The following is a 57671-nucleotide window of genomic DNA, read 5'->3' as shown; positions in this document are numbered from 1 at the left end:
GTACGCGCGTTCCCGAGCTCGCCAAGCGGGTGGAGGAGCAGGTCGCTCTGCGCACGGTGCTGCGCGAGGAGGTCGAGGCCGCGTACGCCGGGGCCCTGGCCGAACTCGACGAGGCCACGCGCAACGGCTCGTTGCTGCGGGGCGAGGTGCTGGCGCGCTGGCAGGACTTCGCCGGCACCGGTGACCTCGAGCGCGCCCTGCAGTCGCGGGGCGGCCAGTCGGGCCACCGGGGCGGGCGCCGCCGTCGCGCTCCGGCCCGCGTACGCGCGCTGAAGATGGCGTTGCGCGGCGGTCTGGAGTCCCTCGTGCTCGCGGCCGCCGAACGCGCGGCGGAGGACGTCGTGGCCCGGTGGCAGGACCGCCCGGCGGGAGTCAACCTGCTCAAGGGGCACGCCGAAGAGCTCGGACGCGCCTCCGCCGAGCTGCCCCGGCGCGCCACCCGTGCGGTCAGCGCCTGGCAGGAGCACATCATCGACCTGATCCGCACCGAGGGGGTCACCAAGCGGTCCGTGGCCAAGTTCGTCTCCTACGACGACGAGGCGCTGTCCCTGGTGATGATGGTGGGGCTGTTCGGGTTCGGCACGAGCGACGCGCCCGTCGAGACGGGCAACAGCGCCGTGCCGCAGCGATTGCTCAAGGCGCTGTTCGGTGCCGAATCCTTGCGTAGCATGAGCGCCAAGGCCAGGGCCGACCTGCGCGGCCGGATCGGGATGCTCTACGACGAGGAGGCGATCCGGTTCGGGCAGGCACTCGACGGCGCCGGAGTGCCGGACGAGACCACACCGGTCCAGCTCTACCAGGCCACATACAACCTTGAGGTCGCCCGGTGAGCCATTGCCGGGTGCTTTCCCGACACGACGAGGAGCGCGACCGATGACGGCGACGACACCGCCGGTCTCCTCGCTTGAGGAAACCCAGACTCCACCGCGGCCCGCGGCGTCCGGCCTGTCCACCCGCCTGGACGTCCTCGACCGGCTCGTCGCCCTCGGCGAGGGCCGGGTCGACCAGTCGCTCATGGACGACGCGGCGGCGCTGCTCGCCCGCGCGGGCGAGCGCCTGCGGCTGTCCGGCGAGCACACGGTGGTCGCCCTGGCCGGCGGCACCGGTAGCGGCAAGTCATCGCTGTTCAACGCGGTGTGCGGCCTGGAGCTGTCACCCACGGGCCTGCGTCGCCCGATGACCAGCTCGGCCCACGCCTGCGTCTGGGGCCTCGGCGGCGCCGGCCCGCTGCTCGACTGGCTCGAGATCGAGTCGCGCCACCGCTACGCCCGCGCCAGCGCCCTCGACGGCGAGGGCCAGGTGGGCTCCCTGCAGGGCCTGGTCCTGCTCGACCTGCCCGACCACGACTCGATCCGCGCGGCGCACCTGGCCGAGGTGGACAAATACGTCAGCGTCGCCGACCTCATCGTCTGGGTCCTCGACCCGCAGAAGTACGCCGACTTCGCCGTCCACCGGCGCTACTTCGAGCAGCTCGCCGGCCACACCGGCGTCACCCTGATCATTCTCAACCAGATCGACCGCCTGGAGCCCGAAGAGGTCACCGAGTGCGTCAAGGACCTCCGGCGCCTGCTGGAGGCCGAGGGCATGGGCGGCCCGACCATCCTGACCACCTCCGCCAAGGCAGGCACGGGCGTCGAGGGCTTCCGCGAGGTGCTCGCCGACGCGGTCGCCGCCCGCCAGGCCCGGCTCGACCGCCTAGTCGCCGACATCGACCGCCTCGTCAAGCGCTTCGAGGGCCAGTACGGCGCCGACGAGCCCGCGGAGAAGGTCGACGACCGCCGCGCCGCCACCCTCGTCGAGGCCCTCGCGGACGCCGCCGGCGTCCCGGCCGTGGCGGAGTCCATGGAGAGCGCCTACTCCCTGCGAGCCCTCGACTACGTCGGCTGGCCGGTCGGCCGCCTGGCCGTGCGCATGCACTCCGACCCGCTGCGCCGCATGCGGCTCGGCGAGCTGCGCCAGGAGCTGCGCGCGGCCTTCACGACACCGGTGAACGCCCAGCAGGCGCACGTGGACAACGCCCTGCAGGAGGTGACGGAGGGGGTCGTCGAGGGCCTGCCGCCGTCGTGGCAGCGCTCGGTCCGCGAGGCGGGCCGGTCGAAGGCCGAACAGCTCCCGGAGGCACTCGGCAGCGCGCTGCGCGAGGCCGTGCCGAGCTTCAACCAGATACCGGCCTGGTGGTGGATCGTCCGCGCGTGGCAGTACATCCTCATCGCCGCCTCGATCCTGGGCCTGGTCTGGCTGGGCGGCGTGGTGGCCTACGGCGTGCTGAAACTCGGCCACGCACCGCTGGGCATCCTCGGCGACACGGGCGTGATCCCGTACGTGTGCCTGTTGATCGTCTGCACCCTGGGCCTGGGCGCCTTCACGTCCTCGGCGGCGCGCAACGTGATCGCCTTGTCCGCGTCCCGCCACAGCGAACGCCTGGAAGGACGAATGCGCGAGGGCATCACCATCTCCGCCCGCACGCTGGTACTCGAACCGGTCGAACGCGAACTGGCCGTGTACAGGACCTTCCGCGAAGAACTCTCCACCGCCATCGACCCGCTCGTCCACTGATCCTGCGTATCCGGCGCGTCGCCGGAGCGGCAGATGCCGACGGCGTGTCGCCGGCGTGCGCTGTGTCGGCCGGGGCCGCGTTCGCAGGGAGCGCGTCCCGAATATTTCACTCACTTTGAGTTATCCACAGGTTACGCAGGGGTCTGGTGGCGCCCACCCGATGTCCGTCACCGTGGTCGTACGAACCACATCGGCGGTAACGGACCGCCACGGACAGACCGGAGGACCCCTTCGTGAACGAGGCAGTCGTCACCGTGATCGGCTTCGTCGCCCAAGACCCCATCTTCGAGGTTCTCGCGAGCGGCACGTCCCTGATGTCGCTGCGGATCGGCAGCACCCCGCGCCGCTATGACCGGGAGATCGGCCAGTGGCGCGACGACGACCCGATGTTCCTGACGGTGACCTGTTGGCGCGCGCTCGCCGACAACCTGCAGTCCTGTGAGCTCCAGCGTGGCGACCCGATCATCGTCACGGGCAAGCTCCGCATCCGCGAGTACGTCAAGGACGGCCAAAGGCGCTTCTCCGCCCAGATCGAGGCCACCACGGTCGGCCACGACCTCAGCCGAGGCGTGGCACGCTTCCAACGCGCCCAGCGCTCCGCCTTCCCGGAAGACCGCCGCCAGGCGGACGACGTGGCCGACCGCTGGCTGGAAGCCGACCTGGAGGAGGACGCCGAAGAGCTCACCCCCCAGATCGGCGACAAGTCCGACGCCGTCGACGACACGGACGACGACGGCGACACGACCCCGTTCCGCGCCGCCGCCTAACCGACAACCGACCGCCGACCGCCGACCGGCCGCTGGCCGACCGCTGATCGGTTGCTGGCCGGCTGCGGATGGATGGGCCGCCGACCGGCTGGTGGCCGGCTGCGGATGGACGGGTCGCTGACCGGCTGGTGGCCGGCTGCGGATGGACGGGCCGCCGACCGGCTGGTGGCCGGCTGCGGATGGACGGGTCGCCGACCGGCTGGTGGCCGACTACCGATCGACCGGCTGCCGGCCGACGGCCGATCGACCGGCCGGCCGCCGACCCGCCGCCGATCGAACCGACCGCCGATCGAACCGACCGGCCGCCTACCGGCCTTCGGCTCCCGCCGCCGGTTCGACCACGGCGGTTCGGCCGTCGGCCCATCCCGCCGGTTCCCGCCGCAGCGGACCTGCCGATCCGACTTGGCTCGACGCGCCGGTCTCGACTCGGCCCGACGCGCTGCCTGATCCCCGAATGGAGAGCTATCGCTCATGACAGTCGAGTCGCATACCGGTGAGGTGGGCCGAGGTCCGCCCGGGAGGTCAGGACGGCTGGGGGTGCTGGTGGTTTCGGCTGACCGGTGTGGCCGGGGGCACGCGCAGGTCCCGAAGCCAGCCCTGTGTCGCCCGCCGGTTCCGGCCGTGGCGGCATGGCCGATTTTGGTTTGCGTGATGGGCTGGTCCCGGCTTGGCCCGACGTGCTGCCTGATTCTCCGAGTGGAGAGGTGTCGCTTATGTCGGTCGAGTCGCATATCGGTGGGGTGGGCCGAGGTGCGCCCGGGAGGTCAGGACGGCCGGGAGTGCTGGTGGCTTCGGCTGACCGGTGTGGCCGAGGGGCACGCGCAGGCCCCGAGGCTACGTAGGGCCGTTCTCTTTCGGTGGGGGAGATGTTCCAGCCCTCTGCCGACCGTCGGTTTCGATCGTTGGCTTCGGCGGTTTTTCCAACCGTTGGCTGCGGCCATCGGTTCTGGCAGGGCTGGCGCGTCGAGCTTGGTTTGCCTAGACGTGCTGGTCCTGGCTTGGCCCGACGTGCTGCCCGATTCACGAGCGGGGAGGTGTCGCTTATGTCGGTCGAGTCGCGTACTGGTGGGGTGGGCCGAGGTGCGCCCGGGAGGTCAAGAGGGCCGAGAGTGCTGGTGGTTTCGGCTGACCGGTGCGACGGAGGGGCAGCGAAGGTCCCGAGGCCACGTAGGGCAGTTTTCTTTCGGCGCACGTAGGGCCGTTCTCTTTCGGCGGGGGAGATGTTCCAGCCCTCTGCCGACCGTCGGGTCCGACCGTTGGTTCCGGCGGTTGTTTCCGGCCGTCGGTTCGGGCCGTCGGCTCGGGCCGGGTTGGCGCGCCGGGCTCGATTTGGCTCGACGTGCCGGTTCTGGCCTGGCTCGATGGGCTCAATCCCGAATGGAGGGTTATCGCTTATGCCAGTCGAGTCGCATACCGGTGAGGTGAGCCGAGGTGCGCCCGGGAGGCCAAGAGGGCCGGGAGTGCTCCTGACCTCGGCCGACCGCGGGCAAGGGACATGCGGAGACACCACTGCAGGCCAGAGACCTCCATCCGCGGTTTCCACGTGTGGGAAGGGGGAGGCGATGCGTATCCGGAGAGGCGTCTCCTGGATCTGAGAGCCGAGGCCCCGTGAGAGTGCCCCGGGGTGAGAGATCTGAGAGGAGGTGTCCCCGCCGGGGCTGGGAGCTGGAGCCCAGGGGAGGCCTGGGGGCTGGAGTCCCCGGGGCAGAACTGAGCGCAGCTGAGAGATGAAGCCCCCAGAGGAAGTCTGGGACTGGCGTCCCTGAGATTTAGGAGGTGCAGTTTCTCGGGCCACGACCAGGTGGGTGTAGTCGTCGTGGAGACGGGCCGGCGAACAACGGAGCGTGCGGAGCGTGGCCACCGCTCCCACGGCGTCTGTGACGGCGAAGTCCGGTCGGTCCCGGTCGGAGGTCGGGCAGCGAAATCTGAAGGTAAGACCCGGGAGAGATCTGACAGGCCAAGCCCTGGGGCAGGGGGTTGACTCGGGTCAGATCATTCGGCCGTAGGAGGGGGCGCCGCGCAGCGGCCCTTGCGGCGGCGCGCCTGACGGTGCTCTGTGTCGCAAGGCCCGCCGCGCGGCGGCGGGCCCACGGAATGGAGCAGCCGGTCGACGGCCTCGCCGAACGGCGCGATCCGGCCACAGTCCGATCGGATCGGGTTTCGCGAGAACCTCGACCGAGATAGGCCACCTGCTGCCCGTGAAAGCCCCGGCGCCGTCGCCCCACGCGGGGCACCGGTCAAGCAGGCGGACCCGAACGCGGCGCCCACGCGGGTGCTCTGCCGGTCGGCGGTCGTAACGGACCTTGCCGGTGGGGACACCGCCCAGCACCCTGAAGGCGTGCGCGCCGCCGGGTTCGCCCTGATCAGCCGCCGTCACCTGCGGTCCAACAACAGCTGGATGCGCAACCTGCCGGGCCCGGCTCACCGGGGAGAGCCCAGCTTTGCGGCGCCTGGACCTCATGCTGCGGCTCGGGGCGTACGGCGACGGCTTCGCTGCGGTGCCGGGCGGCCTGTCGCTGGAGGCGCTTCGGCGCGCGCCGCACGGCATCGACCTCGGGCCGCTGCGCCCGCGGCTGCCCGAGGTGCTGCGCACGCCCTCGGGGCGGATCGAGCTGTGCCCGCCGCGCATCGCCGAAGACGTCGGGCGCCTGCGCGATGCCGCCGAGGTGCCGCCACGCAAGTGCGGTGTGTTGGTGTGCAGGGTCCGGGGGTGTGCCGGCTGGTGGGGCCTGCGGTGTGTTGGTGTGCAGGGTCCGGGGGTGTGCCGGCTGGTGGGGCCTGCGGTGTGTTGGTGTGCAGGGTCCGGGGGTGTGCCGGCAGGTAGGAACTGCGTGTGTCGGTGTGCAGATCCACGGTTTGCCGGCAGGCAGGGTCTGCGGTTGTGTGCTGGCAGGCAAGGCGTGGTGGCTCGGCCCGGGTGGACGTTGGCCAGCGGGGTCGGGCGGGCGGCAGGGCGGCGGCCCTGTCGGCGTCAGATCCAGGAGACTCCGCGCATCCTGATTCCCTTTCCGGAAATGGTGCGTCCCACCCGGCGTCGGTCCGGATGGGGGTTACGGGGCACTCAGGGGGGCGATGAGCGCCTGCGGGCCTGAGCGTACGCCCTTCATCCGCCGGGCGTCCTAAGAAGGTACAGCTTTTCCTGCCCACTCCGCACACATTGCAACTATCCTATTACTGAATGTGATTCGATGATGAGGTGAGCGCGGGCGGCTCTCAGCCAGAGGGTGGTCCCGACGTGCGGCTCTGGCCCGATCCGTTGGGGGAATGATGACGGCACTGCATCAGTCGGCCGCCGAGGACCGGGGCGACGTGACCAGAAAGCCTCCACGCTGGCCACTGTTGGCCCAACCGGCGCCGATCATTGCGTACGTCGTCGTGGTCGTGGGGCTGCACTTCGTCCTGATCGGCATGCTCGCCGCGCGTACGGAGTGGCGGCCGGCGGCGCTGCTCACGTTCGCGGCTCTGATGGGGGCCGGTGCGCTCTGCATCGAGGCCTCGCGGCGGCTCGGCATGCCCGCGGGCATCGGGCGTGACCTGCTCTCCGCCTGGTGGCTTCCCGTGGCACTGCTGCTGCCACCGGTGTACGCGCTGCTGATCCCGATCCCGATGCAGGCGTTGCTGCAACTGCGCGTACGCCGCACGCTGCTGCACCGGCGGGCCATCGTCTCCGCCGCGCACGGTCTGGCGGGCGCCACGGCCTCGGCGGCCTTCCACCTCGTCGTGCCCGATCCGCTTCAGGCCGGCACGCGGTGGCTCGTCGATCTCGAGGCCGTCCTCCCGGCGATGGTCGCGTGCGCCGTGCTGTTCACAGTGATCAACACGGCGATCGTGGCGGTGGCCGCGCACAGCTCCGCGCCGGGCTGCCGCTGGCACGAGCATCTGCGCAACCGCGAGCATCTGGTTCTCGACGTCGTCGAGCTCTGCCTCGGCGTTCTCGTCACGATCGCCTGCGCGCTCAGTCCCGCGCTGATCCTCGTCGCGCTGCCGCCGGTGATGCTGCTCCAGCGCAGCCTCATGCACCAGCAGCTTCAGGCCGCCGCGCGTACGGACGCCAAGACCGGTCTGCTCAACGCCGCGGCCTGGCAGCGGGAGGCCGACACCGAGATCGCCCGCGCCAACCGTACGGGCGAGTCCCTCGCCCTCCTGCTGATCGACATCGACCACTTCAAACGGGTCAACGACGCCCACGGGCACCTGGCGGGCGACCAGGTGCTGATCGGGGTCGCCGGCACGCTCGTCAGCCAGTTGCGCGAGTACGACGTCGTGGGCCGGTTCGGCGGCGAGGAGTTCGTCGTCCTTCTGCCGGGCGCCGACATTCTGGAGGGCTGCCGCGTGGCCGAACGCCTCCGCAACCGCGTACGCCGGCTGTCCGTGCCGGCCGACGACGAGTCGGTCACCGTCACGGTCTCGGTCGGCGTCGCCCTGTTCCGTACCCACGGCCAGGACCTCCTCGAGCTCCTCGCCTCCGCCGACCTCGCCCTCTACCGGGCCAAGAAGTCCGGTCGCGACCGCATCTGCCTCCCCGCGACCCAGAAGGCCTGAGCCTCCGTAACATCGATCACACCGGCAACATCCACTCGGCGGGCGCGAGGACCGTCACGGCGGAAACGGCGGAGAAACGACCCCACGACATCCGCTCAGGCCGGTAAGGCCACCGCCCCGGAGGCCATAGGCTTGGGTGCATGCCGGAGTACATCTACACGATGCAGCGTGCCCGCAAAGCACACGGTGACAAGGTCATTCTCGACGATGTCACCCTCAGCTTCCTTCCCGGAGCAAAGATCGGCGTCGTCGGACCCAACGGCGCCGGCAAGTCCACGCTGCTCCGGATGATGGCCGGCCTCGAGCAGCCCTCCAACGGCGAGGCTCGGCTGATGCCAGGGTTCACCGTCGGCATCCTCCAGCAGGAGCCTCCGCTCAACGAGGACAAGACCGTCCTCGGCAACGTCGAGGAGGGTGTCGCCGAGACCAAGGCGATGCTCGACCGGTTCAACGAGATCGCCGAGAAGATGGCGACCGACTACTCCGACGAACTGCTCGAAGAGATGGGCAAGCTCCAGGAGCAGCTCGACCACCGCAACGCCTGGGACCTCGACAGCCAGCTCGAGCAGGCGATGGACGCCCTCCGCTGTCCGCCTCAGGACGCGGACGTCACGAAGCTCTCCGGCGGTGAGCGTCGCCGCGTGGCCCTGTGCAAGCTCCTCCTCGAGGCGCCCGACCTCCTGCTCCTCGACGAGCCCACCAACCACCTCGACGCCGAGAGTGTGCAGTGGCTGGAGCAGTTCCTGGAAAAGTACGAAGGCACCGTCCTGGCCGTCACCCACGACCGGTACTTCCTCGACAACGTGGCCGGCTGGATCTGCGAGGTCGACCGCGGCCGTCTCGTCGGGTACGAGGGCAACTACTCGACCTACCTGGAGAAGAAGGCCGAGCGCCTCAAGGTCGAGGGGCAGAAGGACGCCAAGAAGAAGAAGCGTCTGGAGCAGGAGCTCGAATGGGTCCGCTCCAACCCGAAGGCCCGCCAGACCAAGAGCAAGGCCCGGCTCCAGCGCTACGAGGAGATGGCGGCCGAGGCGGCCAAGACCCGCAAGCTCGACTTCGAGGAGATCCAGATCCCGCCGGGCCCGCGCCTGGGCACCACGGTGATCGTCGCCGATCACCTCACCAAGGGCTTCGACGACCGTCTCCTGATGGAGAATCTCTCCTTCAACCTGCCGCCGAACGGCATCGTCGGCGTCATCGGCCCGAACGGCGTCGGCAAGACCACGCTGTTCCGCATGATCGTCAATGCGGCCGGCGCGGGTGCCCCGGAGGGTGTCACGGCGGACGAGAAGCCCGACGAGGGCAGCCTCAAGGTCGGCGACACCGTCAAGATCTCCTACGTCGACCAGAGCCGTGGCGGCATCGCCCCGGACAAGAACGTCTGGCAGGTGGTCTCCGACGGTCTCGACCACATCAAGGTCGGCCAGGTGGAGATGCCGAGCCGTGCGTACGTCGCGGCCTTCGGCTTCAAGGGCCCGGATCAGCAGAAGCCCGCCGGTGTGCTGTCCGGCGGTGAGCGCAACCGCCTCAACCTCGCGCTCACCCTCAAGCAGGGCGGCAACGTCCTCCTGCTCGACGAGCCCACCAACGACCTGGACGTCGAGACGCTGAGCTCGCTGGAGAACGCCCTGCTGGAGTTCCCCGGCTGTGCCGTGATCACGTCACACGACCGGTGGTTCCTCGACCGCATCGCCACGCACATCCTGGCGTGGGAAGAGGGTTCGAGCTGGTTCTGGTTCGAGGGCAACTTCGCCGACTACGAGAAGAACAAGATCGAGCGCCTGGGCGCCGAGGCGGCCCGTCCGCACCGCGTCACCCACCGCAAACTCACCCGCTGACCACGCACGCCGGACACCCGGCGGCACGATCGGGGGAGCGCGCCGCGCCGCCCCCGGCCGTGTCGCCGTCGGCGTTCAGCGTCAGCCGAGGTGCGCGAGCACGTTGACCACCGTGCCGCCCGGGTCCTCCACGAAGAAGCGACGCACGCCCCAGGGCTCGTCGGTGAGCGGATACACCACGCGTAGCCCGCGGCGTACGGCCTCGGCGTACGCGGCATCGACGGCCGCCGGTTCACCGACGTCGATTCCGAGACGCGGCGCAACGTCCTCCACGCCGCGTACCGGAATGATCACCTGCGCGGTGGGGTTGCCCGGCGATCTCAGCCCGAGGATCGGATCCTCCATCGCGACCTCGAGCCCGAGCACCCCGACGTAGAAGTCCCGGGAGGCGGCGATGTCGTCCGTATCGGCGTAAGGGTGGATTCTCCTGATCACACGCAGCATCATCCCCGTCCCCGCCTCCCCATGACTTGGACGAATGGGAGCCCCGCCGTACCCCGGCGGAGGTGAGGCAGGGAGACTTGGGGCGACCTGTACGGCCTCGCGAGATGGATGATGCATGGTTCAGCCTGCCCTCGACACCGATCGGCGCGATGGGGTTCGCCGCCACATTCACGAGTTCCAGGTGCGGTTCGGCGACATCGACGTGCTCGGGCACGTGAACAACTGCCGCTACCTCACCTACCTCGAAGACGCGCGCGTGTCGATGTTCCGGCTCGATCCCGTGCGTGAGGGGGCGGCGCCGCTCAAGGGACTGGTCGTCGCCCGGCACGAGATCGACTACAAACGGCCGCTGCTGTTCCGGCCGGACCCGGTCCGCGTGGAGACCTGGGTGACCGAGCTGCGCTCCGCGTCGTTCACGCTCGCGTACGAGATCCGGGACGACGAGCACCTCTACGTTCGCGCGTCGTCGGTGATCGTCGCGTACGACCTGGAGAACACCCGCTCCCGCCGGCTCGGCAAGGACGAGATCGCCTTCCTCACCGCCTACCGATGAGCGGAACGCCGCTGGCGACATTTCAGTAACAAACCCGACAGAAGTACCTCTTTACCCATTCTTGCCCGTAATGTCACGCCTGCCCAATGGCGCGATCACATAGGGGTGAGAATGCGAAGGGTCTCACGAGGGTTGCTGGCCGTGGCGCTCGCGGCGGGTCTCAGCGGTGTCGCGGGCACCGCGCACGCGGCGACCGCCAAGGCGGATGACGACATTCTGGCCAGGCTCAAGGCGATCCCCGGCATGACGGTGCAGGAGAAGACCTCCTCCCTCACCGGCTACCGGTGGTTCTGGCTGGACTACCGTCAGCCCGTCGACCATCGGCACCCGGACAAGGGCTGGTTCGAACAGCGCGTTCTGCTCGAGCACAAGTCCGACGACCGGCCCATGGTCCTTTACACCAGCGGTTACAACACTCCCGAGACGATGTTCCTGTCCGAGCCGACCGCGCTGGTCGACGGCAACCAGATCTCGGTGGAGTACCGGTTCTTCGACCCGTCGATCCCGCAGCCCGCGCAGTGGACCAAGGACACGATCTGGCAGGCCGCGACGGACGAGCACGTGCTCGTCAAGGCGCTGAAGACGATCTACCACGGCAAGTGGATCTCCACCGGCGCGAGCAAGGGCGGCATGACCGCCACGTACCACAAGCGCTTCTACCCGAACGACGTCGACGGCACGGTGGCCTACGTCGCGCCGAACGACGTGAACAACAAGGACGACAGCGCGTACGACCGGTTCTTCAAGACGGTGGGCACCGACCCGAAGTGCCGTACGGACCTGCAGGACCTCCAGCGCGAGCTGCTCAAGCGCCGCACCGAGATCGAGGCGCGGATGACCGCCGCCGCGCAGGAGGCGGGCTACACCTGGAACATCGTCAAGTCCGTCGACGTCGCCTTCGAGAACTCGGTGATGGACTTCGAGTGGGCGTTCTGGCAGTACCACCTGCAGGCGGAGTGCAAGGACGTGCCGCCCACGACCGCCTCGACCGATGACATCTACGACTACTTCGACCTGATCTCCGGTGCCCTGACCTACACGGACCAGGGTCTGCAGCAGTTCGTCCCGTACTACTACCAGGCGGGCACCCAGCTCGGCTGGCCGTCGCCCAGCTTCAAGTACCTGCACCCCCTGCTCCGCCACGAGAGCACCTACCAGCCGCGGACGTACGTCCCGCGGGACATCCCGATGACGTTCGACCCGAACGCCATGAAGGACATCGACCACTGGGTGCGGACGAGCGCGACGCACATGGCGTTCATCTACGGCCAGAACGACCCGTGGGGCGCCGAGCCGTTCCGCGTCGGCCCGCACGCCCGTGACTCGAAGGTCTACGTGTCGCCGGGGCAGAACCACAGCGCCCATCTCATCGCGACGCTGCCGGCCGCGCAGAAGGCGGAGGTGACCGCTGACCTGCTCCGCTGGGCCGGTGTCTCCTCGCCGGCGCAGCAGGCCAAGGCCCTCGTCGGCCCGCAGGTCACCGAGGACCCGATCCTGGCGCAACACCCGCGCCTCTGATCCGCCGGGAAACCCCCGCCGAGACGCCTCGGCGGGGGTTTCTTTAACCCCATGATTATCTCGATATATGAGACGTTAGTATCGCATTATGAACAGGCGGTGGTTGATCCTCATTGTCGGGCTGTTCGCGATGATCGCCGGATGCGCGTACCAGTACGGCCTTCCCTACCTGATCCCGGCGCTCCGGGCGGACCGGGGGCTCTCCCTGCGCGACGCGGCGACGCTCATCTCCTGCCCCGTCGCCGGGCTGCTGATCGCGCTGGCGCTCTGGGGGATCGCCGCCGACCGCTGGGGCGAGCGGATCATCCTCTCCATCGGCCTGACCATCGCCGGCCTCGCGCTGCTGGCCGCCACCACCGTGGCGAGCACCCCCGCGCTGGGCGCCTGCTTCTTCGTCGCCGGCGCGGGCGGCGCGTCGATCCACGCGGCCAGCGGCCGGCTGATCCTCGGCTGGTTCGCCGCGCACGAGCGCGGCCTGGCCATGGGCGTACGGCAGACGGGGCAGCCGCTCGGCGTCGGGCTCGCCGCGCTGACCCTGCCGCCGCTGGCGGCCCACGCGGGACTGCACGGCGGCCTGTACCTGCTGGCCGGCTGCTGCCTGGCGGCCGCGCTCCTCGTCGGGGTGCTGGTCCGCGACCCCGAGCGGCCGGAGGCGGGCGACGACGAGCACCGCGGGCGGTCGCCGTACCGCACGCCGGTGCTCTGGCGGATCCACGCGGCGAGCGCGCTGCTGGTCGTGCCGCAGTTCGCGGTGTCCGCGTTCGCCCTGGTCTACCTGGTCGACGCACGTGGCTGGGACGCCGCGACGGCGGGCCGGGTGCTGGCGGTCGCGCAGGTCGGCGGCGCCGTCGCCCGGCTCGTCGTCGGGCACTGGTCCGACCGGGTGGGCAGTCGCGTACGGCCGATGCGGACGCTCGCCGTGGCGATCGGCGTCATCGTGCTCGTGCTGGCGGTTGGAGCGCTGTCCGGCTCGGCCGCCGCCACCGCCGCGCTGCTCGCCGCCGCCGTGCTCACGGTGACCACGAACGGGCTCGCCTTCACCGCGGTCGCGGAGTACGCCGGGCGCTCGTGGGCCGGGCGCGCCCTCGGCATCCAGAACACCGGCCAGAACCTGCTGGCCGCGGCCACCCCGCCGGTGCTGGGCACGCTCGTCTCCGGCACGGCGTACGGTACGGCGTTCGCCACCGCGGTGGCGTTTCCGCTGGTCGCCGCGCTGCTGGTGCCCGGCCGTCTCGGCACGGGGCGACCGGTCGCGGCGCCCGAGGCCGGCCTCGACCGCTCGTGAGCTCTCAGCGCCCGCGCGCCCCTAGCCGCGCGGGCTCTCAGTCCGGCGTGTTGATCAGGCTGTTGGCGGCCATGACCAGGTAGTCCCAGAGCATCTTCTCCAACGGCTCCGGGAGAGCGATCTCGTCGACCGCGTCGCGCATGTGCGCCAGCCACGCGTCATGCTGGGCGCGGCCGACCGTGAACGGCACGTGCCGCATCCGCAGCCGGGGATGGCCGCGCCGTTCGCTGTACGTGCGGGGGCCGCCCCAGTACTGGATCAGGAACAGCCGCAGCCGTTCCTCCGCCGGGCCGAGATCCTCTTCGGGGTACAGCGGGCGGAGCACCGGGTCGGTCGCGACGCCCTCGTAGAAGCGGTGGACGAGCCGGCGGAAGGTCTCCTCGCCGCCGACCGCCTCGTAGAACGTGACTTCATCTGCCATGGCGCGCCCCACCCTACGCGGTGCTGAGAGCGGCCATGTTCACCCCGGCGGAGTCGAACGCCTTCTTCACGCGTTCGCGCAGCTCACGCGCGACATCCGACTGCCGGCCCGGCGCCGTCTTGCACACGACGCGCACCACCATGCCGTCGCTGGACAGCGCCTGGACGCCCCACACCGTCGGGTCGTCGATGATCATCTCGTCCCAGGGCGGGTCGATCGCCATCGCGCCCGCGGTCTCGGCCAGGAGCGTGCGGACCTTGTCCAGGTCGACGTCGTACTCCACCGGAACGTCGAGCACGACGCGGGCCCAGTTCTGCGATTCGTTCCCGACCCGCTTGATCTCGCCGTTCGGGACGTACCAGACGACACCGTTGACATCGCGTAGCCGGGTCGTGCGCAGTGTCACCGCCTCGACCGTGCCCTTGGCCGAGCCCACGTCGATCACGTCGCCCACGCCGTACTGGTCCTCCAGCAGCATGAACATGCCGGTGAGAAAGTCCTTGACGAGGTTCTGCGCGCCGAAGGCCACCGCCACGCCGATGATGCTCGCGCTGGCGAGGAACGGCGTCACGTCCAGGTGCAGGTAGCGGAGAACGTTGATCGCGGCACTGCCGAGGATGATGATCGAGGCGATGCTGCGCAGCACCGAGCCCATCGTCTCCGCGCGCTGCCTGCGGCGTTCGCTGACCAGCACCGGGCTGCCGTCGAAGACGGTGCGGGTGCGTTCGCGGAGGCGTTCGGACATCGTGCCCTCGGCCATCCGGAGCGTGATCCGGGTGATCAGCCGGTTCACGATGCGGCGCAGGAGCAGGGCGATGGCGATCGAGATGGTGATCTTCAGCGCCAGGGTGAGAGGCGTGTCGATCCAGTTGCTGTACGTGCTGGTGACGTCGCCGTTGTGGCTGATGTTCCAGGTCAACCGGCAGGCCGAGGTGATCGGCTTCCGGCAGTAGGTCCCGGGGTCGCCCTTGTCCGCGAAGAAGATCATGGGAACAGCGGAAGACGCGAGCACAGAAAGAACCCTCCCCGGTCGGCCCCTCCGGGGACCGCCTAGCCTGCGAGCGTCTCCGATGTTAGGCGAACGGGAGGACCCGGACGGCCCGTACGGGTGTGCGCCATCTCATGCCCGGGGCACGTGCGGATGCCGGCCGTCCGCGGCGAGCCGCCGTCTGCCGTGTGCGGTTTCGCGGGGCCGGTCGTGTCGGCTGTCCGCGGCGAGCCCGCCGTCTGCCGTGTGTGGTTTCGCGGGGCCGGTCATGCCGACCGTCCGTGGCGGAGGCCGGCCGTCTGTCGTGCGGTCCCGCGGGACCGGTCGGTCCGCGCCACCGGCCGCGGTCCCGCGGGACGCGTTCCCCCCTTGGAACGCTGCCTCGGAAGCCCGAGGGCCCCCCGACCGTGACGCGTCCCCCTCGAACGTGTCTCGGAGCCCTCCGGGGCCACCCCCCTAGCCGTGACGCGACTCCAGCACCCGCGCCACCTTCATCGCGGCGCCGTGCGGGTCGTCCACGACGTGCAGCGGCTCTCCCCAGGACCACCAGAAGTACCAGGACGGCTGGTCGGAGGCGCCGGGTGCCGGCGCGCACATGACGTTCTCGGACAGGCTCGCCGCCTCCGGATTGACCACCCGGCAGAAGGCCGGTCCGGAGCGGGAGCGGACCACTTTGGCGACCAGACCCCGGTCGGCTAACTCGCGTACGAGGCCCTCGAGGTATCCGACCCGGCGTTCATCCGGCATCACCGTGACTTCCTTTCACGTTGTGGACGCGCGCGGCTACGCGCAGCGAGAATCGCAAGGTCGTCAGGGAGGGTCAAGGAACACCGGCGGCCCCCGGCGCACGATCATCCGACGCGGCGGAACGATTCTCCACCGGTGCATCACGAAGCTGCGCCGCGATCGCAGCGTCTCATGCAATCTCATGGTGATTTGGTTGGCGGAAGGCGACGTAAGCGTTACGCTGCGTACGCTCGTTGTCTCCCTCACGTAGCCGGTCGGCTCCTTCCCCCCGAGGAGGCCGGAGATGACAGAACCCGAGAAGCTCGGTCCGCCGAGGAAAGAGGCGGATCTGGCTCGCCAGATCCGTGCCCGCGGGCTCGCGCTCGGTCACGCGCCTCCGCAGATCGCCAGGGAGATCTACGAGGTCTGCGCGCCGATCCACGGCACCAGCCAGATCAAGGCGCAGCGCCTCGCGTACGGCATCGCGCTCTCCGACGTCGTGGCCCAGGTCCGTGCCCTGTACGAACTCGATGGCCGGCCGCCGCCCAAACTGGGCGAGACGCTCCTGTCCGCGTACGAGAGCGGCTACAAGCGGCCGGGCCCCGCCTACCTGCACGACCTGTGCCGCGTCTACCACGCCGAGCCCGCCGACCTCGGGTTACCGGGGCCTTGCGTCTGCGGACGCCCCCATGCCCGTCTCCTCGAGCCCGGCGTCGTGCTCCCACCCGACACGCTACTCATCGACCGTGACCGGACGACATCACGACAACCGTTCTCCGTACCGCCCATCGCCGGGGTCCAGTACCGCGCCGAGGACCCCCGCGGCGGTGCCGGAGAGGAGGAGGAGACAGTGCTTCGGCGAACCCTTCTGCAGATCCTGGCCGGGGCGGGCGTGGCGCTCGATGGCCAGATCCTGGGCGCGGTGGACGGTGTCCGCCGCAAGATGGACGACACCCTGGTCAACGCGTCGGTCTCCCCGACGATGCTCGACCAGTGGGAGGAGACCGCGCTCGGGTACGGCAAGCAGTACACCTCGACGCCGCCGCTGCGCCTGCTCTGCGACGTCCTGCTCGACTTCAGCGAAGTACGCCGCATGTGCGAGCAGCGGCAGCCCATCGAGCTCCAAGAACGCCTCTGCCGGCTCGCCGCCCAGCTGTCCGGGCTGGCCGGCGCCCTGATGATCAACCTCGGCGACCACCGCCTGTCCCGCTCGTTCTTCCGTACGGCGCGCACCGCCGCGGACGAGACCGGCGACCGGAGCCTGCGGTCGTGGGTGAGCGTGCGCGAGGCGCTCGTGCCGATGTACTACGGCGACCCGCGCGAGTCGCTCCACCTGGCCCGGCGCGCGCAGGACCTCGCCGGCCGCACGCCGAGCGCCGCCGCCGCCATGGCCCCGATCGTGGAGGCCCGCGCGCTCGGCATGCTCGTCAAACGCGGCCGCACCGACGCCGCCGGCAGCGCCAAACGCGCCATCGCGCGCGGCCAGGCCGTCTTCGGCCAGCTCGGCAAGGAGCACGTGGCCGACACGGCGTTCGGCTACACCGAGCGGCAGCTGGCCTTCCACATCGGCGACACCTACACCAACATGGGCGACCATACGCACGCCGATGAGGCCCTGCGCCGGGCGCTCACGCTCTACCCGTCCACCTCCGAGCTCGACCGCACCCTCATCTGGCTGGATCGCGCGACGTGCCGGCTGCAGAAGGGCGAGCCGGAGGAGGCGCTGCGCACGGCCAGGGAGACCGTGCTCGCGCTGTCGCCGGGCCAGTTCACCGACATCATCGCCCAGCGCGCCCGTCAGCTCGTGGGAGCCGCCGTCGCGCAGTACGGCGAGACCAGTGAGGCGAAGGAGTTCCGCGCGGCCCTGGCGTCACCCACCAGGAGCGGCACCGTCGAGAAGCAGACCTGACCGATGGCACGCGTGCTCGACGCCGGCGCACCGAGGCGCCGGCGTCTCGACCCCCCTGTCTGGACCTTCTGCACCATGCGCATCCGCCGCTACGCGCCGGCCGACCACGCCACGGTCCTCGCCCTCCACCGGGAGGGCCTGGCCCAGGTCGGCCTGCGGCCCGGTGACGGCATCTACTACGACGAGGACCTGGCCGATGTGGAGGGCGTCTACCTGCGCGCCGGCGGTGAGTTCCTGGTCGGCGAGGTCGGCGGAGAGATCAGTGCGATCGGGGGCCTTCGCCGGGTGAGCGACCGGGTCGCGGAGATGGTCCGATTACGGGTGCGCCCCGACCAGCAGGGCCGGGGGTACGGCGCGGCCGTGGTGACGGTGCTGGAGGAGCGGGCGGTGGAGCTGGGCTACCAGGCCTTACAGGCGGACACCACGGTGAAGCAGCCGGTCGCGATGGAGCTGTACCGCTCGTCGGGCTGGCACGAGCTCGACCGCCGGGTCACCGGCCCGACGGTCACCGTCTATTTCGGCAAGCGCCTCGCTCGCTGACCACGGTGGTTAGCCGCAGCCGCAAGCGCCTCCGCAGCAGCCGCCGGCCTTCGGCGGGGCGGACGCTCCGCCGGTCACCGCGACGGTGGACAGCAGCTTGACGGTGTCGTCGTGCCCGTCCGGGCAGGTGGCCGGGGCGGAGGCCTCGGTCATCGGGCGGCTCAGCTCGAACGTCGAACCGCACGCGCGGCAGCGGTAGTCATAACGTGGCACCCGCACAGGATACGTCGGGTGCCGGACACGTGGTCAGGCCGCGGGTTCGCGGACGTAGGGCGCCCACTGGGGGTCGCCGTCGTGGACCAGGCCGATGAGGCGCCAGTGGGCGCCCCGGGGCACGGCGGGCGTGACGGGCAGCTGCCAGCCCAGCTCCTCCAGCAGCTTGTCCGCCTTGCGATGGTTGCAGGGTGTGCAGGAGGCGACGCAGTTCTCCCAGAGGTGCTTGCCGCCACGGCTCCGGGGGATCACGTGGTCGATCGTCTCCGCGCGCCGGCCGCAGTAGGCGCAACGGTAGTTGTCGCGCCTCATGAGAGCCGCCCGGGTGAGCGGCACCCGTTGTCGGTAGGGGATCCGCACGTAGCGGAGCAGCCGGATCACCGACGGCATCTCGAGCACCACGGTCGCCGAGTGCAGGCAGGCACCCGAGACGTCGTGGTGGACGATCTCCGCCTTCTCCCGCAGGACGAGGCAGACGGCACGTCGCAGGGGCAGCGTGGTCAGTGGCTCGTAGGTGGCGTTGAGGAGCAGTACCTGTCTCATCAGACGGCCTCCGGGACGCAGGCGCCGGTCGCCCCGCGGGGCACGCTCCAGCGCGCCTCGAGACGAGGCTCGACGATCTTCAGCACCAGCGCACCCGCCACGAGGACCTCCTCACGGGTGATACTCGAACTGAAATCAGTGTGGCCGCTGAGATGCGGATTTCGCTACCCCATAAGACCGCAATCGCTGTAAAGGGGTCTTGATCCTGGATCGGTCCGCGAACGTCCGGGGCGGGTCACCGGGCCGCCGCGCCGATCCCGGTGACGCCCTGGGCGCCGGGTCCGGCGACGCCGGCGTCCACCGGGGACGGATCGCCGATCCCGGGCGGGACGCTCGGCCTCTCCCGCCACGTCACCTGGGCGTTGACGCGCAGCGTGCCGCCCGTCGCGGCCACCGTGGTCCTGATCCAGCCGCTGCGGCTCTCCCCGGGCTTGATCGAGTCGAACCGGCAGACGATGTCGCCCGCCTGACCGGCCGCGCACGGCTGGGAGACCCCGACGATCTTCTGGCCGGCCGAGACCCGGTGGGTCGCGACGACGGTGTCGGCGCCCCCGACGCCCTTGTTCGTGAGCACCCAGTGCCAGGTGACGCCCGAGTCGCCCTTGGCGATCTCCGGATGCCCGTACTCCATCCGCAGGTCGGCCGCCGGCCGTGGAGCCGCGTACGCCGGCGTTCCGGCCGCCGGGACGGTCCCGGTGGCGGCCAGCGCCGGAACCGCGATGAGCGCGATGTGACCTCTCATGTCCAACCCCCCCGATCGACATGCACCGCCCAGGCTACGGCTCCCCGGACCCGCGGGCCCTTCCGGCGCCACCGGTGTCCGTCATCGTTCGGTCACGAACGCCCCGGGCCCCGGTCACCGCCCGGCCACGGGGGAGCCGCCGCGTACGGTCGCAGGGAAACGGCGGGTCGGCCCGGCCAGTATCGACAAAAGCCCTGGTGTCGAACATTTGGCACTAAACCGCTATGCCGCGTCCTGTCCCGCCCACCGACCTCATAGAGTGCGTCCATGAGCGAGCGGAGCGAGCGAATCGACGAACACAGCGCCTCTGGTCCCTCTTCCGACGAAGGAGGGCTCCCGAGCCGACAGCCGTACCCATCCGCTCGCCGTGAGGACCTCGTCGAGGAGATCCACGGTCACCGCGTACCCGACCCGTACCGCTGGCTGGAGGACCCGCACGGCGAGGAGACCAAGACCTGGCTGACGGAACAGGACGAGCTGTTCCACCACGAGGTGGACGCGCTGCCCGGCCGCGACCGCCTGCGCGCGCGCATCCGCGAGCTGCTGGGCGCCGGCACCGTGAGCACGCCCGTCTGGCGCGGCGAGCGCCAGTTCTTCATGCGCCGTACGGCCGAGCAGGAGCACGCCGTTCTCTACACGGTCGACCCTCCGGCGCACGAGGGGGAAGAGGGCACCGAGCGGGCGCTCATCGACCCGATGGCGCTCGACCCGACCCACACCACGACGCTCGACCACTGGCAGCCCGACAAAGAGGGCCGGCTCCTCGCGTACCAGCTCTCCCACGGGGGCGATGAGGAGTCGAAGCTGTACGTCATGGACATCGCCACCGGCGAGCGGGTCGAGGGGCCCATCGACCGGTGCCGCTACACCCCGGTCGCATGGCTGCCCGGCGGCGAGGCCTTCTACTACGTACGGCGCCTGCCCGCCGACCAGGTGCCCGCCGGCGAGGACCAGTACCACCGCCGCGTCTACCTGCACCGGATCGGCACCGACCCGGAGACCGACGACGTGATGATCTTCGGTGCGGGGCTGGAGAAGACCAACTACTACGGCGTCTCGGTCAGCCGCGACGGCAACTGGCTCACGCTGTCGGCCTCGCAGGGCACCGCGCCGCGCAACGACCTGTGGATCGCCGACCTGCGCACCTCGCCGCTGGAGGCCCCCGAGCTCACGGCCGTCCAGGAGGGCGTCGACGCGGAGACCGGCCTCTACGTGGGCCGCGACGGCCGCGCGTACATCTTCACCGACCGCGACGCCCCCCGCAGCCGCCTGTGCGTGACGGACCCGGCCTCGCCGTCGCACGAGACGTGGCGCGACCTGATCCCGGAGGACCCCGAGGCGGTCCTGTCCGACTTCGCGATCCTCGACGACCTCGACCGGCCGGTCCTGCTCGCCGGCTGGACCCGCCACGCGCTCAGCGAGATCACGATCCACGACCTGGAGACCGGGACGCGCATCGGCGAGGTCCCGGTCCCCGGCCTCGGCACGCTCGGCGGCATCAGCGAACGCCCGGAGGGCGGCCACGAGGCGTGGTTCGTCTACACCGACAACACCACGCCCGTCTCGGTGCACCGCTTCGACGCACGGACCGGCGAGCTGTCCCTCTGGGCGTCGGCGCCGGGCGCGGTGGAGGTGCCCGACGACGTCGAGACGCGGCAGGTCACCTACACCTCCTACGACGGCACCGAGGTACGGATGCTCGTCGTCGCGCGCTCTGGCGGCGAAGGCCCGCGCCCGACGATCCTGTACGGCTACGGCGGCTTCAACATCCCGCTGACCCCGGCGTACTCCGCCACGACGCTCGCCTGGGTGGAGGCCGGCGGCGTGTACGCCGTGGCCAACCTGCGCGGCGGCTCGGAGGAGGGCGAGGAGTGGCACCGGGCCGGCATGCTGGACAAGAAGCAGAACGTCTTCGACGACTTCCACTCCGCCGCCGAGAAGCTGATCGCCGACGGCTGGACCACCCCGGACCGGCTGGCCGTCTCCGGCGGTTCCAACGGCGGCCTGCTGGTCGGCGCGGCGATCACCCAGCGCCCGGACCTCTACGCCGCCGCGGTGTGCTCCGCGCCGCTGCTGGACATGGTGCGGTATGAGAAGTTCGGCCTCGGCCAGACGTGGAACGTGGAGTACGGCTCGGCCGACGACCCCGAGCAGTTCGAGTGGCTCTACGCCTACTCGCCCTACCACCGCGTACGCGAGGGTGTCGCCTACCCGGCCACCCTGTTCACGGTGTTCGAGAGCGACACACGGGTCGACCCGCTGCACGCGCGGAAGATGTGCGCGGCGCTGCAGCACGCGACCTCGGACGCCGCGCGGCCGATCCTGCTGCGCAACGAGGCCGACGTCGGCCACGGCTCCCGTGCGATCAGCCGCTCGGTCGACCTGAGCGTGGACACGCTGTCCTTCACGGCCGCCCACACGGGGCTGGTGATCGGCAGTGCCCCCTGACATCGATCGGGTCCTGAAGCTGCTCGCGTCGCCCCCGGCGCGTCCGGATGTCTCGCGTGGCTATCTGGACCTGCTGGGGGAGGAGGAGACCCACGACACGTTCGCGCAGCGGCTGATGCGCTCCTCCGGGCTGCCGCGGATCTACGAGCAGGCGTGGCGGCCGGTCGTCTTCGGACTCGCCAAGGGCGGACTGCTCGGGCCGAGCACGGAGCAGGAGTACGCGCTGGCCCGCGCGTGGCTGGACCTGGCCGCGACCCCGGGCGCGACCGTCCTCGACGTCGCCTGCGGCCCCGGCAACGTGACCCGTGCGCTGGTCGAGGGTGTCAGGGACGGCGGCCTCGTGGTCGGCGCCGACGCTTCGGCCACGATGCTGAGCCGCGCCGTGGCCGACACGCCCCCCTCCGCACCGGGAACGGCGGAGGTGGCGTACGTCCGGTGCGACGCGGTGGACCTGCCCTTCGCCGGGGCGACCTTCGACGCGGTGTGCTGCTACGGCGCCCTGTACCTGTTCGCGGACCCCTGGGCGGCGCTCGCGAGCATGGCCCGGGTGCTCCGCCCGGGCGGGCGCCTGGTGGTGCTGACGACGCACCGCCCGGGACTCCCGCTCCTCGGCCCCGGTTTGGGCGCCCTCAGCGGTGCGACGGGCATCCGCATGTTCGGGTCCCGCGAGCTCACCGACGGCCTGACGGCGGCCGGCTTCTCGGTCGTCCGCCGCAGGACCTACGGCCTCATGCAGTTCATCGGGGCGGTCCGGGGCGGGCCGGTTCCGGGGCCGTCGCGGGGCGCCTCGCCCGACCGGGGGCAGCCGAGCGAACCCACCGGGCCGCCGCGGCCGCGCTGAGGAGCAGCGCGGCCGCGGCGATCGCCAGCGACAGCCGCAGCCCGTGACCCAGGTCCCCGGCGACCAGCCCGCCGAACAGGGCCACCCCGACCGCGCCGCCGACCTGCCGGGCCGTGTTCAGCTCGGCCGACGCCACTCCGGCGTGCCCCGGCTCGACCGTCTCCAGCACCGCGCTGGTCATGGCCGGGACGACGGCGCCGGCCCCGATGCCGACCGGCACCGTGGCGAGCCAGATCACCGGGTTCGAGGCACCGGTCCCGGCCACCAGCAGGGTCAGCAGTCCTGCCGCGAACAGGAGTTGGCCGCCGATCATGGGCACCCGCGGGCCGAGCCGCGCGGTCAGCCGGCCGCCGAGCATGTTGGACCCCATCGCGGCGATGCTCATGGGCAGGAAGATCAGGCCGGTGGCCAGCGCGGAGTCGCCCCGCTCGTTCTGCAGGAAGAGGCTCAGCAGGAAGACGATGCCGTAGTACGCGAAGTTCTGGGCGAAACCGGCCACACTCGCGGCGGAGAAGACCGGGCGAGCGAACAGCCGCATCGGCAGCAACGGCTCCGATACACGCCGCTCCCACCACACGAAGAACACGCCGCAGGCCACGGCCGTCGCCAGAGCCGCCGCCACCGGCGGCGACGCCCAGCCGAGCCGGCCGGCCTCGATGAACCCGAAGGTCAGCCCGCACAGCGCCAGGACCACGGCGGCCTGGCCGGGCAGGTCCAGCGGGCGTCCCCGGGCCGCCGGCGTGGCGTCCGCCCGCCACGTCATCAGCAGGCCAACCCCGCCGATCAGCAGGTTCACCAGGAACAGCGACCGCCATCCCAGCGAGGCGAGGAGCAGGCCGCCCAGCACGGGCCCGGCCGCCACCGCCGCGCCGCCGGCCGCGGCCCACACCCCGAGGGCCCTGCTCCGCGCGGACGCGTCCGGGTAGGCGTGCCGGATCATCGCCAGCGACGCGGGCAACTGCACGGCCGCGCCGAGGCCTTGGACGAACCGCGCGGCGATGAGGACGCCCGGCGTCCCGGCCAGGCCGCAGGCCAGCGAGGCGAGCACGAACAGGCTCAGCCCGGTGGCGAACGCGCGCCGTGCCCCCAGCCGGTCGCTCAGCGACCCGCCGATGAGCTGGAACGCGGCGAACATCAGCGTGTAGCCGTCCACCACCCACTGCAGCCCGGTAAGGCCCGCTCCGAGCCGCCGGCCGAGCGTGGGCAACGCGACGTTCACGATCGTGGCGTCCAGGCTGACCATGAGGAAGCCGAAGGAGGCGGCGAACAGGGTCGTACGCGCCCGTGACGGGGCCGCGACGACGGGATGGATGACGGTGCTCACCGCACCAGGTTCGGCGGTGCGCCGAGCGGAGGCAACGGATGAGGGTGAACCTGACAGGGCTACCCTGGCGGTCGGCGACGACGGAGGAAGGACGGTCGGGGACGTGGCCGGGCGGAGTCCGCGGGCGCACGAGATGGGTGCGTTCCTGCGATCACGGCGGACGCGGCTGACCCCCGGTGAGGTGGGCCTGCCGGACGGCGGAGTCCGGCGCACGCCGGGGCTCCGCCGGGAGGAGGTCGCGCGGCTTGCGGGGGTCAGCGAGGGCTATTACGTCCGCCTCGAACAGGGCCGTGCGCCGCACCCGTCGGCGAGCGTGCTCGGCGCGCTGGCGAGGACGCTGCGGCTGTCCGCCGACGAGCGCGAGCACCTGTTCGCGCTGGCCGGCGAGGCGGGCCCGGAGCCCGAGCGGGCGCCCCTGGCGACGGGCGCCCACCGGATGCTCGAACTGCTGTCCCCGCCGACCGCGGCCTATGTGATCAACGGGCGAAGTGACGTGCTGGCCTGGAACGACACCGCCGCCGCGCTGTTCGGGCACCTGGTGGAGGGCACGCGCCCGCCCAACAACGTGCGCTATGTGTTCACCGACCCGGGCGCCAGGGATCTCTTCGTCGACTGGCCCGCGATCGCGGCGGACTCGGTCGCTCACCTGCGTGCGGCCGCCGGGCACCGCCCCGACGACGCCGAGCTCGCCGAACTGATCGCCCGGCTCCACGAGGTCAGCCCCGACTTCCGGCGGCTGTGGGCGGCACGCGGGCTGCGCCACAAGACCGGTGGACGCAAGGAACTGAATCACCCCGTGGCGGGCCGGATGTCACTGGAGTACACGGTGCTCGCCGCCCCGGTGGACGCGGGGCAGCGGCTGGTCGCCTACACGGCCGCACCGGGCTCGGCCTCCCACGCGGCGCTGACCCGCCTGGGCGAGCCCTCCTAGGCCTGGCAGCCCCCCGAGCTGGGAGACGTCGCGCGCGGCACCCGTGGAGGGGCCAGGTGTCCATCGTGGCGTACGCCTGGAGCGCCACGCGTCGCGTTCGCCCACCCGTACGAGACGGGCGACGGGTTGGACCAGCCGCTGTCCGTCACGGCCGAGGGCGACCAGACCTGCGTGCTGACGGGCCGCGCGAAGATCCGGCTGCTCGACGAGGACGGAAAGACGCTTCCCTACCGGTTCCGCAAGGGCGCCGACGGGGTCACCACCGAGGTCGGTCCCGGCGAGCAGGCCGTGTTCGACCTGACCTTCGCCACGGGGAGCGGCGACCACGCGCGCCCGTCCAAGATCCGGATAACGCTGCCGGACGGCGGCGGAAGCCGCGTCATCGACTGGAGCTCCAGCGCTCCCGCCGCCAAGACGATCACGGTCGACGGCTTCCGCCCCTGGCTCGACTGACCGGAGCCCGACCGGCCGCTAGGACGCGCCGCCGAGCTGGGTGATGTCGCGGGCGGCGCCCGTGGAGGCGGAGGTGGCCATCGCGGCGTACGCCTGGAGGGCCACGCTCACCGGGCGGCGCCGGTCGCGGGGACGGTAGGAGCCCAGGTCCTTCAGCAGGCGCTCGCGGCGGGCGCGGAGCTCGTCGGCCGGCACGTCGAGGCGCAGCTCGCGGCCCGGAATGTCGATCACGATGCGGTCGCCGTCCTCGACCAGGGCGATGTCGCCGCCGCCCGCCGCCTCCGGTGAGGCGTGCCCGATCGACAGGCCGCTCGTGCCGCCCGAGAAGCGGCCGTCCGTGATCAGCGCGCAGGCCTTGCCGAGGCCACGGCCCTTGAGGAACGACGTGGGGTAGAGCATCTCCTGCATGCCCGGGCCGCCCTTGGGGCCCTCGTAGCGGATCACGACCACGTCACCGGGCTTGACCCGGTCGCCGAGGATGCCCTCGACCGCGTCCTCCTGGCTCTCGAACACCACCGCCGGGCCCTCGAAGCGCCACAGCGACTCCTCCACGCCCGCGGTCTTGACGACCGCGCCCTCCACGGCGAGGTTGCCGTACAGCACGGCCAGCCCGCCGTCCTTGGTGTAGGCGTGCTCGACGTCGCGGATGCAGCCCTCGGCGCGGTCGAGGTCGAGGGACTCCCACCGGTTGTTCTGGCTGTACGGCCGGGTGGTGCGCACCCCGCCGGGCGCGGCGTGGAACAGCTCCGTCGCCTCGGCCGACACGCTGTCGGAGCGCACGTCCCAGGAGTCCAGGAACGCCCCGAGCGAGTCGCCGTGGATCGTGTGGACCGTACGGTTGAGCAGGCCGCCGCGGTCGAGCTCACCCAGGATGGCCGGGATGCCGCCGGCGCGGTGGACGTCCTCGATGTGGTACTTCGCGGTGGCCGGAGCGACCTTGCAGACGCACGGCACGCGGCGGGACAGCTCGTCGATCTCCTTCAGGCCGAAGTTCACGCCCGCCTCACGGGCCGCCGCCAGCAGGTGCAGGATCGTGTTGGTCGAGCCGCCCATCGCGACGTCGAGCGCCATGGCGTTCTCGAACGCGTCGCGGGTGGCGATGTTCAGCGGGAGCACCGAGTCGTCGTCATCGGCGTAGTAGCGATTGGCGATCTCCACGACCCGCCGGCCGGCGTCCTCGAACAGCTTCTTGCGGTCGGCGTGGGTGGCCAGCACCGTGCCGTTGCCGGGCAGCGCCAGGCCGATCGCCTCGGTCAGGCAGTTCATGGAGTTGGCGGTGAACATCCCCGAGCAGGACCCGCAGGTCGGGCAGGCGTTCTCCTCCATCTGCGCGAGCGTGTCGTCGGAGACCGACGCGTCGGCGGAGGCGATCATCGGGTCGATCAGGTCGAGCTTGGTGGTGCCTTCGACCGGCTTGCCGGCCTCCATCGGGCCGCCGGAGACGAACACCGTGGGGATGTTGAGCCGCATGGCCGCGATCAGCATGCCCGGCGTGATCTTGTCGCAGTTGGAGACGCAGATCAGGGCGTCGGCGCAGTGCGCGTTGACCATGTACTCGACCGAGTCGGCGATGAGCTCGCGGGACGGCAGGGAGTACAGCATGCCGCCGTGACCCATGGCGATGCCGTCGTCGACCGCGATGCTGTTGAACTCACGCGGCACCCCGCCCGCCTCCTTGACGGCGGCGGCGACCACCTGGCCGACCTCGCGCAGGTGGACGTGGCCCGGCACGAACTCGGTGAAGCTGTTGGCCACGGCGACGATGGGCTTGCCGAAGTCCTCGCGGGCCACACCGGTGGCCCGGAGCAGCGCCCGTGCGCCCGCCATGTTCCTGCCGTGTGTAACCGTTCGTGACCTCAGCGGCGGCATGACCTCTCCATCCCTTGTGCTCGAACTCCGATCGTACGGGGTAGGAGCACAGGGCTGAGACAGTACGTCTTACATGGCGGGCACAACGAGGACGGTCATGACACTCGATCATCTCGTCTACGCGACTCCTGACCTGGAGGAGAGCGTCCGGCAGCTCGGCAAGCTGACCGGCGTACGGCCGGTGGAAGGCGGGCCGCATCCGGGCCTCGGCACGCGTAACCACCTCCTCGGCCTGGGCGAACTCCGCTATCTGGAGATCATCGGACCGGATCCTGAGCAGCCGGAGCCCGAGGGGCCCCGGCCGTTCGGCATCGACGAGCTGACCGAGCCACGGCTGGCCGGCTGGGCGGTACGGGCCGCCGACATCGAGGCGCGTGTCGCGCGCTCCCGCACGCTCGGCTACGACCCGGGCCCGATCGAGCCGCTGTCCCGCCGCACCCCGGACGGCGAGGTGCTGCGCTGGCGGCTGACCTACCCGTACGAGGCGGTCGTGCCGTTCCTGATCGACTGGGGGAGGACGCCGCATCCGGCGCGTCACCTGCCGGTCGTGCCGCTGACGGCGTTCGGCGCCAGCCATCCCGAGCCCGCGCGGGTACGCGAACGGCTAGCCGCCCTCGGCGTCGAGCTGGACGTGCGCGCGGGCGAGCCCGCGCTGGTCGCGGTGCTCGGCGGCACCACCACCCTGACCTGAGGAGCTCGGTACTTCCGCAGCGGATGCGAGACCGATCGGGCATCCGGCTCTCCGCGGCGCTCCGCGCCGGAGCCGGTCAGTCCTCCGTCGGATACTTCGGCGGGAGCACCCGCTCGGCGGCCTCGTAGATGTCGTTGATGTCCGCCGAGGACAGGATCTTCGGGCGCCGGCGCAGGTAGTTGCGGGCGCGGGTGCCGGCGTACACGTCGACGTCGCGGACCATCAGGACCTTCCAGGAGATGGCCGGGCCGTAGATGGCGAGCGAGGGCTGTACCGGCACCTCCTTGCCGAGCTGCTCGCTGATCAGCTTGCTGGCCTGCTCGGACTCCCAGCGCGCCTCGTCGAGGCGCTCCTTCTTGTTGAACGGGCCGAGGAACAGCTTGCGGTGCGACATCGCGCGCACCGGCAGCCGCTTGTCCCACTTTTCGGAGTCGACCGCGTACACGCCGGTGGGTCCGATCACCAGGTGGTCGATCTGCCCGTCGCTGACGCCCTCGTCGTCGCGAGGGACGGCGCGGGCGTGCAGGGTGCGGTAGCCGGCCTTCTCCATGCCGCGCAGCTGCCGCTCGGTCTTGCGTTCGGCGACGGACGGCTTGCGCCACGCCTCGACGCTCGACTCCTTGCGGTTCTTCAGCACGACGTCGGCGACCACCACCGCGATGGCGACGAGGAGGCCGACGGGAAGGTTCACCAGCAGCGCGAACAGCAGCCCGAGGGCCAGCGCCCCGACGGACCGGCGGATCCACCTCTGGACCTGGGGATCGCCGATCATGTCGCCGTACGTTTCCTGCTTGGGGCGCTCGCGTTCGAACGGATCCTGCCCTTCGGAACGCTGGGATGCGTCATCCTGCTCGCGTGTGGAGGTCTGGGTGGATGTATCCCGCTCCACAGGGGCCATTTCCGACACTCCCTGCTCGATCGACGGCACCGAACATGATCTTCCTTGAGGAAGGGTAACGAGGCTTTGCGCCGAGTGCCTAGTCGTGCCATGTCGACAGTTTTGTCCCCCTGAGTCGTTGATTAGCGCGGTTGTGGCGAGGGTAGATTTCGCATCATCCCCCACGGTGGCCGTGCAACTTTCGGTGGGCGTACCGTCTTCACTTGTGACCCAGATTCATGACCTCAGCGCGCGCGAGCAAGCCGCTGCGATCCGTGACCGCGAACTCTCACCCGTCGACGTCACCGAACACTACCTGAACCGCATCGACCGGCTGGGCGATCAGGTGGGCGCGTTCGTGACGGTGACCGCCGAAATTGCGCGTGAGCAGGCCAAAGCCGCGGAGAAGGCGGTCGCGCAGGGCGACACGCCGCCATTGCTGGGCGTGCCCGTGCCCATCAAGGACCTCAACATGGTGAAGGACGTGCCGATGACGCTCGGTTCGGCCGCCTTCGACGATTTCAAGGGATTCGCCGACGACAACGTCGTCACATCGCTCCGTGACGCGGGCACGATTCTGCTGGGCAAGACCAATACGCCGGAATTCGGACTGCCCTGTTACACCGAGAACGACGTCGCGCCTCCGGCGCGTACTCCCTGGGATCTGTCCCGGTCCGCCGGCGGGTCGAGCGGGGGAGCCGCCGCCGCGGTCGCCGCGGGCCTCGCGCCGATCGCCCAGGGCAGCGACGGCGGCGGGTCGATCCGGATTCCGTCCAGCGTGTGCGGCCTGTTCGGCATCAAGCCGACGCGCGGGCGGGTCAGCCACGGCCCGATCGTGCCCGACCTGGCCGGGCTCGCCACGAACGGCCCGATCGCCCGTTCCGTACGCGACGCCGCGCTGATGCTCGACCTCATCGCCGGGAACCGGCCGGGTGACATGTATCACGCCGCGCCGCAGGAGGGCACCTTCCTCGAGGCCGCCGACCGCGCGCCCGGCCGGCTGCGCATCGGCCGCAGCATGGCCTCGGCCGTGCCCGGTGCGGAGATCCACCCCGACTGCGTGGCCGCCTACGAGGCCACCACCGAGCTGCTCACCGAGCTGGGCCACGAGGTCGAAGATCTCGACATGCCGTTCAACGCCGACCTGGTGCCGCACTTCGAGACGCTCTGGGCGGCGATGGCCACGCTCACCCCGGTGCCGCCGGACCGCGAGGAACGCCTCCGGCCGCTCACCCGCCACCTGCGCGAGCGCGGCAACGCCATCACCGCGCCGGAGCTGTTCATGGCCCAGGGCGCGCTGCAGCTCGCCGTGCGCCTGGCGATGCCGGTCGCCGAGCAGTACGACGTGATCCTGCACCCGACGCTCGCGCAGCCGCCGGTGCCGATCGGCTACTTCGACGACGTCGATCCGGCCGAGAACTTCGAACGGCAGAAGCGCTTCACGCCCTTCACCTCGATCTACAACATCACCGGTCAGCCGGCCGTCAACGTCCCGCTGCACTGGAGCGACGACGGCCTGCCGATCGGCGTGATGCTCGTCGGCCGGATGAGCGACGAGGCCACCCTCATCTCGCTGTCCGCCCAACTCGAGGCCGCCCGCCCCTGGGCCGACCGGCATCCGCCGATGTGGGACTGACCGCCGGTTCGGGGCGGTTCCTCGGGGCATCGTGGAGACCGTGAACGACCTCACCGCACTGGCCGCCGCGTACGGCGTCGAGACCTCCTACACCGACTGGCGGAGGCGACCGGCCGACGTCCCGCCCGACACGATCAGGGCGGTGCTGACCGCGTTGGGCGCGGACGTCGCCTCCCCGGCCGCCATCCGCTCCGAGCTGGAGCGGCTCGACCACGAGCGGCGCACACGGCTGCTGCCGCCGGCGCTGGTCGCCTACCCGGGGGAGAGGCTGGCCGTGCTGCCGGGTGCGGACGTGCGCGTCGAACCGCCGGACGGCGGCGAGGTCCCCCTCGCCCCGTCGGGCGCCGGGTCCTACCGCCTCCCGGCCGACACGCCACTCGGCGAGTGCACCGTTCACGCCTCTCTCGGCGACCGCACGGCGAGCGCTCCGCTGCTGGTCGCCCCGCCGCGGGCGCCCGATCCGGGGACGCGCGCCTGGGGGTTCATGGCACAGCTGTACTCGGCGCGGTCGCGCGGCTCCTGGGGCCTCGGCGACCTGGCCGACCTGCGGAGCCTGGCGCGCTGGAGCGCGGAGGACCTCGGTGCCGGGTTCGTGCTGGTCAACCCGTTGCACGCCGGCGAGCCCGCCGCGCCGATCCGGCCCTCGCCGTACCTGCCGATGAGCCGCCGCTACACCAGTCCTCTCTACCTGCGCCCCGAGGACGTGCCCGAGTACGCCGCGGCAGGCCCGGACCTGCGGCGGCGCGTCGACGAGCTCGCGGCTCCCGCGCGGGCCCGCGACCACACGGCCGGCGCCCTCGACCGCGACGCGGTCTGGGCGGCCAAGGGCGCCGCGCTGGAGCGGCTGTACACGCTGCCGCGCTCGCCCGGCCGCGAGGCCGCCTACGCCGCCTACCGCGGGCGGGAGGGCGAGGCGCTGACGGCCTTCGCGACCTGGTGCGCGCTGGCCGAGATCCACGGCGCCGACTGGCGCTCGTGGCCCTCCGCGCTGCGCGATCCGGCCTCGGCCGCGGTCGCCGCCGAGCGCGACCGGCTCGCGGACCGCGTGGGCTTCCACTCGTGGCTGCAGTGGCTCCTGGACGAGCAGCTCGCCTCGGTACAGTCGGCCGCCCGCGCCGCGGGGATGCCGATCGGCGTCATCCACGACCTCGCCGTCGGCGTCGACCCCGGCGGCGCGGACACGTGGGCGTACCAGCGGCTGTTCGCCCAGGGCATCACCGTCGGAGCGCCACCGGACGCCTTCAACCAGCGCGGCCAGGGCTGGGGGCAACCGCCGTGGCATCCCCAGCGGCTCGCCGCCTCCGGCTACGCGCCGTACCGCGCCATGCTCCGCCACGTCCTGCGGCACGCGGGCGGCCTTCGGCTCGACCACGCGATGCAGGTGTTCCGGCTGTGGTGGGTGCCCGACGGCGCGCCGGCCTCCGAGGGCACGTACGTCGCCTACCCGCACGAAGAGATGCTCGGGGCGCTGCTGTACGAGGCGCACCGGGCGGACGCGGTCGTCGTCGGTGAGGACCTCGGCACGGTCGAGGACTACATGCGCGAGGTGTTCGCCGAGCGCGGGGTGTTCGGGACGTCGATGGCCTGGTTCGAGCGCGACCCCGGCGGCGGGCCGCTGCCGCCCGGCAAGTGGCGCGAGCTGTGCCTGGCCACCGTCGGCACCCACGACATGCCGCCCGTCGAGGGCTACCTGAACGGCGACCACATCGCGCTGCGCGAGCGCCTCGGCCTGCTGACGCGCCCGGCCTCGGAGGAGTACGAGGAGCTGGAGGAGGGTCTGCGGGAGTGGCGCGAACTGCTGACCTCCCTCGGCCTGGACCCGGCGGACATGACGACCGCCCTGCACGCCTTCCTCGCCCGCACACCGTCCCGGCTCATCGGCGTCTCCCTGGCCGACGCGGTCGGCGAGCGCCGCACCCAGAACCAGCCGGGCACGACGGATGAGTACCCGAACTGGCGGGTCCCCCTGTCCGACGCCGACGGCCACCCGGTCCTCCTGGACGACCTTCCCTCCGACCGCCGCGTACGCGCCACCACGGAACCGGTACGGCGCCGGGAGCCGTGAGGCCCGGGGAGGTGTCCCCGGGCCTCACGCGCCGGCGTCCTGCCGCTCACCGGCTCGCGGGGCGCGGCGCAGTGCCTCCGACGGCCGGTTACCCGTTCGCGGGGACGTTGCCGTTCGGCGCGCCGCCGGGCGGGCCGCCCTGGCCGCCGCCCGGCGCACCGCTCGGCCGGAGCGACGCGCAGGCCTGGGCGGCCTTCTTCTGCTTCGCCGACATGGTCGGCGTGCCGCTCGGGCGGCCTGACGGCCGTCCCCAGGGCCGGGCCGTCGGCGTGCCGCTGGGGGCCCCGCCCGGCGCGCCGTTGCCGGGGCCGGGCATCGAGACGCCCTGTTTCTGCATGCACTCGCGGTACGCGGCCATCGCGTCCTTCGAGCCGCCGCTCCGCGCGGCGCTCGAACTCTGCCCGGAGGCGCCGTCCGAGCCGCCGCAGGCCGCGCTGAACAGCAGCGCGGCCGTGACCGCCGCCCCGCCGAACAGCCGGACCGCCGCCTGACCATCGATCATTTTCTTCTCCTGATCGGTCGGATTCCGGGTACGTCAGCGGCCGGAGGCCCGGCCCTGGCTGACGGAGGTGGCGGTGACCGTGCCGTCCTCGGCCTGGTCACCGTGCACGACGACGCTCGTTCCGGCCTTGAGGTCCGTGGCCGAACCGCTGCGGAGCACGCTGACGTCGGTGGTGCCGGTCACCGTGACCTTGACGACGTCGCCGTTCGCCGTCCGGACGTAGAGGGTCCGGCCGGAGATCTTCTGCACCGTTCCGGTGGTCACGCCGGCCGTCGGGGAGGCGCCCGGAGCGGCGCTCCCCGCCTGTCCGGTGCCCCGGGTGCCGCCCTGGCGCGGCGGCGTGCCGCCCGTCGCGCCCTGCGCGGTGGGCACGGAGCTCTGGCGCGCGACGTGCCGGTCCACCTGGGCGCCGACGACGAACCCGGCGGCGACCAGCACGCCCGCGCCGAGGACGGTGGTCGGCCCCGGCCGCCTGCGGACGCGTGGCGCCCTGGCCAGCTCCTCGGCCAGGTCGTCGTCGAACGGTGGTTCGGAGAGCTCCTCGCTCTCCCCGGCCGGTGCGTGTCCGGCGGCGCGTCGTGGGCGGGGGCTCATCTTCTCTCTCCTCGCGCTCATTGGTGTCGCAGCGCCTCGATGGGGCGCAGCTTCGCGGCACGGCCGGCGGGATAGCCGCCGAAGAACAGGCCGATCGCCACGGACACGGCCAGGGCCAGGGCGATCGACGAGGGCACCAGCACGGGCTTCACGCCGGCGATGGGGAACAGGCTCGCGACGACCCCGATGGCCACCCCCGACAGGCCGCCGAGCAGGCTGAGCACGGTCGCCTCGGCGACGAACTGGCCGAGGATCGCGCCCCGCGGCGCTCCGATGGCCTTGCGGATGCCGATCTCGCGCGTCCGCTCGGTGACGGTGACCAGCATGATGTTGGTGATGCCGATCCCGCCGACGAGCAGGCTGATCGCGGCGACCGCGCCGAGGAGCACGGTGAAGGTCTTGCTGGAGTCGCTCACCGCCGACTGCAGGCTCGCCTGGCTCTGGATCTGGAAGTCGGCCGTGTTGGACCCGGAGATGCCGTGCCGCTGGTCGAGGATGCCGGTGACCTCGCTCTGCGCCTCGTCGGTGACCTTGGCGCTCCGGGCCTCCACGACGATGTCGCTCAGCCCGCCGAACCCAGTGAGGTTCTCCTGGACGGCGGGCAGCGGGGCGATCGCGACGTCGTCGGCGTCCTGCATGCCCGACGACCCCGACTCCTCCAGGACCCCGACGACGGTGAAGAGCGCGCCGCCGACGTTGATCTGCTTGTTCAGCGGATCGACGGTGCCGAAGAGGTCCTCGGCCACCGTGGTCCCGATCACCACGACCTTGCGGTCGCCCGTCACGTCGTCGTTCGTGAACGCCGTCCCCCGGTCGACGACCTTGTCGGCGGCGGAGAGGTAGGCCGGATAGGTGCCGACGAACTGGCTGATCGCGTGGCTCGTGCCCGCGTACGTCGTCGTCACCGACGAGGAGGTCACGACCGGGGAGGCGCTCTTGACCGCGGGCGCGTTGACCGGGTCGACCAGGGCCTTCGCGTCGTCCACCGTGAGGTCGTGGGCCTGGGTCCGCGGGCCGCCGCTCTGCCCGCCGGCGGCGGCCCCGCCGAACCCGCCGCCCCCGGGTCCGCCCATGCCGCCGCGCCGGCCCGCGGAGGTCGACGGCGTGACGGTCAGGGAGTTGGCGCCGAGCCGGGAGATGCTGTCCTTGATCTGCTGGGAGGAGCCGTTCCCCACCGCGACCAGGACGATCACGGCCGCGACGCCGATGAGGATGCCGAGCATGGTCAGCGCGCTGCGCAGCTTGTTGGACGTCAGGCCGCGCACGGCGAACCGCAGGATCTCCCAGGGGTTCACCGGGCGCCGCCCGCCACCCGGGCCGCGGCGGGCGGCGGCCCGTCCACGGCCGCCTGCCGGCGGTCGTCCATGACGCGCCCGTCGACCAGGCGGATCACGCGCTTGGCCCGTGCGGCGACCTCGTCCTCGTGGGTGATCAATACGATCGTGCGCCCCGACGTGCTGAGCCCGTCCAGGATGTCCAGGACGTCCTCGGTGGACCGCGTGTCCAGGTTGCCGGTCGGCTCGTCGGCCAGGACGAGCGCCGGAGCGGTGACCAGCGCCCGGGCCACGGCGACCCGCTGCTGCTGACCACCGGACAGCTCGTTCGGCTCGTGCCCCATCCGGTCGCCGAGGCCGACCTGGCGCAGCGCGGCCTCGGCCCGCCGCCGGCGCCGCGACGGCCGTACGCCGCCGTACGCCAGGGGCAGCTCGACGTTCGCCAGCGCCGACATCCGGGGGATCAGGTTGAAGGACTGGAAGATGAAACCGATCCTGCGGTTGCGCAGGATCGACAGCCGGCGTTCGTCGAGCGTCCCGACGTCGGTGCCGTCGAGCAGGTAACGGCCGTCGCTGGGCACGTCGAGGCAGCCCAGGATGTTCATGAGCGTCGACTTGCCGGAGCCGGACGCTCCCATGATGGCGACGTAGTCGGACCGCTCGACCCGCAGCGAGACGCCCCGCAGGGCGTGGACGGCCGTGTCGCCCGCGCCGTAGACCTTGGTCACCTCGCGCACGTCCAGGACCGGCGCCGTCACGGCCGCCCTCCGCCGCCGATGCCGCCACCGGGGCCGCCGATGCCACCGCCCCCGCCGCCGGGGAACCCACCGGAGGAGCCACTGCTGCCGCTGCTGCTCGTCGTGGTGATCACGACCTCGTCGCCCTCGTTCAGCCCCGACTTGATCTCCGTGCCCTGGTCGCCGGAGACACCGATCCGCACCTGCCTGGCGACCTGCTTCCCGCCCTGCTGGACGGTCACGGTGCTCTGCCCGCCGGCCGTCTTCACCGCGGCCGCCGGCACGTACAGCACGTTCTCCGCCGAGGCCGTGGTGACTCGCACCGTCGCGGTCTGGCCGAGCCGCAGGGACGACGGCGGGTCGGTCAGCTCGACGGTGGCGCCGTACTGGACCACGTTGTTGCTCGTCGTCGGCGACATGTCGATCTGGGTGACCTCGCCGGTGGCCGTCACGCCGGTGAGCGCGTCGAAGGAGACCGTCGCGGACTGGCCGGTCTTCAGCTTGGTCGCGTCCGACTCGGTGAACTCCCCGGTGACCTCCAGCCGGCCGGGGTCGGCCAGCTCGATGAACCCCGACGAGCTCGAAGCGTCACTGCCGGAGGACGCGGACGAGCCCGACGCGCCGGTGGAGCCCTGCCCGGACGAGGAGGAGGCGGAGGACCCGGACGAGGAGGAGCCCGAGCCGCTGGAGGAGCCGCTGGAGGAGCCGCCGACGGTGCCGTTGACCGCGACGATCGTCCCGCTGAACGGCGCGACGATCCTGGTGCCCTCGAGCGCCCGTACGGCCTGCTCGTAGGAGTTCTTCGCCGAGACGTACTGGGAGTAGCCCGAGGCGCTGGAGGTGTCGCCGGACGCGGCGGCGGCCAGGCTCGCCTTGGCCGACGTGACGTTCTCCTCGGCCGCGGTCCGGTCGAGCCGGGCCAGCACCTTGCCCTTCTTGACCTTGTCGCCGGCCGCCACGTAGATCTTGGTGACGGTGCCGGACGTACCGAAGGTGAGCGACCGCGTACGGGAGCTGGCGACCGAGCCGGAGGCGGACACCGATGACACGACGTTGCCGCGCGCGACCCGCGCGGTGCGGGTGGAGGGCGCGCCGGCCGCGTCGTCCCCACCGGTGAGCGAGAGATATCCGACGCCGATCCCGACGGCCAGCAGTACGGCGAGCGCACCGTTGAGCAGGAGAACGCGGCGTCTCAGCAGACGTTTCACCCGGCCTAATCTGGAGACGTTCGATGGGACCAGGCTGATGTGACCATGAGAAATAGATGAGTGGCGTTTCAAAGGTGTTTCTCATGTGCCGCTCATGTCATTTTCATCCCGACGTCGAAAGGGCCGGCACGTTACCGTGCCGGCCCTTTCGCGGGAGAGGTTCAGAGGCCGATGCGCCGCTCGGCCGACGGCCGCGGGGTGTGGACGGTCGAGGCCTCCGCGGCCCCCGTGAGGACGAACGTCCCGCTGCCCGCGATCACCATGGCCGCGATTCCGGTCAACACCCGACGACGGAGCTTCATCGTCACTCTCCTCATTTCCCCGTTGCTGGTTCGACGAGAAAACGGTATTCCCGGTGCATGAGAGCGGCATCGTGATTCGCCTGAGACCTTGTTCAAGGGCGAATGAAAGAGAAATGAGCCGGTGGCTCAGGGCGAGTGCGGGGATCCGGGCGACGTACCGCAGCCCGGCACGACCTGGCCGTGAAGCAGACGGAACGCCTAGCCCTGCAAGATGGCGACCAGGTGGTCGGAGAGGTCGCGCAGCAGCGTGTCGGGGACGATCTCCTGCCCGGCCGCGACGGAGAAGAGCTCCGGCAGGCCCGGCAGGGGATAGTCGGCGACGTCGCCCACCACGCGCCCGCCCAGGGACAGCCGGCCCACCGAGGTGCGGGTGCGCGTCCAGGCGTCGGAGACCTCGTCCGGATTGGGCACGCCGAAGCCGTGGCCGACGGGCGCCGCGTGGCGGAGGCGCACGAGCGCGCCGTCGGCGAACTCCTGAGCCACCCGGCAGCGCTCGGACAGCGCGGACAGCACGTCCGGGTTCAGGCGCGTGACGACGTCGCAGGGCGTGCGGCACGACACCGCGCAGGTGCACAGCGCCGAGGCGACCGTGCTGTGCTGACGGTCGAGGTAGTTGCGCCAGCCCGGCCCCGGCTCGCGGGCGACCCGCAGGGCGCGCTCGGCGGCCGACTGCTGCGGCCGGGTCAGCGAGCAGTCGCGCGGCCGGGTGGCCCCGCCGGGCACGCCGAACCGGCTGCCCGGGCCCGACACCGACTCCGGCAGCAGCGCCGGGTCGCCGGCGTGCCCGAGTACGGGCTGCCAGGCGAGCAGCGGGAGGTATTCGGACGCGATGTGCACGGCGGCCACGAGCGGTGCCATCTCGCGGCGGTGCCAGCGCGCCTCGATCACCTCCAGCAGGAGGCCGTACGCGGGGCGCAGCGTGCGCAGCGCCCCGCGGGAACGTTCCTTCGCCGACTGCGGCATCCGGCTGGCGCGAGCGCGGGCCAGCAGGTGCTCCGGCACGGTGTACTCGTCGACCTCCGGGTCGCCGGTGCGCTCGGGCATGCCGAAGTCCTCGGCGTCCAGGTCGATCAGTCGCTGACCGAACGAGCACAGCAGCCGCACCTCGGCCGCGACGCACGACGGCAGCCTCGCCACCCCGGCCTCGCAGAGCGCGGCCAGGTCGCCGAAGGCGTACCGCCGGGCGAGCGTCGTCAGAACATCGCGGGCGGTTTCCACCCGTTCACTCTGTCACGACGAACCGTGGCACAGCCGCATCAACCCGGTGATCAGCGTGCGGAACGGTCCTTCTCCTGGGCCCGGATCGCGCGGGCGACGCCGTCGCGGCCCTCAACGAGCAGCCGCCGCAGCGCCGGCGGGGGGTTCTGCTCGTCGAGGTAGGCGGTGGTGCGCTCGATCGTGCTCTGCTCGGTCACCAGGAACGGGTAGGCGTGCTCGGCGAACGTGCTGGACATGTCGCTGGACCACTCCGACCAGACCCGCCCGACCTCGGCGAAGTACTTCTCGACGTACGGCTCCACCAGCGAGGTGTCGTCCACGTCGAACATCCCGCCGAGCGTGGCGCGGAAGACGGCGTTGGGCAGGTCGCCGGCGATGATGCGGTCCCAGGCGGCGGCCTTGGCCTCCGCGGTCGGGATCGCCGCCCGGTCGCCCGCCGCGTGGCGCTCGCCCGCGGCGGTCGGGTCGCGCTGGAGCTCCGCGGCGATCTCCGCCTCGCCGGCGGCGCCGCGTACGACGAGCCGGCGCAGCAGCCCCCAGCGCAGGTCGGTGTCGATCACCAGCCCGTCGAGGGTGACCGAGCCGTCGAGCAGCCCGCGGACGTAGTCGAGGTGCTCGGCCGAGGTCGCGACGGCCACGAACGCCTGCGCGTAGGTGAGCTGCCGGTCCGAGCCGGGCTCGGCCTCGAGCATCAGCTCGTGCAGCGCGTCCGCCTGCAGGCCGAAGCCGGTCGCGCGCCACTCCGGGTCGGCGTACTGCCGCGTCGCCGTGCGGGCCTGCCGCAGCAGCGACTGGGCGACGGAGACGTCGGTGACGCCGCGGATGCCGGACAGCACGAGGCGTACGTAGTCGCGCGCGGCCACCTCGGCGTCGCGGCACATGTCCCAGGCGGCGGACCAGCACAGCGCGCGGGGCAGCCCGTCGGTGATCTCGCCGATGCCGTCGATGAGCGTGCGCATCGAGTGGTCGTCGAGCCGGATCTTGGCGTAGGTCAGGTCGTCGTCGTTGACCAGCACGAGGTCGGGGCGGGCCTCACCGACCAGCTCCGGCACGTCGGTGCGGGCGCCGACCACGTCGAGCTCGACGCGCCTGCGCCGCACGATGCCCTCGGGCGTGCGGTCGTACAGGCCCACGGCCACGCGGTGCGAGCGCAGCGTGGGGTGCTCCGCCGGGGCGTCCTGCAGCACGGCGAAGGAGGTGAAGGCGCCGTCGTCGCCGACCTCGTACGCGGGGCGCAGCGTGTTGACGCCGGCCGTCTCCAGCCACTCCTTGGACCAGGATGTCAGGTCGCGGCCGGAGGTCTCCTCGAGCGCGTCGAGCAGGTCCGACAGCGAGGTGTTGCCCCACGCGTGCCGGTCGAAGTAGCTGCGGACGCCGCTGATGAAGTTGTCGCGGCCGACGTAGGCGACGAGCTGCTTGAGCACGCTCGCGCCCTTGGCGTACGTGATGCCGTCGAAGTTGACCTCGACCGCCCGGATGTCGGGGATGTCGGCCGAGATCGGGTGCGTCGACGGGAGCTGGTCCTGCCGGTACGCCCAGGTCTTCCACAGGTTCGCGAACGTGGTCCACGCGCCGGTCCACTGGGTGGCCTCGGCCTCGCACAGCACGCTCATGTAGGTGGCGAACGACTCGTTGAGCCACAGGTCGTCCCACCAGCGCATGGTGACGAGGTCGCCGAACCACATGTGCGCCATCTCGTGCAGGATCGTCTCGGCGCGGCGCTCGTACGCGGCGTCGGTGACCCGGGACCGGAAGACGTAGTCCTCCAGGAAGGTCACGCAGCCGGCGTTCTCCATCGCGCCCGCGTTGAACTCCGGCACGAAGAGCTGGTCGTACTTGTCGAACGGGTACGGCCGGGCGAAGGTCTTGCGGAAGAAGTCGAAGCCCTGCTTGGTGACCTCGAAGATCGCGTCGGCGTCGAAGTACTCGGCGAGGCTGGCCCGGCAGTACGCCCCGAGCGGAATGACCTGGTCGTCCTGGCGGTACTCGTCCCGCACGACGTGGTACGGCCCGGCCACCAGCGCGGTGATGTAGGGCGAGATGCCCGGCGTGGCCGGGAAGTGCCAGCGGCCGCCCTCGGAGCGGTCGGGCGCGTTGTTGGTGATCACCTGCCAGTCCTCCGGCGCGGTGACGCTCAGCTCGAAGCGCGCCTTGAGGTCGGGCTGGTCGAAGCAGGTGTACATCCGGTGCGCGTCGCAGGTCTCGAACTGCGTGTAGAGGTAGACCTTGTGGTCGACCGGGTCGACGAACCGGTGCAGCCCCTCGCCGGTGCGGGAGTAGGCGGCGTCGGCGACGACCCGCAGTTCGTTGGAGGCGGCGAGCCGGGGGAGCGGGATGCGTCCCTTCTCGGCGTCGTAGGAGCCCGGATCGAGGCTCTGCCCGTTGAGCGTGATCTCGCGGACCTTCGCGCCGTGGAGATCGACGAACGTCGAGCCGCCGGGCTCCGCGCAGCCGAACCTGATCGTGGTGTCCGAGACGAACGTCTCCGAACCCGTCGTCAGGTCGAGATCGACGTTGTACGACTCGACGGTGAGCAGCCGGGCGCGGTCACGCGCCTCGTCGCGCGTCAGGTTGCCAGCCAAGTGAACTCCTCGCCTCAAGTGCATGAATGCGACGTCATTGTCCATCCCACCGTACGGCGCCCCCGCGGGCGCACGAAACGGCACGCCGTCACACCATCTAACCCGCCAAGCGGGGATCTTGGTCCAAACTCTCAGCAAACCCTAAGGTTGGAATGCTTCGGCGACCACGCCGGTTGGCCCCCGTACAAGAAGACGTACGAACGTTGTGGAGGTTGCGGTGGCCGATGCCGTACGCACGCCGGTCGACTTCTGGTTCGACCCCAAGTGCCCCTGGGCCTGGATCACCTCGCGGTGGATCATCGAGGCGGAGAAACTCCGCCCGATCGAGGTCCGCTGGCACGTCATGAGCCTGTCGGTGCTGAATGAGGGGCGGGACCTGCCGGAGAACTACCAGAAGATGATGGCCGAGGCGTGGGGGCCGGTCCGCGTCTGCATCGCCGCCCAGGAGAAGTACGGCCCGGAGGTGCTCGGCAAGCTGTACACCGAGCTGGGCACGCGCTTCCACAACCAGAAGCTCTCGCAGAGCCGCGAGGTGATCGAGGACGCCCTGGAGGCGGCGGGCCTCGACCGCGAGCTGGCGGACGCCGCCGACACCGACGCCTACGACACCGCGCTGCGCGCCTCGCACAAGGACGGCATGGACCGGGTCGGCTACGAGGTCGGCACCCCGGTGATCTCGGTGGAGGGCGCGTCGTTCTTCGGCCCCGTCGTGTCGCCGATCCCGCGCGGCGAGGCCGCCGCGAAGCTGTGGGACGGCGTACGCCTCGTCGCCGGCACCGACGGGTTCTTCGAGCTCAAGCGCAGCCGCACCCGCGACCCGATCTTCGACTGACGGACGCGGCGGGCGCCGGAGGCCCCTCCGGCGCCCGCCGGGCCTCCAGACCGCGATCGCACCATTAACTCGTGTGGGTGGTCCCCGTACGTTCACCGGGGAAGGATGAACCCATGCGTGATGTGATCTATGCGGGCGGCTCGTGGGCGGACTCCTCGGCTTCGGACACCATCGACGTCGTCAATCCAGCGACCGAGGAGACGATCGACCGGGTCCCCGCGGGCACGGCCGCCGACGTCGACCGCGCGGTGGCCGAGGCGCGCCGCGCCCTGCCCGCCTGGGAGGCGACCCCGCCCGCCGAGCGTGCCGCCCTCCTGCGGGCGGTCCTCGACGGCATCACCGCCCGCCAGGAGCACCTCGCCACGCTCATCGCCACCGACCTGGGCGCGCCGTACCAGGTCGCGCTGAAGATCCACGTCGGCACGCCGATCGCCGTGCTGAGCGGCATCCTCGGCATCCTCGACGGCTACGACTTCGCCGGCGAGCGCTGCGGCAACTCCCTCATCGTGCGCGAGCCCGTCGGCGTGGTCGGCGCGATCACGCCGTGGAACTACCCGCTGCACCAGGTCGTCGCCAAGGTCGCGCCCGCGCTCGCGGCCGGCTGCACGGTCGTGCTCAAGCCGAGCGAGGTCGCCCCGCTCGCCGCGTACGCCCTGGCCGACATCATCGACGAGGCCGGCCTGCCGCCGGGCGTCTTCAACCTCGTCTCCGGGTACGGCCCGGTCGTCGGCGAGGCGATCGCCGCGCACGAGGGCGTCGACATGGTCTCCTTCACCGGCTCGACCCGCGCGGGCCGGCGGGTGGCCGCGCTGGCCGCCGACTCGGTCAAACGCGTCGCGCTCGAACTCGGCGGCAAGTCGCCGAACCTCATCCTCGCCGACGCCGACCTGCCGCTCGCGGTCAAGGTCGGCGTCGCCAAGGCGTACGTCAACGCCGGCCAGACCTGCAACGCGCTCACCCGCATGCTCGTGCCCGCCTCCCGCTACGACGAGGCCGTGGAGCTCGCCGTGAAGGCGGCCGAGCGTTACACGCCGGGCGACCCGTTCGCCGAGGAGACCCGGCTCGGCCCCCTCGTCTCACGCACCCAGCTCGACCGCGTGCGCGGCTACGTCGACCGCGGGATCGCCGAGGGCGCGCGGCTCGTCACCGGCGGCACCGAGACCACGCTGAGCCGCGGCTACTACATCCTGCCGACCGTCTTCGCCGACGTCACGCCGTCCATGACCATCGCCCGCGAAGAGATCTTCGGGCCGGTCCTGTCCGTCATGGCCTACGACTCCGAGGACGAGGGCGTCCGCATCGCCAACGACACCCCGTACGGCCTGGCCGCCGCGGTCTGGTCGGCGGACCGGGACCGCGCGATCGCGGTCGGACGGCGGCTCAAGGCCGGCCAGGTCGAGATCAACGGCGGCCGGTTCAACCCGCTCGCGCCGTTCGGCGGCTACAAGCAGTCCGGCGTCGGCCGCGAACTGGGCGTGCACGGGCTGGAGGAGTTCTGCGAGATCAAATCGCTCCAGCTTTGACCTGGTCCCGTGCGCGTCGTCCGAAGCGCACCTGACAGACTCTGCGGCATGCACGTCTATCTCGGTTCCGACCACGCGGGCTTCGAGCTGAAGCGGCACCTCGTCGAGTGGCTGACCGCCCAGGGCCACACGGCCTTCGACTGCGGCCCGGAAGAGTACGACGGCGAGGACGACTACCCGCCGTACGTCCTGCTCGCCGCGGCCCGCACGGTCGAGGACCCGGGCGCGCTGGGCATCGTCATCGGCGGCTCGGGCAACGGCGAGGCCATCGCGGCGAACAAGGTCAAGGGCGTACGCGCGGCGCTGGCGTGGAGCGAGGAGACCGCACGCCTGGCGCGCGAGCACAACGACGCGAACGTCATCAGCGTCGGCGCCCGCATGCACACCCTGGAGGAGGCGACCCGGTTCGTCGAGATCTTCCTCACCACGCCGTTCTCGGGCGCCGAACGACACGCCCGGCGCATCGCGATGCTGGCCGCCTACGAACGGACCGGAGAGATCCCCGCGCCCTGAGAGCCCGCTCTGAGCCGGGTCAGTTCGTCTTGGCGGCGCGGCGCTTGGCGAGCCGGCGCTTCTCGGCGCGGCGGAGCCGGGTGGGCTGGGACGTGGGCTCCGGGGGCTCGGCCGCCGGAGCCGCCGCGGGCAGGGGCGCCTCGTCCTGCGGCCGGATGCGCGAGACGTCGCGGGCCCGCATCGCCGCGTCGACCGTGACACGCATCCCCTGACCCATCGCTGCCTCCATCGCCTCGTCCGAGCGCCTGTCCGACGGGGCCCAGCACGGGCGAGACGTTCGGAACAGGTCCTAATGATCTCCCCGGGACGGCTCGGGTGAAACCCCACGGCGCGGCGGACGGGGTGCCGAGACCGGGCGGTTACGGCTCTTCGGCCGGATTCGGCCACTACATTTCGGGCGGTCTTGATTCGGGTAAGGTGTGCCGCCTTCCAGCGAGGACACGGCGATGCTCGGTACAGTGCCCGCATCATGCTTAGCCGCCTCGTGCACCTGCTGCCGCCGAGAGTCCGCGCCTTCCTGCGCCGGATCCCCGTGCTCGTGTGGCTCTACCGGTGGGCGCGGCGGGGGCATCTCACCAGTGACCGAAATGCCCTGATAGGCCTGATCGTCATCACCGCGGCGCTCGCGATCTCCGCGCCCGTGTCGCAGACGTGGTTCTCCCCGAGCGGGGTGGTCCTCACCGTCCTCGCCGGAGGTCTGACCCTGCGCGTACGCGGCCTCGGCGTGCTGCTCGGCGTGGTCGCGGCGGCCCTCGCGTACGACGCCGTCGCCGTCGGCTTCCACAAGGTCGGGCCCGGCGTCATGGCGACGACCGTCGTCACCGCGATCCTGGCCATCGTGCTGGCCCGCAGCCGCCAGCAGATCGGCGTCAAGGGGCTGCGCGGCGAGCAGATGCTGCTCGAACTGCGCGACCGCCTCCGCCGCCACGGCGAGATGCCCGAGCTGCCGAAGGGCTGGGACGCCAAGGTCGTGCTGCTGCAGGCCGGCGGCTCGTCCTTCGGCGGCGACTTCGTCGTGTCGGTGTGCGACGGCAAGAAACTCGAGGTGGCGCTCGTCGACGTGTCCGGAAAGGGAGTCGACGCCGGCACGCGGGCGCTCATGCTGTCGGGAGCGTTCGGCGGCCTGCTCGGCTCGGTCGAGCCCGACCGCTTCCTCCCGGCGTGCAACGACTATCTCCACCGGCAGCGCTGGGACGAGGGGTTCGTCACCGCCGTGCATCTGGTCATCGACCTGACCACGGGCGAGTACACCGTCGAGTCCGCCGGTCACCCGCCGGCGGTGCAGTTCGACGCGGGCAGCGGCACCTGGCGGGTCAGCACCGCCAAGGGCATCGTCCTCGGCGTCGTCCCCCAGATGAGCGCCCTTCCCGAACAGGGCACGCTCCGCCCCGGCGACGCCCTCATGTTCTACACCGACGGGCTGGTCGAGGCGCCCGGCCGCGACCTCGACGCGGGCATCGACCGGCTGGTCGGCGAGGCCGAGCGCCTGGTCCCCCAGGGCTTCCACGAGGGGGCGGAGGAGCTCGTCGCGGAGATGGCGGCCGCGCGCGACGACGACTGCGCGCTGGTGCTGATCTGGCGTAAGTGAGAGCCCGGGCGGATCGGGACCGCGCCACCGCGCGCCCCTGTCCACGCGGGCTCAAGGTGCCGCTCGTGTCGGCGAGCGCGGCGATCACATACCTGGCAGGCTGATCTCATGAGCACTGTCACGTTGCGGCCGATCGATGAGGAGCTCCTGCCGCGGGTACTCGAGGCGGCCGTGGCCGGCGCGGATCCGGCCGAGGCCATGCCCGCCGTTCCGGGCCCGCCCGGGTGGACCCCCGAACGCCGCGCCGCGTTCGGCGACTTCCACCGTACGGTCGCCGGCACCACGTACGCCGTCATGACCGGCGGGGAGGTCATCGGTGCGACACGGCTCACCCCGGCCGAGGCCCCCGGTGCGGCCGAGATCGGCATCTGGCTGACCCGAGAGGCCCGCGGAAAGGGACACGGCGTGGAGGCCCTGCACCTGCTGATCGAGGAGGCCCGCGCGCGGGGAACGACGGCCCTGATCGCCGAGACCGACGCCGCCAACGCCCCCGCCGTCGGCCTCCTGCGCACGCTGGGCGCCAAACTGTGGGAGGACCCGGACACGGGCGCGGTCCACGCCACCCTGCGGGTCGGCGACTCGATCGAACACGGCATCGGCCGCTGACCGGCCATCGACCCACGCGGACGAGCAGGGCCGGCAACAGTAGGCCACGGCCGAGACGCAGGATGGACACCGCCGGACTCTCGGCCCAGCAGATTTCCCATGTCCTGAGACATGCGTTTCCTGTGTCCTGAGCGCTAGGTGTTCTGCCCCGTGAGCTTGGGGACGCGGCCGGCGGGTGGGCGCGCGCGACGGCCGGGTCTGGCACTACGTGGCCGGATTCGGCAATCCGGAGATGCGCCCGCGCGGCCGACCCGCGGCGAGGCGCTCGGCTGTCCGCCCGGCGATACCTGACGGTCAGCCGAGTGCGGAGACGAACCGTTGGGCTTCGTCCTGCGTCAGGCCCGTCTCCGTGCAGACGAGGAGCTGCGCTTCGACGGAACGGCCGTTACGCCGCAGCCGGCGAACGCGGTCGGCGAGGGTTTCGCCGTCGCTCTCCAGATCGTGCCCGAATACCCGCCCGAGCACCCCGGCCGACCCAGCCGGTGGGGCCTTCGGCAAGGCGCCGTGGCTGCTCTTGACGATCGCCAGTACAGCGCACAACACGGGAACCACGACAAGAACGCCCAGAAGGCTGAGCGCGAGCCATGAATCAGGGGGCTGTCCCATGGCCAGACCGTACACTCGCCTTTCCGAGGCGAGAACCGATGCGATGGACGGAGATCGGCGAACACCACGGGCCCGCTCGTGGTACCGGGCCGCTACGCTACGGCGCTCGTGGGGTTCAAGGGTGCTTATGTCGTCTATCGCGGTGACCAGCCGCTAACGAAGTTGGTCGGGCGGGGCTCTGATCTCCTCGGTGCCGGGTCCTGCGAGGGGCCCTGGTATAGCGACTGGCAGGTCTGGCGGGTCTTCGGTTGGCCAGAGGATCTACCCGTAGACCTGTTGCCCGAGCTGAGGAATGCGACGAAGGCGCCGGTCTTGGCCGGCGAGTTCTGGGATGACTCGGCCGTCCATGTCAAAGGTCTGGGGCTGCGGACCCCACCCTGGCAGGTGTGGCTCAAGCTCGATGGCGTGCTCGGCTACATGCTGACACCGCCTGCCCCCTTTGACGAGGACGACAACTTCCTCGGGGAGGATTGGACCGACCCCGAGTACGAGCGGGAGGTCGAGCAGCTGCGCCGGCGGCTGCTGGCGGCCGCACCCGGTGGGCTCGAAGGTGCCCACAAGGCGGTGAACTGGGCGACCGAGGCGGGTTTGCAGACTCTTTCGCCGGCCGAGATCGCCGAAACCATCGACCGTGACGAGGACTTCTCTCAGGACATCTTCGACGAGCTGCTGGCACGCCTCGGAGTAGGCCCGCTGGAATGAGCCGGCTGGGTCGCGGCCTGCCCCAAGCGGGGCCGTTTCGATCCCAATGCCTGCGGCCCTTGGGCCGCACCGGGGCACCGGTCGACCTGGGCCTTTGTTGTGGGAGCGGGCGACGGGAATCGAACCCGCGTAGCCAGTTTGGAAGACTGGGGCTCTACCATTGAGCTACGCCCGCGTGGCCGTCGAGACCCGGCCGGACGACCGGACCCAAGACGTCACCCGCGTAGCGTACCGGTTCCCGGCACCACGGCGCGCACCCCACGGGCATGATCGGCGGCGCCGGTTAATGTGACCCTCCACCGGTACGAGCCGGGCTACACTCAACTCGTTCACGGGCTGTAGCGCAGTTTGGTAGCGCACCGCGTTTGGGTCGCGGGGGCCGCCGGTTCAAATCCGGCCAGCCCGACGAGGCGGCTACCCATGCTCGCCGCTGGGGCGGCTTCGCTCTGGCCCGCGATTTTGCCCGGGGGGACGACCCCCCGGAGCCCCCCGGTGTTCGCTCGCCTTCGGCTTTGCTCACCTCTCGCGGCTCGCGGCTCGCGGCTCGCGGCTTCGCCTCTCGGCTCTCGCCTCTCGCCTCTCGGCTCTCGGTTCTCGGCTCTCGGTTCTCGGCTCTTGGCTCTCCGCTCTGGGCGGGTGGTTAGGGGGTTTCTTTTGGGGGGAGGCGGCGGCCGGAGATTAGTTCTGGGGTTATGGCTAGGTGGGGGGGTTGGTCTTCTTTGGGGTGTAGGTGGGCGTGGCCGATGATCACTACGGACCAGCCGGCGGTGGCTTCGTGGTTGAAGTGGTCGATTTCGAAGGCGACCACGGTGTTCTGGGTGGCGGTGGCCAGTTTCGAGTCGGCTGGGGTCAGGATCATGACCTCGCCGTCGCACATGACGAAGTTGACCGGCTGGACGGCGGGGAGTGCTCGGTCGGTGTAGACGATTCGGCCGATGGGGACGCTCGCGAGCAGTTCACGGCATTCCCGCTCGGTCAGTATCGTCAAGCCTTCCGCGTCGTACACGAGGTGTCTCCCGTGCTCTGTGCACGGTGGGGGTCCGGGTGGAGACGGTCTCTCGGCCGGTCTGGTTCGTACGCTAACGAGGATCAACTCGGTGGCGGCGGTCCGAAGCGCCCCGGTTGCAGGGACCAAGGTCCCCGCGTCTCCGCCGGTCACCCTCACCTCTTCGACCACCGAGGTCACGCGGCTGCGCCGGCCGGACACCACCCCTCGCCGCACGGTCCGCCGGGTGGCGCTCGTAGAGTCGGTGGAGGAGGCCGGAGACGCCCTTTCGCAACACTTGGCGACGCATTGCCGCCCCAACTGTCCGCGCGCGGCCCGGAACACCATAGACTTGGCGCGCGAAGGCGCGGTGACGCACTTTGACGTGCCCGCGTCCCGGCTGAAAACGCAGCCGCCCACGACATCCAACGTGAAATCCGTGCCGCGGCCGGATCAAGGAGACCGCCCAAAGTGAAGACCGATGTGGAGGAGCTGAGCCCGACGCGGGTCAAGCTCACCGTCGAGGTTCCCTTCGACGAGCTGAAGCCCAACCTCGACAAGGCGTACAAGGAGATCTCGCAGCAGGTGCGCCTCAAGGGGTTCCGCCCTGGCAAGGTGCCGGCGCGCCTGATCGACCAGTACGTCGGACGGGGCGCGGTCCTGCAGGAGGCGGTCAACGACGCGCTCCCCGGCCTGTACGGTCGCGCCGTTGAGGAGAGCGAGGTCTTCGCGCTCGGCCAGCCCGACGTGGAGATCACCGAGCTGGAGGACAACCAGCAGTTCGCGTTCACCGCCGAGGTCGACATCCGGCCCAAGTTCGAGGTGCCCGACTACGACGGCCTGGAGATCACGGTCGACTCGGCCGAGGTGACCGACGAGGAGGTCGAGGAGACCCTCTCCAACCTGCGCGAGCGGTTCGCGACGCTGACCAACGCCGACCGGGCGGCGGAGGAGGGCGACTTCGTCTCGATCGACCTCGCCGCGACCGTCGACGGAGAGGACGTCGAGGACGCCCGTACGAGCGGCTACTCCTACGAGGTCGGCAGCCGCAGTTCGGTCGAGGGCCTCGACGACCAGCTCGTCGGCATGAACGCCGGTGACTCCAAGACCTTCACCACCACCCTGGTGGGCGGTGACCACGAGGGCCAGGAGGCCGAGGTCACCGTCACCGTGCACAGCGTGAAGATCAAGGAGCTGCCCGAGCTCGACGACGAGTTCGCCCAGCTCGGCAGCGAGTTCGACACGATCGAGGAGCTGCGCGAGGACGTCCGCAAGCGCCTCGCCGACCAGAAGCTCCACCAGCAGCTCGGCCAGGCGCGTGACAAGGCCCTCGAAGCGCTCATGGAAAAGCTCGAGATCCCGCTCCCGGAGAGCGTGATCGAGAACGAGATCGAGCGCCGCAACGAGCAGCTCGACCAGCAGCTCCAGATGTACGGCATGAGCCGTGACAAGTACCTCGAGGACCAGGAGAAGTCCGCCGAGGAGTACGACCAGGAGCTTAAGGACGGCGCCCGCGACGCGGTCAAGGGCGGCTTCATCCTCGACCAGCTCGCCCTGCAGGAGAAGCTGACCGTCGAGAACGAGGAGCTGACCGACTACGTCGTCCGCAACGCCATGTCGATGGGCGTGCAGCCGGACGTCCTGGCCAAGCACCTGACCGAGAACAACCAGATCCCGGCCGTGGTCTCGGAGGTGCTGCGCTCCAAGGCCCTCAACCTCGTCGTGGAGCACGTCAAGGCCACCGACGACAAGGGTGCCGAGGTCGACATCGCGGCCATGCTGCGGCACGAGGCCGGTGAGGACGAGGAGCACGCCGAGACCACCGCGACCGCCGAGGCCGAGACCGCCGAGGCCGCCGAGACCTCGGAGACCGGAGAGGCCGCCGACGACAAGGCCGACGCCTGACCGTTCCGCGACATGACGGGCCGGCGCATCGCGCGCCGGCCCGTTCGCGTCTTCGGGGCCGGCCCACCTTCCACGCCGACAGCGAACATGCCTCCCTCGCGGCCAAAGCCCTCGCCGCAGCGCGTTAATGTCGCAAGCAACCGACCACGACCACGATTCCGGAGCAGGTGACGCAGTGACCACGCCTCCGACCTTCGAACCGCCGGCGCCCGTGCGGGCGCGCACGGCCGAGGCGCCCCTCCTGCCGTTGGGCGACCAGCTTTACCAGCGTCTGCTGCGCGAGCGGATCGTCTTCCTCGGGCAGCAGGTCGACGACGACATTTCCAACCGCATCTGTTCGGAGCTGCTGCTTCTCGCGGCGGAGGACTCCCGGCGGGACATCTACCTCTACATCAACTCGCCGGGCGGCTCCGTGACCGCCGGTATGGCGATCTACGACATGATGCAGTACGTCCCGAACGACATCGCGACGGTCGGCATGGGCCTGGCCGCGTCGATGGGGCAGTTCCTGCTCTGCGCCGGCACGGCCGGCAAGCGCTACGCCCTGCCGCACGCGCGGATCATGATGCACCAGCCGTCCGGCGGCATCGGGGGCACGGCGTCCGACATCAAGATCCTCGCCGAGCAGATGCTGTACGTGAAGCAGACGCTCGCCGAGCGGATCGCCTTCCACACCGGCCAGTCGCTCGAGCAGATCCAGACCGACTCCGACCGCGACCGCTGGTTCACCGCCGACGAGGCCAAGGACTACGGGTTCATCGACCACGTCGTGCACAACGCCAACCAGGTCACCTCAGAGGGTGCGGTTTCATGAACATCGACCGGAGGGGACTGAACCCGATGAGCGATCAGATCCGGGCCGGTATCCAGCCCGTGGAGAGCCGCTACATCATCCCGTCGTTCGTCGAGCGCACCACGTACGGCGTCAAGGAGATGAACCCGTACAACAAGCTCTTCGAAGAGCGGATCATCTTCCTGGGCGTCCAGATCGACGATGCCTCCGCGAACGACGTGATGGCCCAGTTGTTCACGCTGGAGTCCATCGATCCCGAGCGTGACATCAGCATCTACATCAACTCGCCCGGCGGCTCGTACACCGCCATGACGGCGATCTACGACACGATGCAGTTCGTCCGCTGCGACATCCAGACGGTCTGCATCGGCCAGGCGGCCTCCGCCGCCGCGGTGCTCCTGTCGGCGGGCACGCCGGGCAAGCGCGCCGCGCTGCCGCACTCGCGGATCCTGATCCACCAGCCGGCCACCGAAGGCGGGTACGGCCAGGCCAGCGACATCGAGATCCAGGCCAACGAGATCCTCCGCATCCGCGCGGAGATGGAGACGATCTTGGCGCGGCACAGCGGCCAGGATGTCGAGAAGGTCCGCCGGGACATCGAGCGCGACAGATTCCTGACGGCGGAGGAGGCGAAGTCCTACGGTCTCATCGACGACATCATCGAGAGCCGCAAGAAGCGCGTTTCCGAGGTAGTGTCGTCGTAAGCGGCCCTTGAGTGACCCTCAGGTGTCGGGCATATCGACCAACACCGGAGGGCTCACTCACTGCCCGCCAGGCGGTAACGTCGAGACAACGTCGAGAGCCTCAGCACGCTCCCTCGTCCCGCGGTTCGAGGGTGAGCGGCCCCACGTAAAGGAGACAGGGTGGCACGCATCGGCGACGGTGGTGACTTGCTCAAGTGCTCGTTCTGCGGGAAGAGCCAGAAGCAGGTCAAGAAGCTCATCGCGGGTCCGGGCGTGTATATCTGCGACGAGTGCATCGATCTCTGCAACGAGATCATCGAGGAAGAGCTCTCCGAGTCATCCGACCTCAAGTGGGACAACCTGCCGAAACCGCGCGAGATCTTCGAGTTCCTCGACTCGTACGTGATCGGGCAGGACAAGGCCAAAAAGGCCCTGTCCGTGGCGGTGTACAACCACTACAAGCGGATCCAGTCGGGCAGCGGCGGCAGGGACGAGAGCGTCGAGCTCTCCAAGTCCAACATCCTGCTGCTGGGCCCGACCGGGTCCGGCAAGACGCTCCTCGCACAGACGCTCGCCAAACTGCTCAACGTTCCGTTCGCCATCGCCGACGCGACCGCCCTCACCGAGGCCGGCTACGTCGGTGAGGACGTCGAGAACATCCTGCTGAAGCTGATCCAGGCCGCCGACTACGACGTCAAGAAGGCCGAGACCGGCATCATCTACATCGACGAGGTCGACAAGGTCGCCCGCAAGAGCGAAAACCCCTCGATCACGCGCGATGTGTCCGGTGAGGGCGTCCAGCAGGCGCTGCTGAAGATCCTGGAGGGCACCACCGCGAGCGTGCCGCCGCAGGGCGGCCGCAAGCACCCCCACCAGGAGTTCATCCAGATCGACACCACCAACGTGCTGTTCATCTGCGGCGGCGCGTTCGCCGGCCTGGAGAAGATCGTCGAGCAGCGCGTCGGCAAGCAGGGCATCGGCTTCAACGCGGTTCTGCGCACCAAGGACGACGACGGCGAGGTGGCCGACCTCTTCGCCGACGTCATGCCGGAAGACCTCCTGAAGTTCGGGATGATCCCGGAGTTCGTCGGACGCCTTCCGATCGTCACGAGCGTGCACAACCTCGACCGCGAGGCGCTGATCAGCATCCTCACCGAGCCGCGCAACGCGCTGGTGAAGCAGTACCACCGGCTGTTCGAGCTCGACGGGGTCGACCTGGAGTTCACCGACGACGCCCTCGAGGCGATCGCCGACCAGGCGATCCTGCGCGGCACCGGCGCGCGCGGCCTGCGCGCCATCATGGAAGAGGTGCTGCTGTCGGTGATGTACGAGGTGCCGAGCCGCGCCGACGTCGCCCGTGTGGTGATCACGCGCGAGGCGGTCCACGAGCACGTCAACCCGACGCTGGTTCCCCGCGAGCGCACCAAGCGGGAGCCGCGGGAGAAGTCCGCCTGATCAGGCCTTCTTCTCCATGTCGTCGCGCATCGACAGGAGCAGTCCGGCCGTCTGCGTGGCGTCGCCCTCGTCGGTCGTGATCACTCCGAGCGTGCCCTCGTCGGCCCAGCCGCAGGTCGCCAGCGTCGTCTGACCTGTGCTCAGCTGGTCGAGGCACATCACGGTGCCCTTGAGCCGGCCCGCCGGATAGGGCGTCGGTGTACGGCCACCCGACCCCGCGCTGATCGCCAGACCGCTGATGAACTCCCGCAGCTGCGCCGCCGGATCGGTGAGGTGCCCGGACGCCCCGATGAACAGCACGGTCATGGTCGTCGCCGCGGACCGGTGGTAGACGGCGGTCAGCGGGTTCGGCATGCCGGCCGCCTTCAGCCGTTGCCGCTGCCGGTCGGTGAGCTGCCGAGTGCCGGGGGAGTCGTCGCGCTGGAGGCCGCCCGCCTGCGGCGGAGTGTTCAGCACCCGGGTCGGCGCCGCCATGACCGCCAGCAGCGCGACCGCGGCGGTGACCAGGGCGCCCATGCCGAGGGCCGCGCTGATCCCCGCTCCCACCCACATCGCGCGGGGCGACTCCGGGCGCGCCGCGGCGTACGGGTACGGAGGAGGCGCCGGGGGCGCCGGTGACTCCTCGTCCGCCGACTCGGCCGCCCGCGTACGCCGGATGGCGCCGGCGGCGAATCCGGCGGCCAGGCCCAGCATCGCCAGGCCGACGACGAGGACCGCGATGGCCAGGAGCGCCTTCACGAGAGTCGTCTCCCCCTGTGCCTCATCCCGAGAGTCCGTTCGGACGGTCGCTGCCTGTCACATTGTCCTCCGAAACCACGGCTCACCCCAGTGGCGCGGCCGTCATGGGTCGTGCTGTGAGGACCCTTCCACCGGCGCGTGGCATCGAACCCGGCATTCTGCCGTAGTCATCTCGATGTGCGGGGCGAGACCACGGTTCCCGGCGAACCTCCGTACACTCCGACGCGTGACTTCGCGTGATGCTCTGCCGACTCAGTACACCCCGGCCGACGTCGAGGGACGGCTCTACCAACGCTGGACCGACGGCGGCCTGTTCACGCCCGCCGTCGTACCCGGCGCGCCCGCGTTCTCGATCGTCATCCCGCCGCCGAACGTGACCGGATCCCTCCACGTGGGCCACGCGCTGGACCACTCGATCCAGGACGCGCTCGTACGCCGGCAGCGCATGCGCGGTCTGCAGACCCTCTGGCTGCCCGGCATGGACCATGCGGGCATCGCCACCCAGAACGTCGTGGAGCGCGAGCTCGCCAGGGAGGGCCTGTCCCGCCACGACCTGGGTCGCGACGCCTTCGTCAAGAAGGTCTGGGAGTGGAAGTCCGATTCCGGCGGCAAGATCCTCGGGCAGATGCGCCGCCTCGGCGACAGCGTCGACTGGACCCGCGAACGCTTCACGATGGACGCGGGCCTGTCCAGCGCGGTTCTGACGATCTTCAAGCGCCTGTACGACGACGGCCTGATCTACCGGGCCGAACGCATCATCAACTGGTGCCCGCGCTGCCTGACCGCCCTGTCCGACATCGAGGTCGAGCACTCCGACGACGACGGAGAGCTGGTCTCCATCCGGTACGGCGACGGCGATGACGCGATCGTCGTCGCCACGACCCGCGCCGAGACGATGCTCGGCGACACGGCCGTCGCCGTGCACCCGGACGACGAGCGCTACGCCCATCTCGTCGGCCGCGAGATCGAACTGCCGCTGACCGGCCGGCACATCCCGATCGTGGCGGACCCGCACGTCGATCCGGAGTTCGGCACCGGCGCCGTCAAGGTGACCCCGGCCCACGACCCGAACGACTTCGAGATCGGGCAGCGGCACGGCCTGCCGATGATGACGATCATGGACGAGCGCGGCACGATCACCGCGCACGGGCCGTTCCAGGGGCTCGACCGCCTGGAGGCACGGCCGGCCGTGGTCGCCGCGCTGCGGCAGGAGGGCCGCATCGTCGCCGAGACCCGCCCGTACGTGCACGCCGTGGGCCACTGCTCGCGGTGCAAGACGGTGGTCGAACCCCGCGTCTCACTTCAGTGGTTCGTCCGGGTCGAGCCGCTCGCCCGCGCCGCCGGCGACGCCGTACGCGACGGCCGGGTGAAGATCGTGCCGGCCGAGATGGCTCCGCGGTACTTCGAGTGGGTCGACAACATGCACGACTGGTGCATCAGCCGGCAGCTGTGGTGGGGGCACCGCATCCCGGTCTGGTACGGCCCGGACGGTTCCACGCTGTGCGTCGGTCCGAGGGAGCAGCCGCCGGAGGGCTGGACCCAGGACACCGACGTGCTCGACACGTGGTTCTCCTCGGCGCTGTGGCCGTTCTCCACGCTGGGCTGGCCGGAGGACACGCCGGAGCTGCGCGCCTTCTATCCCACGTCCGTGCTGGTCACCGGGTACGACATCCTGTTCTTCTGGGTCGCCCGGATGATGATGTTCGGCCTGTACGCGATGGACGGCGTCGAGCCGTTCAAGGTCATCGCCCTGCACGGCATGGTGCGCGACCAGTTCGGCAAGAAGATGTCCAAGTCGTTCGGCAACGTCGTCGACCCGCTGGAGTGGATCGACCGGTACGGCGCCGACGCCACGCGCTTCACCCTGCTGCGCGGCGCGAACCCGGGCGGCGACGTCGCGGTCAGCGAGGAGTGGGCGCAGGGCTCGCGCAACTTCTGCAACAAGCTGTGGAACGCCACGCGCTTCGCCCTGATCAACGGAGCGACGATCCGGGAGCTGCCCGCGGACCTGTCGGTCGCGGACCGCTGGATCCTGTCTCGGCTGTCGTCGGTCGTCGCCGAGGTCGACGCCCACTTCGAGAACTTCGAGTTCGCCAAGGCGTGCGAGACGCTCTACCACTTCGCGTGGGACGAGTTCTGCGACTGGTACGTCGAGCTCTCCAAGGTGCCGGGCATGAGCGCCGACGCCCCGGCCGTGCTGGGACGCATCCTCGACGTCCTGCTGCGTCTGCTGCACCCGCTCACGCCGTTCGTCACCGAGGAGCTGTGGACCGCGCTGACGGGCGGCGAGTCGATCGTCACGGCCGTCTGGCCGGCCGCGGACGGCTTCTCGGACCCGGCGGCGGAGGCGGAGATCGCCGGGCTGATGCGCCTGGTGACCGAGGTACGCCGGTTCCGTGCGGACCAGGGCCTGAAGCCGGGCCAGAAGGTCGCGGCGACGATCGAGGGCCTGGACCCCGCGTACGACGACGCGGTGCGCACGCTGCTGCGCCTCACGCCGGCGGGAGATTCGTTCACCCCGACCGCGTCGCTGCCGGTGGAGGGCGTGACCGTACGCCTGGACACGGCGGGGGCGATCGACGTCGCCGCCGAACGCGCCCGGCTGGAGAAGGACCTGGCCGCCGCGCGCAAGGAGATCGCCCAGGCGGAGCGGAAGCTCGGCAACGAGCAGTTCATGGCCAAGGCGCCGGAACAGGTGGTCGGCAAGACCCGCGCCCGGCTGGAACAGGCACGCGTGGACGTGGAGAGCCTGGAGGGGCGGCTCGCGGCCCTGCCCGCGCTCTGAGGCCGTCGTCTGGGAGCGGTCCGCCTGGTACGGGCCGCTCCTGGGCGCCCAGGCCGTACATGCCGCGGGGGCGACAGGTACCCCGGTTTTAACCATGGAGCCGCTCGTCCTGCGACGACGATCCGCTCACGTCGCTCCGCACGACGGTCGTGGAGATCGGGAATACGGAGCACGTTTCGTGGGTTGTCACCTCGGCCGGCTCTGCCAGCATGGCCCCTGGGCGGCGTAGTGGCAGTGCCACGGGGCCGGCGAAGAAAATCCGGCGGCCGGGTTTAGGCCCGGCGGCACCGGGCATGAGTTCAGAGCGCAGGAGTACGACCTGCGTCTACGCATACGCCCGTGTCGGGGAGTTGACCTCGGCGCCCGGGTGTCCTAAGCTTGTCCGAGCCTGCGGGGAGCGGGACGTCGCAAGACGGCCGGTCCCGCGGAAGACACCCCAACGAAGAGCCACGATGGATCTCGTCCGTCGCGGAACCAACTGGATGTGTCGGCCCGGTCGGGTTGCTGATCATCATCAGATGATGCAATCTCCGGGAACCTCCCTACGATCAGACGGGAAGTCTTCGGGCTTCCGGTGTGAGTGTTGGGCGGGCCGAGTTCGTGTCGCTTGTCGGTCAATTCGACAAACGGAGCGGAAACGGTAAGATGGGAAATGTCCCAAGGGAGAGCGAAAGAACTTCCAAGGGAATCCGCTTCCGGTAAAAGGGAGGCGGAGAAAAGGTTAAGATAGAGGAAATGCCCCAGAGGGGATCCCGCAAGGGTCTTCGATGGTGTGTGTCCGTTTCTTGAGAACTCAACAGTGTGTTAAAAGCCAGTGCCT

At 70.8% G+C, this 57671-nt stretch carries 50 protein-coding genes and 2 tRNA genes (1 of these 52 running past the window's edge); 29 read left to right on the top strand and 23 right to left on the bottom strand.

The genetic code is table 11. The features are described from left to right. The 5 genes from ABEA10_RS35400 to ettA form a co-directional block, all read left to right on the top strand. Positions 1 to 830, top strand: the 3' end of a protein-coding gene (locus ABEA10_RS35400; RefSeq protein ID WP_345471481.1) for a GTPase family protein. The gene continues 895 nt to the left of window position 1, outside the view; only the last 830 of its 1725 coding nucleotides appear in the window; its start codon lies beyond the left edge, outside the window; it ends in the stop codon at positions 828 to 830. Between the two features lie 43 nt (positions 831 to 873). Continuing rightward, positions 874 to 2556: a GTPase family protein gene (locus tag ABEA10_RS35395; protein ID WP_345471479.1), complete on the top strand. Its 1683-nt coding sequence runs from the start codon at positions 874 to 876 to the stop codon at positions 2554 to 2556. A gap of 233 nt (positions 2557 to 2789) precedes the next feature. Further along, positions 2790 to 3323, top strand: a complete 534-nt coding sequence (locus ABEA10_RS35390; RefSeq protein ID WP_345471477.1) for a single-stranded DNA-binding protein — start codon at positions 2790 to 2792, stop codon at positions 3321 to 3323. A gap of 3339 nt (positions 3324 to 6662) precedes the next feature. Next, a complete protein-coding gene (locus ABEA10_RS35385; protein WP_329255495.1) occupies positions 6663 to 7865 on the top strand; it encodes a GGDEF domain-containing protein in 1203 nt (400 codons plus the stop codon). Between the two features lie 140 nt (positions 7866 to 8005). Further along, positions 8006 to 9703: an energy-dependent translational throttle protein EttA gene (gene ettA / locus ABEA10_RS35380; RefSeq protein ID WP_345471474.1), complete on the top strand. Its 1698-nt coding sequence runs from the start codon at positions 8006 to 8008 to the stop codon at positions 9701 to 9703. An 81-nt stretch (positions 9704 to 9784) separates the two neighbouring features. On the opposite strand, the gene ABEA10_RS35375 is transcribed toward ettA, so the two are convergent. Next, positions 9785 to 10138 (bottom strand): VOC family protein, encoded by a 354-nt coding sequence (locus ABEA10_RS35375; RefSeq protein ID WP_345471471.1) that lies wholly within the window; start codon positions 10136 to 10138, stop codon positions 9785 to 9787. 124 nt (positions 10139 to 10262) lie between these two features. Here ABEA10_RS35375 and ABEA10_RS35370 point away from each other — a divergent pair, with 124 nt between their 5' ends. From ABEA10_RS35370 to ABEA10_RS35360, 3 genes are all read left to right on the top strand, one after another. After that, positions 10263 to 10700: an acyl-CoA thioesterase gene (locus ABEA10_RS35370; protein WP_345471469.1), complete on the top strand. Its 438-nt coding sequence runs from the start codon at positions 10263 to 10265 to the stop codon at positions 10698 to 10700. 111 nt (positions 10701 to 10811) lie between these two features. Continuing rightward, positions 10812 to 12218 (top strand): S28 family serine protease, encoded by a 1407-nt coding sequence (locus ABEA10_RS35365; protein WP_345471467.1) that lies wholly within the window; start codon positions 10812 to 10814, stop codon positions 12216 to 12218. An 88-nt stretch (positions 12219 to 12306) separates the two neighbouring features. Further along, entirely contained in the window at positions 12307 to 13503 is a 1197-nt protein-coding gene (locus tag ABEA10_RS35360; RefSeq protein ID WP_345471465.1) for an MFS transporter, read from the top strand. A 37-nt stretch (positions 13504 to 13540) separates the two neighbouring features. Here the strand turns inward: ABEA10_RS35360 and ABEA10_RS35355 are convergent, their stop codons facing one another. The 3 genes from ABEA10_RS35355 to ABEA10_RS35345 form a co-directional block, all read right to left on the bottom strand. Then, on the bottom strand, positions 13541 to 13924 hold the full coding sequence (locus ABEA10_RS35355) for a globin (protein ID WP_345471463.1): 384 nt from the start codon (positions 13922 to 13924) through the stop codon (positions 13541 to 13543). 13 nt (positions 13925 to 13937) lie between these two features. After that, positions 13938 to 14912 carry a mechanosensitive ion channel family protein gene (locus tag ABEA10_RS35350; RefSeq protein WP_345471461.1) on the bottom strand — a complete coding sequence of 325 codons (975 nt, stop codon included), beginning with the start codon at positions 14910 to 14912 and terminating at the stop codon, positions 13938 to 13940. Between the two features lie 456 nt (positions 14913 to 15368). Further along, a complete protein-coding gene (locus ABEA10_RS35345) occupies positions 15369 to 15659 on the bottom strand; it encodes a hypothetical protein (RefSeq protein WP_345471459.1) in 291 nt (96 codons plus the stop codon). Positions 15660 to 15942: 283 nt separating this feature from the next. Here ABEA10_RS35345 and ABEA10_RS35340 point away from each other — a divergent pair, with 283 nt between their 5' ends. After that, complete coding sequence (locus ABEA10_RS35340; RefSeq protein ID WP_345471457.1) at positions 15943 to 17547, top strand: tetratricopeptide repeat protein; 1605 nt, start codon at positions 15943 to 15945, stop codon at positions 17545 to 17547. A 75-nt stretch (positions 17548 to 17622) separates the two neighbouring features. Continuing rightward, complete coding sequence (locus ABEA10_RS35335; protein ID WP_345471455.1) at positions 17623 to 18087, top strand: GNAT family N-acetyltransferase; 465 nt, start codon at positions 17623 to 17625, stop codon at positions 18085 to 18087. 9 nt (positions 18088 to 18096) lie between these two features. Here the strand turns inward: ABEA10_RS35335 and ABEA10_RS35330 are convergent, their stop codons facing one another. The 3 genes from ABEA10_RS35330 to ABEA10_RS35320 form a co-directional block, all read right to left on the bottom strand. Continuing rightward, positions 18097 to 18300 carry an FmdB family zinc ribbon protein gene (locus ABEA10_RS35330; RefSeq protein ID WP_345471452.1) on the bottom strand — a complete coding sequence of 68 codons (204 nt, stop codon included), beginning with the start codon at positions 18298 to 18300 and terminating at the stop codon, positions 18097 to 18099. 33 nt (positions 18301 to 18333) lie between these two features. Further along, a complete protein-coding gene (locus ABEA10_RS35325) occupies positions 18334 to 18843 on the bottom strand; it encodes an HNH endonuclease (RefSeq protein ID WP_329255530.1) in 510 nt (169 codons plus the stop codon). A gap of 235 nt (positions 18844 to 19078) precedes the next feature. After that, positions 19079 to 19585 carry a hypothetical protein gene (locus ABEA10_RS35320; RefSeq protein ID WP_345471450.1) on the bottom strand — a complete coding sequence of 169 codons (507 nt, stop codon included), beginning with the start codon at positions 19583 to 19585 and terminating at the stop codon, positions 19079 to 19081. A gap of 267 nt (positions 19586 to 19852) precedes the next feature. Here ABEA10_RS35320 and ABEA10_RS35315 point away from each other — a divergent pair, with 267 nt between their 5' ends. Together ABEA10_RS35315 and ABEA10_RS35310 are read left to right on the top strand one after the other, a co-directional pair. Further along, positions 19853 to 22033 (top strand): prolyl oligopeptidase family serine peptidase, encoded by a 2181-nt coding sequence (locus tag ABEA10_RS35315; protein ID WP_345471448.1) that lies wholly within the window; start codon positions 19853 to 19855, stop codon positions 22031 to 22033. Next, positions 22023 to 22874, top strand: a complete 852-nt coding sequence (locus ABEA10_RS35310; RefSeq protein WP_345471446.1) for a class I SAM-dependent methyltransferase — start codon at positions 22023 to 22025, stop codon at positions 22872 to 22874. Before ABEA10_RS35315 ends, ABEA10_RS35310 begins: the two co-directional genes overlap by 11 nt. On the opposite strand, the gene ABEA10_RS35305 is transcribed toward ABEA10_RS35310, so the two are convergent. Continuing rightward, positions 22771 to 24198: an MFS transporter gene (locus ABEA10_RS35305; RefSeq protein ID WP_345471444.1), complete on the bottom strand. Its 1428-nt coding sequence runs from the start codon at positions 24196 to 24198 to the stop codon at positions 22771 to 22773. The two genes, ABEA10_RS35310 and ABEA10_RS35305, sit on opposite strands and share 104 nt — an antisense overlap. Positions 24199 to 24301: 103 nt before the next feature. Between ABEA10_RS35305 and ABEA10_RS35300 the strand changes: the two genes are divergently transcribed. Then, positions 24302 to 25129 carry a helix-turn-helix transcriptional regulator gene (locus ABEA10_RS35300; protein WP_345471442.1) on the top strand — a complete coding sequence of 276 codons (828 nt, stop codon included), beginning with the start codon at positions 24302 to 24304 and terminating at the stop codon, positions 25127 to 25129. Between the two features lie 126 nt (positions 25130 to 25255). Beyond that, positions 25256 to 25582 (top strand): DUF4232 domain-containing protein, encoded by a 327-nt coding sequence (locus ABEA10_RS35295; protein ID WP_345471440.1) that lies wholly within the window; start codon positions 25256 to 25258, stop codon positions 25580 to 25582. Between the two features lie 18 nt (positions 25583 to 25600). On the opposite strand, the gene ilvD is transcribed toward ABEA10_RS35295, so the two are convergent. Beyond that, positions 25601 to 27451: a dihydroxy-acid dehydratase gene (gene ilvD / locus ABEA10_RS35290; RefSeq protein ID WP_345471438.1), complete on the bottom strand. Its 1851-nt coding sequence runs from the start codon at positions 27449 to 27451 to the stop codon at positions 25601 to 25603. A 97-nt stretch (positions 27452 to 27548) separates the two neighbouring features. Between ilvD and ABEA10_RS35285 the strand changes: the two genes are divergently transcribed. After that, positions 27549 to 28142 (top strand): VOC family protein, encoded by a 594-nt coding sequence (locus tag ABEA10_RS35285; RefSeq protein ID WP_345471436.1) that lies wholly within the window; start codon positions 27549 to 27551, stop codon positions 28140 to 28142. A gap of 76 nt (positions 28143 to 28218) precedes the next feature. On the opposite strand, the gene ABEA10_RS35280 is transcribed toward ABEA10_RS35285, so the two are convergent. Then, on the bottom strand, positions 28219 to 29040 hold the full coding sequence (locus ABEA10_RS35280; protein WP_329255561.1) for a nuclease-related domain-containing protein: 822 nt from the start codon (positions 29038 to 29040) through the stop codon (positions 28219 to 28221). 205 nt (positions 29041 to 29245) lie between these two features. Between ABEA10_RS35280 and ABEA10_RS35275 the strand changes: the two genes are divergently transcribed. Then, positions 29246 to 30655 carry an amidase gene (locus tag ABEA10_RS35275; protein WP_345471434.1) on the top strand — a complete coding sequence of 470 codons (1410 nt, stop codon included), beginning with the start codon at positions 29246 to 29248 and terminating at the stop codon, positions 30653 to 30655. 40 nt (positions 30656 to 30695) lie between these two features. Further along, positions 30696 to 32720: a 4-alpha-glucanotransferase gene (malQ, locus tag ABEA10_RS35270; protein WP_345471432.1), complete on the top strand. Its 2025-nt coding sequence runs from the start codon at positions 30696 to 30698 to the stop codon at positions 32718 to 32720. Positions 32721 to 32808: 88 nt separating this feature from the next. Here malQ and ABEA10_RS35265 read toward each other — a convergent pair whose 3' ends face one another. From ABEA10_RS35265 to pepN, 8 genes are all read right to left on the bottom strand, one after another. Then, on the bottom strand, positions 32809 to 33222 hold the full coding sequence (locus ABEA10_RS35265) for a hypothetical protein (protein WP_345471430.1): 414 nt from the start codon (positions 33220 to 33222) through the stop codon (positions 32809 to 32811). 33 nt (positions 33223 to 33255) lie between these two features. Beyond that, positions 33256 to 33816 carry a hypothetical protein gene (locus ABEA10_RS35260; protein ID WP_345471428.1) on the bottom strand — a complete coding sequence of 187 codons (561 nt, stop codon included), beginning with the start codon at positions 33814 to 33816 and terminating at the stop codon, positions 33256 to 33258. 17 nt (positions 33817 to 33833) lie between these two features. Beyond that, positions 33834 to 35111, bottom strand: coding sequence for an ABC transporter permease (locus ABEA10_RS35255; protein WP_345471426.1), 1278 nt, complete (start codon positions 35109 to 35111; stop codon positions 33834 to 33836). Next, complete coding sequence (locus ABEA10_RS35250; RefSeq protein ID WP_345471424.1) at positions 35108 to 35848, bottom strand: ABC transporter ATP-binding protein; 741 nt, start codon at positions 35846 to 35848, stop codon at positions 35108 to 35110. The genes ABEA10_RS35255 and ABEA10_RS35250 overlap by 4 nt, the downstream gene beginning before the upstream one ends. Beyond that, positions 35845 to 37035, bottom strand: coding sequence for an efflux RND transporter periplasmic adaptor subunit (locus tag ABEA10_RS35245; RefSeq protein ID WP_345471422.1), 1191 nt, complete (start codon positions 37033 to 37035; stop codon positions 35845 to 35847). The genes ABEA10_RS35250 and ABEA10_RS35245 overlap by 4 nt, the downstream gene beginning before the upstream one ends. Positions 37036 to 37196: 161 nt before the next feature. Beyond that, entirely contained in the window at positions 37197 to 37337 is a 141-nt protein-coding gene (locus tag ABEA10_RS35240) for a hypothetical protein (RefSeq protein WP_345471420.1), read from the bottom strand. Positions 37338 to 37535: 198 nt separating this feature from the next. Further along, a complete protein-coding gene (locus ABEA10_RS35235) occupies positions 37536 to 38555 on the bottom strand; it encodes a hypothetical protein (RefSeq protein ID WP_345471418.1) in 1020 nt (339 codons plus the stop codon). Positions 38556 to 38605: 50 nt separating this feature from the next. Continuing rightward, the gene (pepN, locus tag ABEA10_RS35230) at positions 38606 to 41137 is read right to left on the bottom strand and encodes an aminopeptidase N (RefSeq protein WP_345471416.1); all 2532 of its coding nucleotides are present in this window, start codon (positions 41135 to 41137) and stop codon (positions 38606 to 38608) included. A gap of 217 nt (positions 41138 to 41354) precedes the next feature. Between pepN and ABEA10_RS35225 the strand changes: the two genes are divergently transcribed. From ABEA10_RS35225 to ABEA10_RS35215, 3 genes are all read left to right on the top strand, one after another. After that, entirely contained in the window at positions 41355 to 41969 is a 615-nt protein-coding gene (locus ABEA10_RS35225; RefSeq protein ID WP_345471414.1) for a mycothiol-dependent nitroreductase Rv2466c family protein, read from the top strand. A gap of 113 nt (positions 41970 to 42082) precedes the next feature. Continuing rightward, positions 42083 to 43492, top strand: coding sequence for an aldehyde dehydrogenase family protein (locus ABEA10_RS35220; protein WP_345471412.1), 1410 nt, complete (start codon positions 42083 to 42085; stop codon positions 43490 to 43492). Between the two features lie 48 nt (positions 43493 to 43540). Next, positions 43541 to 44005, top strand: coding sequence for a ribose-5-phosphate isomerase (locus ABEA10_RS35215; protein ID WP_345471410.1), 465 nt, complete (start codon positions 43541 to 43543; stop codon positions 44003 to 44005). Between the two features lie 19 nt (positions 44006 to 44024). Here the strand turns inward: ABEA10_RS35215 and ABEA10_RS35210 are convergent, their stop codons facing one another. Further along, complete coding sequence (locus tag ABEA10_RS35210; RefSeq protein WP_345471408.1) at positions 44025 to 44222, bottom strand: hypothetical protein; 198 nt, start codon at positions 44220 to 44222, stop codon at positions 44025 to 44027. A gap of 252 nt (positions 44223 to 44474) precedes the next feature. Between ABEA10_RS35210 and ABEA10_RS35205 the strand changes: the two genes are divergently transcribed. After that, entirely contained in the window at positions 44475 to 45593 is a 1119-nt protein-coding gene (locus ABEA10_RS35205; protein WP_329255609.1) for a PP2C family protein-serine/threonine phosphatase, read from the top strand. A 108-nt stretch (positions 45594 to 45701) separates the two neighbouring features. Next, positions 45702 to 46199 (top strand): GNAT family N-acetyltransferase, encoded by a 498-nt coding sequence (locus ABEA10_RS35200; RefSeq protein ID WP_345471406.1) that lies wholly within the window; start codon positions 45702 to 45704, stop codon positions 46197 to 46199. Between the two features lie 294 nt (positions 46200 to 46493). On the opposite strand, the gene ABEA10_RS35195 is transcribed toward ABEA10_RS35200, so the two are convergent. Further along, positions 46494 to 46805, bottom strand: a complete 312-nt coding sequence (locus ABEA10_RS35195) for a hypothetical protein (protein WP_345471405.1) — start codon at positions 46803 to 46805, stop codon at positions 46494 to 46496. A gap of 108 nt (positions 46806 to 46913) precedes the next feature. Between ABEA10_RS35195 and ABEA10_RS35190 the strand changes: the two genes are divergently transcribed. After that, on the top strand, positions 46914 to 47507 hold the full coding sequence (locus ABEA10_RS35190) for a SurA N-terminal domain-containing protein (RefSeq protein ID WP_345471404.1): 594 nt from the start codon (positions 46914 to 46916) through the stop codon (positions 47505 to 47507). 104 nt (positions 47508 to 47611) lie between these two features. On the opposite strand, the gene ABEA10_RS35185 is transcribed toward ABEA10_RS35190, so the two are convergent. After that, positions 47612 to 47682 (bottom strand) — tRNA-Gly (locus ABEA10_RS35185). Positions 47683 to 47839: 157 nt separating this feature from the next. On the opposite strand from ABEA10_RS35185, the gene ABEA10_RS35180 reads away from it, so the two are divergent. Next, positions 47840 to 47913: transfer RNA gene (locus ABEA10_RS35180), tRNA-Pro, on the top strand. Positions 47914 to 48147: 234 nt separating this feature from the next. Here the strand turns inward: ABEA10_RS35180 and ABEA10_RS35175 are convergent. Next, the gene (locus ABEA10_RS35175) at positions 48148 to 48513 is read right to left on the bottom strand and encodes a pyridoxamine 5'-phosphate oxidase family protein (RefSeq protein ID WP_345471402.1); all 366 of its coding nucleotides are present in this window, start codon (positions 48511 to 48513) and stop codon (positions 48148 to 48150) included. A gap of 450 nt (positions 48514 to 48963) precedes the next feature. Between ABEA10_RS35175 and tig the strand changes: the two genes are divergently transcribed. The 4 genes from tig to clpX all read left to right on the top strand — a co-directional run bounded on the left by tig (position 48964) and on the right by clpX (position 53328). Then, a complete protein-coding gene (tig, locus tag ABEA10_RS35170) occupies positions 48964 to 50397 on the top strand; it encodes a trigger factor (RefSeq protein ID WP_345471400.1) in 1434 nt (477 codons plus the stop codon). A 175-nt stretch (positions 50398 to 50572) separates the two neighbouring features. Next, a complete protein-coding gene (locus tag ABEA10_RS35165) occupies positions 50573 to 51211 on the top strand; it encodes an ATP-dependent Clp protease proteolytic subunit (protein ID WP_329255642.1) in 639 nt (212 codons plus the stop codon). Between the two features lie 26 nt (positions 51212 to 51237). Then, the gene (locus tag ABEA10_RS35160) at positions 51238 to 51894 is read left to right on the top strand and encodes an ATP-dependent Clp protease proteolytic subunit (protein ID WP_345471785.1); all 657 of its coding nucleotides are present in this window, start codon (positions 51238 to 51240) and stop codon (positions 51892 to 51894) included. A 159-nt stretch (positions 51895 to 52053) separates the two neighbouring features. Beyond that, entirely contained in the window at positions 52054 to 53328 is a 1275-nt protein-coding gene (gene clpX, locus ABEA10_RS35155) for an ATP-dependent Clp protease ATP-binding subunit ClpX (protein WP_329255645.1), read from the top strand. Here the strand turns inward: clpX and ABEA10_RS35150 are convergent, their stop codons facing one another. Further along, positions 53329 to 54066, bottom strand: a complete 738-nt coding sequence (locus tag ABEA10_RS35150) for a hypothetical protein (RefSeq protein ID WP_345471397.1) — start codon at positions 54064 to 54066, stop codon at positions 53329 to 53331. 226 nt (positions 54067 to 54292) lie between these two features. Between ABEA10_RS35150 and ABEA10_RS35145 the strand changes: the two genes are divergently transcribed. Continuing rightward, positions 54293 to 56851 carry a valine--tRNA ligase gene (locus tag ABEA10_RS35145; RefSeq protein ID WP_425551006.1) on the top strand — a complete coding sequence of 853 codons (2559 nt, stop codon included), beginning with the start codon at positions 54293 to 54295 and terminating at the stop codon, positions 56849 to 56851. Positions 56852 to 57671 lie beyond the last annotated feature (820 nt).

Source organism: Actinoallomurus oryzae, from assembly GCF_039541955.1.
GTDB lineage: Bacteria > Actinomycetota > Actinomycetes > Streptosporangiales > Streptosporangiaceae > Actinoallomurus > Actinoallomurus oryzae.
This window is presented reverse-complemented; position numbering and strand designations above follow the sequence as displayed.

Coding starts and splice junctions, on each gene's coding strand:
- ABEA10_RS35395 (WP_345471479.1), top strand. CDS start 874: ATGACGGCGACGACACCGCCGGTCTCCTCGCTTGAGGAAACCCAGACT.
- ettA (WP_345471474.1), top strand. CDS start 8,006: ATGCCGGAGTACATCTACACGATGCAGCGTGCCCGCAAAGCACACGGT.
- ABEA10_RS35370 (WP_345471469.1), top strand. CDS start 10,263: ATGGTTCAGCCTGCCCTCGACACCGATCGGCGCGATGGGGTTCGCCGC.
- ABEA10_RS35365 (WP_345471467.1), top strand. CDS start 10,812: ATGCGAAGGGTCTCACGAGGGTTGCTGGCCGTGGCGCTCGCGGCGGGT.
- ABEA10_RS35360 (WP_345471465.1), top strand. CDS start 12,307: ATGAACAGGCGGTGGTTGATCCTCATTGTCGGGCTGTTCGCGATGATC.
- ABEA10_RS35355 (WP_345471463.1), bottom strand. CDS start 13,924: ATGGCAGATGAAGTCACGTTCTACGAGGCGGTCGGCGGCGAGGAGACC.
- ABEA10_RS35350 (WP_345471461.1), bottom strand. CDS start 14,912: ATGATCTTCTTCGCGGACAAGGGCGACCCCGGGACCTACTGCCGGAAG.
- ABEA10_RS35345 (WP_345471459.1), bottom strand. CDS start 15,659: ATGCCGGATGAACGCCGGGTCGGATACCTCGAGGGCCTCGTACGCGAG.
- ABEA10_RS35340 (WP_345471457.1), top strand. CDS start 15,943: ATGACAGAACCCGAGAAGCTCGGTCCGCCGAGGAAAGAGGCGGATCTG.
- ABEA10_RS35335 (WP_345471455.1), top strand. CDS start 17,623: ATGCGCATCCGCCGCTACGCGCCGGCCGACCACGCCACGGTCCTCGCC.
- ABEA10_RS35325 (WP_329255530.1), bottom strand. CDS start 18,843: ATGAGACAGGTACTGCTCCTCAACGCCACCTACGAGCCACTGACCACG.
- ABEA10_RS35320 (WP_345471450.1), bottom strand. CDS start 19,585: ATGAGAGGTCACATCGCGCTCATCGCGGTTCCGGCGCTGGCCGCCACC.
- ABEA10_RS35315 (WP_345471448.1), top strand. CDS start 19,853: ATGAGCGAGCGGAGCGAGCGAATCGACGAACACAGCGCCTCTGGTCCC.
- ilvD (WP_345471438.1), bottom strand. CDS start 27,451: ATGCCGCCGCTGAGGTCACGAACGGTTACACACGGCAGGAACATGGCG.
- ABEA10_RS35285 (WP_345471436.1), top strand. CDS start 27,549: ATGACACTCGATCATCTCGTCTACGCGACTCCTGACCTGGAGGAGAGC.
- ABEA10_RS35280 (WP_329255561.1), bottom strand. CDS start 29,040: ATGGCCCCTGTGGAGCGGGATACATCCACCCAGACCTCCACACGCGAG.
- ABEA10_RS35265 (WP_345471430.1), bottom strand. CDS start 33,222: ATGATCGATGGTCAGGCGGCGGTCCGGCTGTTCGGCGGGGCGGCGGTC.
- ABEA10_RS35260 (WP_345471428.1), bottom strand. CDS start 33,816: ATGAGCCCCCGCCCACGACGCGCCGCCGGACACGCACCGGCCGGGGAG.
- ABEA10_RS35240 (WP_345471420.1), bottom strand. CDS start 37,337: ATGAAGCTCCGTCGTCGGGTGTTGACCGGAATCGCGGCCATGGTGATC.
- ABEA10_RS35220 (WP_345471412.1), top strand. CDS start 42,083: ATGCGTGATGTGATCTATGCGGGCGGCTCGTGGGCGGACTCCTCGGCT.
- ABEA10_RS35215 (WP_345471410.1), top strand. CDS start 43,541: ATGCACGTCTATCTCGGTTCCGACCACGCGGGCTTCGAGCTGAAGCGG.
- ABEA10_RS35210 (WP_345471408.1), bottom strand. CDS start 44,222: ATGGGTCAGGGGATGCGTGTCACGGTCGACGCGGCGATGCGGGCCCGC.
- ABEA10_RS35205 (WP_329255609.1), top strand. CDS start 44,475: ATGCTTAGCCGCCTCGTGCACCTGCTGCCGCCGAGAGTCCGCGCCTTC.
- ABEA10_RS35200 (WP_345471406.1), top strand. CDS start 45,702: ATGAGCACTGTCACGTTGCGGCCGATCGATGAGGAGCTCCTGCCGCGG.
- ABEA10_RS35195 (WP_345471405.1), bottom strand. CDS start 46,805: ATGGGACAGCCCCCTGATTCATGGCTCGCGCTCAGCCTTCTGGGCGTT.
- ABEA10_RS35160 (WP_345471785.1), top strand. CDS start 51,238: ATGAGCGATCAGATCCGGGCCGGTATCCAGCCCGTGGAGAGCCGCTAC.